Consider the following 57,671-nt stretch of genomic DNA (forward strand, 5'->3'; position numbering starts at 1 on the left):
CTGCCCTGGAACGCGGTGGCGATCTGGTCCTCGACCAACCAGCGCCGGGCGTGCACGAGTTCCGCGAACTGCTCCCACGCCTTGGCGTCGAACTGGCCGGACCGCCACGCCAGGGTCAGCTGCGCGTCCTCCTGGGAGACCAGCTCCGCCCCGTGCTCCAGCGCGACCAGCGGTTCCGCCTGCGAGGTGAGGTCGCCGTCGTCGACCTGGGACAGCTGCTGGAAGGCCTGGATCTGGTCGTCGATGATCTCGGTGTAGTGGTCCAGCACCTGCTGGGCGGTGATGTCGGTGAGCTTGTCCACTTGGTCCCGGTAGTACTCCAGGCTGCCCACCGAGGCGACGACCGAGTACATCCGGTCCTTGACGCGCATCGGCGCCTTCTTGATCGCCCCGGACTGGCCCACGAGTTGGGCCACCGCCTTGTCCGTGCTCACCCGCTGCGCGTCCAGCGCGGCGCGTGAACCGTGCGGCGAGGCCAGCCAGGCCGCCGACAGACTGCGCTCCTGCTGGAGCGCGAGCGCGGCCTCGGTGCCCATGGCGCCGGTCGATCTGCTCAGCTCCGACTGCGAGCGCAGCCGCAGCCCCTCGGTGAACATCTGGGTCGTGGTCACGCCCCACATGGCGGCGAGCGTGACGCTGGGCACCAGGGCGAGCAGGATCAGGGAAAGTCGTATGGACCCTACGCGGCGCCGGGCACCCGTCCGTGGAGACATCGTGGTCTTCCTCGCTACATCCTCGTACGAAGTGTCCGGTCAGCGCGTTCCGTTGGCCGCGAACCTCGCGACCGCGCCGACGTTCGTCTTCGTCACGAACGCCGGGCCGGTGAGCACGGGAGCCACCCCGCCGCCACTGATGTTGCCGTTGGTCTTGTACAGCCACAACGAGTCCACGGCCAGATAGCCCTGCAAATACGGTTGTTGATCGACCGCGAACTGTACGTCCCCGCTCCGCACGGCCTTGACCAGGTCCTGGTTGAGGTCGAAGGTCGCGACCTTGGCGCTGCTGCCCGCCGCCTTCACGGCCTTGACCGCGGACAGCGCGAAGTCGGCGCCCAGCGTGACCACTTCGTCGATGCTCGGGTCCTGCTTGAGGCGTTCCGTGACGCCCGCGGAGACGCCGCTCATGTCGGTGCCGTCGACGTAGAGCATGTCGGTCTCGCCGGTGAACGCCTTCTTCACGCCCGCGCAGCGCGCCTCCAGGGCGACATTGCCCCGCTCGTGGATCACGCACAGGGCGTGCTTGGCCTTGAGGGCGTCCAGCTTCTCACCGACCGCGCGGCCCGCGACGCTCTCGTCCTGGCCGAAGAACTCCAGGACACCGTCCGACTGCCAGGAGTCGATACCGGAGTTGAGGCCGACCACCGGGATGTCCGAGGACTTGGCCTGGGCGATCGGCGCCTTCATCGCGTCCGGCTTGGCGAGCGTCAGCGCGATGCCGTCGACCCCGTCCCGGATCGCGTCCCGCACCAGCTCGGCCTGCCCGGTGGCGTCCGGGTCGCTCGTGTAGGTCAGCTCGACACCGTCCTTGGCGGCGGCGGCCTCGGCTCCCTTCTTCACCAGCACCCAGAAGGCGTCGCCCTTGCCCGCGTGGGTGACCATGGCGATCTTGAGCCGCCCGCTGCCCGCGGCACCGGCCGCGCCCGCGCCGGACCCGGACCCGGAACCACCGGTCCCGGAACAGCCGGCGAGCAGCAGACAGACGGCGACGGCGCCGGTCAGCGCCGTGCCGTGTATGCGACGGAAGGGGGCGTGAGGTGGGGGAGGAGTGGTCATGGGGGGTGCGGCACCTCGCTGTGCGGCCGAGCTCGGGGACGGGGAGAGTGCGCCCGGAGCCGTAAGAGGTGCGCCGACCGGGTGACTCCCGCTGGGCCGGAGCCAATCGTGTGTGAGCGCTGGTAGTCAAGTGAGCAGCGACCCGCAGTGAGTTGTTGCTGCCGCATTGTGATCATCTCGACGTCGTAAGGAAGTTGGGGACAGACGTCGTAAGGATGTGGGGGAGATCAGGCGCGGAGAGCCGCGTTCCACGCCCGGACGCCGAGGACCGCGGCGATCCGGCCGCGGTCCGTGGGGTGTCGGGGGTTTCTGGTGCGGTCCGGACGAGGGCCGGTCAGAGGTCGAACTCGTGCGGGGGCAGGTCCAGGGTGAAGCAGGCCTCGCGGACCACGGCCTGCTCGGTCTTGTCGAAGTCGCCGTCCGCGCCGCCGATCACGATGCCGATCTGGATCACGGCCCGTGCCTCGGCGGGCTTCTTCTTGGCCTTGGCGATCTCCTGCAACACGCTGACCTTGCCGAAGGCGAAGTCGGCCGTCAGCTTGTTCAGGTTCTCGTCGAAGCGGCGCTGGAGGTCCATCGCGTCGAAGTTCTGAAGCACCTCGTTGCTCGCGATCAGCTGGGCGACGCGCTGCCGCTCCGAGGGATCGACACTGCCGTCGGCGGCGGCCACCAGCGCGCACATCGCCATGCTCGCGTCGCGGAACGCCCCGCTCTTCAGGTCGTTCTTCTTCGCCACGAGCTGGGTCTGCATCGTCGACGCGGACTCCTTGAAGCGGTCCCACAGGGCCATGCGCACTCCATATGTGTAGTCAGGCGTAGACAGATCCGTGTCTGCGACACCGTGGAAACTCCCCGGACCAGGGAGAAGTTCCGGCCCCCTAGACTGGGGCGGCTCGTACGAAAGCAACGGCCAGGGCGGGAGGCGAGGACGGTGCACACGCTCGGCCGCGGCCCCGACGACCCGTCCGCCGCCGTGCTCGCGGACGCCGCCGCGGCCTTCGGCCTGCTCGCCTCGCCCGCGCGGCTGCACATCGTGTGGGCGCTCGCCCAGGGCGAGAGCGATGTCACCGCCCTCGCCGAACGGGTCGGCGGCGCGCTGCCCGCCGTGAGCCAGCACCTGACCAAACTGAAGCTCGCCGGCCTGGTCCGCTCCCGGCGCGAGGGCCGCCGTCAGGTCTACCTCGTCGACGACCCGGACGTGGTCGACGTGGTCCGGCTCGCGGTCGCCCGCCTCACCGACCGCGCCGACCGCGACGTACCCGCCCCCCGACTCCGTGACCTCTGACGCCGCCGCGCACCGGCACACCCCGCTCCAGACGCTGCGGCACCTCGACACCGGCCCGCGCGGACTGACCGACCCGGAGGCCGCCGCCCGGCTCGCGGCGACCGGCGAGAACACCCTCCCGGAACGCCGCACGACCCCCTGGCACCGCCTGTTCCTGCGCGGCCTGCGCGACCCCTTCACCGTCGTCCTGCTCTGCCTCGGCCTGGTCTCCGCGCTCGTCGCCTCCTGGGGCACCGCCGCCGTGATCCTCGCGCTTGTCGCGGTCAGCTGCGTGCTGCGGGCCGGCGGCGAGCACCGGGCCGACCGCGCCCTGCACGACCTGCGCGAGCTGGTCGGCTCGACCGCCTGCGTCCTGCGCCGCACACAGGCCGGGGCGCCGGTGCGGGCCCGGGAGATACCGGTCGCCGAGCTGGTCCCGGGCGACGTCGTCCGGCTCGGCTCCGGCGACCTCGTCCCGGCGGATCTACGGCTGCTGCGCGCGAGCGGACTGACCGTGCACCAGGCCGCGCTGACCGGAGAGTCCGCGCCGGTCGCCAAGGCCGCCGCGGAACTGCCCGGCGCGGCCGACGAGGGGCCCTTCGCGCAGCCGCACCTGTGCTTCCAGGGCAGCGGGGTCGTCTCGGGCAGCGCCACCGCCGTCGTCCTGGCGACGGGCGCGCGGACCCGGTTCGCCGCCGCGCACAGCGAGCCGGCGCGCCGCGGACCGAGCGCCTTCGACCGCTCCGTGCACGGTGTCTCCTGGGTGCTGATCCGCTTCATGCTGCTGACGCCCCCGCTGGTCCTGATGGCCAACGCGGCCCTGCGGGGCCGGGGCCTGGAGACGCTGCCGTTCGCCGTCGCGGTGGCCGTGGGACTGACCCCCGAGATGCTCCCGGTGATCGTCACGACCTGCCTCGCGCGCGGGGCCGCGCTGCTCGCCCGGACGCACGGCGTCGTCGTCAGACGGCTGCCCGCCCTGCACGACCTCGGCGCGGTGGACGTGCTCTGCCTCGACAAGACCGGCACCCTCACCCAGGACCGCCCGGTCGTCGAGCGCGCCCTCGGTCCGGACGGCCGCGAGGACCCGGACGTCCTCGACCGCGCCGCCACCGCCGCCTGGTGGACCCTCCAACTCGCCGAGGCCCCCGTCCCCGACGCCCTCGACGAAGCACTGCTGACGGCGGCCGGGCCGGTGGGGGAGCGGTACGACGGGATCGCCGCCGTGCCCTTCGACCCGGTGCGGCGGCTCGCCTCGGCCGTGGTGCGCGGCGCCGCCCTCGGGACGCACACCCTGATCGTGAAGGGCGCGGTCGAGGACGTCGTGGAACGGTGCCTGCTGGCGCCCGGCGAACGCGACCGGCTGCTCGCCCTGGCCACCCGCGAGGCCGGCTCCGGGCTGCGGCTGCTGGCGGTCGCCACCGCCGAACTCTCGGCCCGCACAAGCGCGTACACCTCCGCCGACGAACGCGGACTGACCTTCCGGGGCCTGGTCACCTTCCACGACGCCGTCGACCCGGCCGCGCCGGCGGCCCTGCGCGCCCTGGCCGACCTGGGCGTCGAGATACGGATCCTCACCGGCGACCATCCCGCCACGGCGGCCCGGGTCTGCCGGGACCTGGGACTGGACCCCGGGCAGGTGCGGGTCGCCGCCCGCCGCACCCCTCAGGACAAGGCCCGCGCGGTGGCCGCCCTCCGCGCGGCCGGACACACTGTCGGCTTCCTCGGCGACGGCCTCAACGACGTGCCCGCGCTGCGCGCCGCCGACGTGGGGATCGCCCCGCGCGCCGCCGTCGACGTGGCCCGCGAGGCCGCCGACGTCGTACTCGCCGGGAAGGACCTCACCGCGATCCGGCACGCGGTCACGGCCGGCCGGCACAGCAGCGCGAACATCGCCTCGTATCTGCGGGTCACGTTCTCCTCGAACCTCGGCAACGTCATCGCGATGCTCGCCGCCGGTCTGCTGCTGCCGTTCCTGCCGATGCTCCCGGCCCAGGTGCTCGCCCAGAACCTCTGCTTCGACCTGGCGCAGCTCGCCTTCGCCCACGACCGGCCCCCGGCCGCCGCGCTGCGCCGCCCGACCGAGCTGCGGCCCCGGGCGTTCCTGCGGTTCATCACCGGGTTCGGGGTGCTCAACGCGGTCGCCGACCTCGCCACCTTCGCGGTCCTCGCGCTCGCGCTGCGCGGTCCCGACGCGATGGAGGACGAGGTGCTGTTCCACTCGGCGTGGTTCACCGAGAACCTGCTCACCCAGGCCCTGGTGATGCTGCTGCTGCGGACCGGCCGGAGCCTCGCGGAGGGCGGCGGACCGGGGCCGGTGGGGTGGGCCGCGGCCGTCCTGGCCGCCGTGGGGCTGCTGCTGCCGCTCACTCCGCCGGGCGCGGCGCTCGGCATGACGGGGCTCCCGCTGCCGTACTACCTGCTGCTCGCGGCCGTGCTCGGTCTGTACGCCCTCGCCCTGAGGGGTCTGCGATCCACCCGCGGGTTGTACAGTTGCGCAACATAGCAACTGTCGTCAGGGAAGAGAGGGCGAGATCATGCTGCGGAACGGACTGGAACCATGGCACCTGCTGGTCGTGGCGATCGTCGTCATCCTGCTGTTCGGGTCGAAGAAGCTCCCCGAGGCCGCGCGCGGGCTGGGCAAGTCGATGCGCATCCTCAAGAGCGAGGCGAAGGCGATGAAGGAGGAGAGCAACGCGGCGCAGTCGGTCCCCGTGGAGCCGACCGCCGTGCGCACCTCGACCGAGTCCCAGCCGGCCACCGGAACCGAACCGCCCGCGACCGCGCACTGACCGGACCGCCCGCGACCGCGTACCGACGGCAGCGCGGGCATGCGTCGAGCCCCGGCGGTTGCCGGGGCGTGACGCGTGCTGTGGCCCGGGTTTCAGGCCTGGTGCTGGAGTTCCGTCCTGGTGGCGGCCGACTTCGCCTCACGCTTGCGGCGCCGGCGCTCGGAGCGCGGTTCCTGGTCCGGCAGCCAGCCGAACGTGAGGCAGCTGCCCACGACGCCCAGCAGCAGCCCGACGAAGAAGCCGCCGAGGTTCGAGGTGAGCCAGGAACCCAGCGTGCACAGGACCCCGACGATCGAGTAGAAGAGCCGCTGGCTCGGGCTGAACAGGATCAGCAGACCGACCAGCAGCATCAGCACGGGGAGCAGGTAGCCCGTCATGCCCTGCATCCCGATGTGCATCGCGACCTTCAGCGACACCTTCTCCGTGAGCAGGATCTCCGCGCCGCCCAGGGCGAGCAGCAGCCCGCCCCAGAACGGACGGCCGGCCCGCCAACTTCTGAAGGCGGGCCGCATCCCCTGCCGTGACAGGTTGTCGGACATCAGCAACCCGAGTCGCTGAAGCTGAGCTTGAGGCCCGGCAGCTTGAACACACCCGCCGTGGTGGCGTAGTTGGTCTGCCGCAGGTTGTCGATGTGCACGGTGTCGGACTGCTGGCTGAAGACACCCTTCTTGCCCTGCACGCCGGCCTTGGTGAGCGTGCTGGCGTCGTTGCCGATCTCGATGTTGGTGAACGCGGCGTCACCCGAGAGTTCCGTCGAGTCCGTGGTGAGGTCGCTCGCCGTCACCTTCGTCGAGCCGCTGCCCGCCTTGATCAGCAGGTTGATGCCGCCGAGGTCGACGCTCTGGCAGAGGCTGTCGAGCGTGGCGCTCTTGATGGCGGAGGTCATGACCAGCACCTGACCGCCGGTGTCGCCCGCGTTCGGGCTGTTCGGGATCATGTTGTCCAGGTCGCCGAACTGCTCGAAGCCGGTGCCGTCGAGCGACTTGGCGGTGACCGTGAACGGCATGCCCGAGATGGAGAACTGCACCCCCAGGGCGCCCTGGGCGGTGAGAATCCCGAGGGCGGCGGCGGCCAGGGTGGCCGGCACCGCCATCACCGCGGCGCGGCGCAGTCGGACCTGACCGCGTCTTTCGGGAACCTCGGCGGTCTCCGGTGCGGAACCGGTTCCCGGGTTCTCGGGGGTGTTGCCTGCGGACGAGTTGGCGTCCGAGGGTGAAGCCATGTCTGCTCCCATGTGCTGCTCTGGTTCAACGCGAGTCGGTATCCAATGTGGCGCGTTGTCCTGGCGCGGACAGCGAGTGCGGCGCAGCCGTCCTCGCAACTCCCGGCGGGTGCAAGGGCTTTCAGGTTACGCAGCAGTAGCCGTCGAGGAAGTTACCGGGGGTTACATTCGAGGGTCAAGAGAGTTGTGGAAAAAGAGTGTTGATGATGTGCCACCTGTGAGGCAAGCCCTGTCGAAGATCTCGCGGAGCCCATGACCGCATCCCGACCGGCCTACCGGTCGACGCATCAACTTGGCTTGCACGTCTTGACGTTGACGGACACTCAGGTCTACAACTCTCCCTTGTTTGCCGGATCCGTGGCGCCGGATCCGGCACGCGGCAGTCGCCGCGTTCCCGGACTTCCCATTCCACAGGGGCACTTCGCTGTCCCAGAGTCCGCACCCCCGCGGCCCGGCACGGCCGCTTCCCCCCTGGTCCGTGCCGTCCGCCCCACCGCCCGGCCCGGCCGGAAGCCTCCAACCCCCGTGGGCCTCCGGCCGGTTCCCGGCCGGCCGCCGTTGCCGGCCCGTCGCGTACGGAGAAGGCGTCACGGGCCGGTGACGGCGAACTCGCGCTCCCCAACCCCCAGTTGCCCCACCGTGGAAGTCCCCCAGTTCCCCCACCCCCCAAGAAGAAGAACCCCCCGGTTCGACCCTCCACTTCGGAAGAAGAGGTACACCCGCATGCGCACTCGCACCGTCCTCACCCTCGTCGGCTCCGTCGCCGCGCTCACCCTCCCCTTCACCGTCCCGGCGTCGGCGGACGGCACCGCCGTGCTCACCACCGGCAGCCTCGGCGGTACCGCCGTCGCCGTCGGCGATGTGCTGACCGCGCCGCTGTCCTCCGGCACCTCGGCCACCCTGTACTCCAGCTCGACCGGCACCAGCGGCATCAAGTGCACCTCGTCGCAGTTCACCGCGACCGTCACCGACAACCCGACCGCGCCGGGCACCGCCACCGAATCCGTCTCCGCGCAGACCTTCGACAGCAGCAGCTGCACCAGCAACGTGCTCGGTGTCCTCGGCGTCTCCAGCATCACGGTCGACAACCTGCCGTACACCACGGCGGCGGCCTCGGACGGCACCCTGACCGTGACCCCGGCCAGCGGCTCCACCATCCAGACCACGGTCAAGCTGACCACCCTGCTCGGCAGCATCACCTGCGTCTACCAGGCGGCCAGCCTGTCCGGCACCTCCAGCAACACCGACACCAGCATCAACTTCACCAACCAGGCCTTCACCAAGTCCTCCGGCTCCTCCCTGTGCTTCAGCGCGGGCTACTTCACCGCGAAGTACGCCCCGGTGACGGACAACGGCGCGGCGGTCTACACCAACTAAGCAGCACAAGGATCAAGTAAGCAGCACAAGGATCAAGTAGGGCCTGTACGCGCCGAGTTCAGCGTCGGCGCAGTCGCAGGGCCAGGGCGGCGCCCCCGGTGAGCACCAGCACCGCGGCGGCGCCGCCCGCCAGCACGGGCGCCGAAGGGCCGCCCGAAGAGGTGTCGATGTCGGACGCCACCGGACTGCTCCCCGGCGCGGTGCTCTCCGCCGCCGGGGACGCCTTCTGCGCCGCGCCGGACGCCGTGGCCGCTGCCGAAGTCGCCGCGGCCGTAGGGGACTTGGGCGTGGCCGACAGACTCGCCGTCCCGCCCTTCGATCCGGCCGTCCCCTTCGTGGACGTCGCCGAAGGGGCGGCGCCGGCGGAGCCCCCGGGGAACACCACGTCCGAGCACGAGTAGTACGTGTCCTCCGTGCTGCTGTTCTGCCAGATCGTGTAGACCATCTGACGCCCCGTCCGGCCGGTCGGCAGCGTCGCCTTGATGCGGTACGCGCCACCCGTCAGCGGCGGGTCGGTCACCTCGGCGAACGGCTGCGTCGGCAGTTCGGACCAGGTGAGCGGCTTCGACGGGTCGTAACCGGCCTTCGTCAGATACAACTTGAACGTGCCGGTGTGCTCGATCGTCGACTTGTACGTCATCGTCAGCTTCGCCCCCGGAGTCAGCCGCGTCGACGGGAAGTCGGCGCGGGCGAGGTCGAGCCCCTTGTAGTCGGACAGCCCACCGCTGCACAGCTTCCCGTCCGGGATCAGCTGCCGGTCGCGCCCGTCGACGTTCGGGACGCGGATGTTGTCCCAGAACGTGAAGGGTCCTCCGTTCGCCGCCACGGCCGCCTTGCAGGCCGCCGACGAGGCCGCGCCGCCGCCGTCCGGCGAGCAGGCGTACGCCCGGCTGACCGGATAGGTCGGCGCCCCGTGCGCCTGCGCCGGACCGGCCGCCCAGACGGTGAGCAGCAGCGGGGCCAGGGCGGCGCCCGCCATGGCGGTGCGATGTGCGGTCATCCGGGACATCCGGAACGTCTCCTCGGCCGGGCGGCAACGGTCTGTCCGTCTCATACGGCCGCCGGGCCCCACGCGTTCAGCCCGCGAACCCTTGCCGCGAACCGGGGCGGATCGGTCAACCGGCCTATGTCGAGGGCGGTTTCCGGCCCGACCGAGGGTTTCCCCCGTATCCGTATGACCTTCTCTTTGCCTATCGTTTGACCACAGCTGACCCACAGGCCACCCCTGGTGAGGCGGCTGACCGCGCCCGGCGCTCTTCGGATCGACCCCCCCTCCGCTTCGACGGCGAAGCGAATCGACCGCCGCTCCGCGCTGCCCGGAGTCAGGCCACGAAAGGCAAGCCCTTGCGCACTCCCACGGCATTCCCCACCGGACGGACCCTGATATCCGTCGCCGCGGCCTCCGCGGCCCTTCTCGCCACGGTGGCCACCTCGGCCGCCGTCGCCCAGGAACCCACCGCCCGTACCGCCGCCCCGGCCCTGTCCGGCCAGACCGAGGCGGCCCCCGGCACTCTCGCCCAGCGCCTCATCGTCGGCTACAAGTCCGGTGCGGCGGAGGCGAGTTCGAACCAGGCCGCCGCGGCCGACGCCACCGCCAAGGGCAAGGAGACCGGCGCGGACGTCGACTTTCAGCGCCGCCTCGGCACCGGCGCCGCCCTCGTCGGCCTCGGCGACGCCCGCAGCACCACCGAAGTCGCAGACGTCATCGCCGAGTTCAGGGCCGACCCGCAGGTCTCCTACGTCGTACCGGACCGCCTGAACACCCCGCAGGCCGACCCGAACGACACCGAGTACGCCAAGCAGTGGGACCTCTTCGAGGCCACCGCCGGCATGAACGTGCCCGCCGCCTGGCCGACTTCGACCGGCAGCGGCGTCACCGTCGCCGTCATCGACACCGGCTACGTCACCCACTCCGACCTCGCCGCCAACATCGTCGCCGGCTACGACTTCATCACCGACACCGCCGTCTCGGTCGACGGCGACGGCCGCGACAGCAACCCGGCCGACCCCGGCGACTACTACGCCGCCAACGAGTGCGGCACGGGCATCCCCGCCGCCAACTCCTCCTGGCACGGCACCCATGTGGCCGGCACCATCGCCGCCGTCACCAACAACAGCAAGGGCATCGCGGGCATCGCCTACGGCGCGAAGATCTCCCCGCTGCGCGTCCTCGGCAAGTGCGGCGGCTACGACTCCGACATCATCGACGCCATCACCTGGGCCTCCGGCGGCACCGTCTCCGGCGTCCCCGCCAACGGCAACATCGCCAAGGTCATCAACATGAGCCTGGGCGGCGACGGCGCCTGCACCTCGGCCACCCAGAGCGCGATCACCGCCGCCGTCAACCGGGGCACCACGGTCGTGGTGGCGGCGGGCAACGACAACGACAACGTCGCCAACCACTCGCCGGGCAACTGCGCGGGCGTCATCTCGGTCGCCGCCACCAACCGCGCCGGCGCCAAGGCCTCGTACTCCAACTACGGCTCCGGCGTGGACATCTCCGCCCCCGGCGGCCAGACCAGCACCGGCACCGCCAACGGCATCTACTCCACGCTGAACTCCGGCACCAGGACGCCGTCCACCGAGTCGTACGCCTACTACCAGGGCACCAGCATGGCCACCCCGCACATCGCGGGCCTGGTCGCGCTCATGAAGTCGGCGAACCCGGCGCTCACCCCGGCCCAGATCGAAGCGGCGATCAAGGCCAACGCCCGTGCCCTGCCCGGCAGTTGCTCCGGCGGCTGCGGAGCGGGACTCGCCGACGCGGCCAAGACCGTCCAGGCCGTGAGCGGCGGCGGTACGACGACGGGGACCACCTTCTCCAGCACCACCGCCGTCGCGATCCCCGACGCGGGCGCGGCCGTGGAGTCCTCGATCGCCGTCACCGGCCGGAGCGGCAACGCGCCCTCGGCCCTTCAGGTCGGCGTCGACATCACCCACACCTACCGCGGCGACCTCGTCCTCGACCTGGTCGCACCGGACGGCTCGGCCTACCGGCTGAAGGCGGCGAGCGGTTCGGACTCCGCCGACGACGTCAGGACCACCTACACGGTGGACGCCTCCGGCGAGACCGCCAACGGCACCTGGAAGCTGCGGATCCAGGACACCGCCGCCCAGGACACCGGAACGCTCAACAGCTGGCAGCTCACCTTCTGAACCCACAGGTCACGCACAGAAACCGACCGGCCGACCCGTAAGGAGAGGCGCGCCCGCACCGGCGCCCCTCCGGGGCGGCCGGTCGTTCGCGTGGCCGAGAACGGTCGTTGACACGTGCCACAGACACCGAAAGTGGTCAAGAGTCGGGGTCGGGGTGACAGAGAGGTGCAAGTGATGGGAACGTGAGGGCTGTTGGTGGTCTTCGGGGACGAGGCGGAAGCCGTCGGACGGTGAGCTACTGTGTACAGGGGGTAACAAAAAACGGCATGGGCCGTTGTTTTTTCCTTAACGGGAGTGTTTCAGTCGATGGTGAGGCAGCTACGGGCCGAGCAGACCCGCACAACGATCATCACGGCCGCCGCCGAGCTGTTCGACCGGCAGGGCTATGAGTCCACCAGCCTCAGTGACATCGTCGACCACGCCCAAGTCACCAAGGGCGCCCTGTACTTCCACTTCGCGGCCAAGGAAGACCTCGCCCACACCATCCTGGAACTACAGGCCAAGGCCTCCCGCCAGATGACCAGGGACATGGACAGCCGGGGCTACTCCTCACTGGAGACGCTGATACGTGTCACTTTCGGGATGACCCGGCTTGCCGTCGAAGGCCCCATCCCGCGGGCCGGACTCCGGCTCGCCGCGGGGGAGATCGAGGTACGGCCCCCGATGCGGCACCCCTTCACGGAGTGGTTCGACATCGCCGCCCGCAAACTCGCCGGCGCGGTCGCGGAGGCCGACGCCCACCCCGACATCGACGTGGACGCCGTCGCCCGCACCCTTATCGGTCTGTTCGTCGGCATCCGCGTCATCGGGCGCGCCCTGGAACCGGTTGCCCTGCAACCCCGCAGGACCGCCGAGATGTGGCACCTGGTGATCCGGGGCGTGGTCCCCGTCCCGCGCCGCGCCCGCTATCTCAGCCTCGCCGCGCGCCTGGAGCGGGAGATCGGCGCCGGCTGACCCGCCCGGTACGGTGAGCCGCATGCCCGACACCCCCGCCGCGCCCGTGCTCCTCGGCGACGAGCCCGGCTCGTTCCCGCACAGCGTGCTGGCCGAACGGCACCCCGCGATCATCCGCCAGGTCCGCGACGCCTTCCCCTACGGCCCCGCGCAGCACCGTGCCCTCGACGCCCTGCTGGAGAACTGCGCCGAGGGCACGATCCAGCCGCTCCCCGCCGAGGCCCCCGACCACGGACAGTGGGCCGCCTGGGGCACCGACGCGTACGCCGGACAGTCCTGGTACGACGTGCCCTGGCTCTGGTCCGAGAGCTACTTCTACCGCCGACTCCTGGGCGCCGTGGGCTACTTCGGCCCCGGCGCCTGGCAGGGCATCGACCCGTTCCGCCCCTTCAAACGCGCCGAACTCGACGCACCCGAGACCGACGAGGAACTCGCCGCCCTCGACGCGCTGGAAGGAAAGACGCCCCAGGAGCGCGGGCGGGCGCTGCTGCACGGCTCCCTCTGGGGCAACCGCGCGGACCTCGGCTTCCGCCTCTCCGCCACCGGGTCGGCCTCGCGGGCCCCCGTCCCGGCTCTGGTGGCCGACGACAGCGACCGGCTGTGGTCACTCCTGTCCGGCACCGGCACCCTCTGCCTCGTCGCCGACAACGCGGGCCGCGAACTCATCCCCGACCTGCTGCTGATCGCCCACCTCCTCGACCAGGGAAGCGTCGAACGGGCCGTCCTGCACATCAAGCCCCACCCGTACTACGTCTCCGACGCCACCACGGCCGACGTGATCGACGCCGTGCGCCGACTGACCGGGGCGCCGGGCGCGGCGGCGGCATACGGCCACCGCCTCTGGTCGGCGATGGCGGACGGCCGCCTCACCGTCCGCGCCCACGCCTTCTCCTGCGCCCCGCTGCCGTACGCCGAGATGCCCGCCGACCTCCGCGCCGAGTTCGCCGCGGCCACCCTGACGATCGTGAAGGGCGACCTCAACTACCGCCGCCTGGTGGGCGATCGGCGCTGGGCGCCGACCACGCCGTTCGCCGACGTCACCGCCGCCTTCCCGGGCCCGGTCGCCGCCCTGCGCACCCTCAAGTCCGATGTGATCACCGGCCTCGACGCCGACACGGTGGCCGCGCTGGTCGCGGCGGAGGAACAGCGCTGGCGCACGGGCGGCACCCACGCGCTGATCCAGGTGAAGGGGTGAAGGGTGAACGGGGTGTCCCCGCACCGCCTGCGGCCCGACCGGGACGAGGAGATGGACGGGGTCCTTCAAGTCGCCCTCAGAGCAGAGGAGTTGGCCTTTGACCACGTCTTCGCGAGCGGCCACGCGGCGGCCGGTCCGGCCGGCGTGACCCCGGACCCGCTGATCCCGGCCCACCGGACCGCCACCCTGGACCGCCTCCCCCGGCACCTGTCCGGACCGTCCTACCCCAGCCGTACGTCCTGCCACACCATCCGGTGGTCCGAGGTGACGACCGTGGTGCCGTCGCCGACCAGGCGGTACAGCGGGTCGTCGGAGTTCGGCCAGAACACGCCGTTGCGGCCCGGGACCAGGCCCTTGGACGGCAGGACGTGGTCCACGCGCAGATTGCCGGGGGCCGTGTCGCTGAAGTCCCCCGTGTCGTAGGCGGGATCGCCGGTCTGGCCGATGTTGGCGCCGCCCTGGAGCCGCGCCGCCTCGACGCCGCCCGCGCTGGCGGGAGGTGTCGAGGGCAGGTTGATCGCCGGGTGGTCGAGGAGCTGCCGTACGGCGTGGTCGTAGCTGTCCCCGTCGTAGGGATCGGCGTTCTGGTCGCCCGCGATCACGAACCGCGCACCGGGCCGGAGACCGCCCCGCACACCCTTGTCGTCGTAGAGATAGGCACTGCGCGCGTGGCCGCCGACGTAGTCCGCCCACAGCCGGATCTCGTCGTGGTTGCGGCGGCCGTTGCGGTCCTCCGGGCCGTCGAAGGTGGGCGGTGTCGGGTGCGAGACCAGGAAGTGCACGGTCTGGTCGCCGAGCCGGACCGGCACGTCCCAGTGGCTCTTGGAGGAGAGCCGCAGGATCGCGCGGGCCGCGTCGCTGTAGTAGCCCGGCGGGATCACGTTGCCCGGCATGTCCTTCCACAGGAAGTGCTGGAAGGTGCGCACCGCGCGGGTGTCGATCGGGAACTTGGAGAGGACGACCATGCCGTACTGGCCAGGGAAGAAGCCGTAGCCGAACGCGTCCTGCCCGTAGGCGTCCGAACCCGGCGTCGTCACCACGCCGTTCTTGCCGTCGAGGTCCACACCCGAGGGGACGCCCGTGTTCACCGGACCGGTGAAGTGGTGCGGGAAGTGGATCGGGCGGGCGCCGTTGTGCCCCCGGGACAGGTAGTTGTCGAGGAACAGGCGGACCGCCGTGCCGCCCGCCACGTAGTCGAACTCGTTGATCAGCAGGATGTCCGGGTTCACCCGCTGGATCGTCTCGGCGACATTGCGCGCCTGCGCGTTGTCGGGCGTCGACAGGTCGGCGACCAGCGCACCCTGGGTGGCCCGGTTCAGCGAGGCGTTGAAGGTGGCGAACCGCACGGTCCGTCCGGACCCGTACCCGTGGCGAGTGGACGCCGACGCCGGGAACGCGGCCGTGCCGGCCAGCGCCGCCCCGGCCAGGGAGCCGAGCGCGGTACGGCGGGAGAAGGCTCTGGACTGGTTCATCGGGACTCCGGTGAGGGAGGGGACACGTGAACCCCCGTAGTCTGCGCGCGTAGAAGTGAACGCCACAAGATGCCGGTGAAACTCATGGGTTCATCCCTGATTCACGCGATGGTGTGATCATGTCCCGCGCCCCGGATGGCCGCCCGGGGCCACGGGTAGGGCCCGGCCATGACCCAGCCGTTCGAACTCCCGCACTTCTACATGCCGTATCCCGCGCGCCTCAACCCGCATCTGGACGAGGCCCGCGCCCACTCCTCCGCGTGGGCGCGCGAGATGGGCATGCTGGAGGGCTCCGGGATCTGGGAGCAGGCCGACCTCGACGCGCACGACTACGGCCTGCTCTGCGCCTACACCCACCCCGACTGCGACGGGCCCGCGCTGTCGCTGATCACCGACTGGTACGTGTGGGTGTTCTTCTTCGACGACCACTTCCTGGAGATCTTCAAGCGCAGCCAGGACCGCGCCGGCGGCAAGGCCTACCTGGACCGGCTGCCGCTGTTCATGCCGCTGGACCTCACAACTCCCGTACCGGAGCCGGAGAATCCGGTCGAGGCGGGGCTCGCCGACCTGTGGGCGCGCACGGTGCCGTCGATGTCCGTCGACTGGCGCCGCCGCTTCGCCGTCGCCACCGAGCACCTCCTCAACGAGTCCCTGTGGGAGCTGTCCAACATCAACGAGGGACGGGTCGCCAACCCCGTCGAGTACATCGAGATGCGCCGCAAGGTGGGCGGCGCGCCCTGGTCGGCGGGGCTCGTGGAGTACGCGACCGCCGAAGTGCCCGCGTCCGTCGCCGGATCGAGGCCGCTGCGGGTGCTGATGGAGACCTTCTCCGACGGCGTCCACCTGCGCAACGACCTCTTCTCCTATCAGCGGGAGGTCGAGGAGGAGGGCGAGTTGAGCAACGGCGTGCTCGTCCTGGAGACCTTCTTCGGCTGCACCACCCAGGAGGCCGCCGAGATCGTCAACGACGTACTGACCTCCCGGCTCCACCAGTTCGAGCACACCGCGTTCACCGAAGTGCCCGCCGTCGCCCTGGAGAACGGCCTCACCCCGGACGAGGTCGCGGCCGTCGCCGCCTACGCCCGGGGGTTGCAGGACTGGCAGTCCGGCGGCCACGAGTGGCACCTGCGCTCCAGCCGCTACATGAACCAAGGCGCCCTCGACGACTCGCCGTTGGACGGACCGACCGGCCTCGGCACCTCCGCCGCCGACATCGGCGCCCTGCTCGCCTCGGCCGGCGCCGAACGGCTGCGCGCCTACACCCACGTCCCCTTCCAGAAGGTCGGACCCTCCCGACTGCCCGACTTCTACATGCCGTTCCAGCACGAGCTCAGCCCGCACCTCGACGGCGCCCGGCTCCGCCTCGTCGACTGGATGCACTCCGTCGGCATGCTGCGGGAGGGCGTCTGGGACGAGGAGAAACTCGCCGCCGCCGACCTCCCGCTCTGCTCGGCCGGCATCGACCCGGACGCCACCGAGGAGGCCCTCGACCTCAGCTCGCGCTGGCTCGCCTGGGGCACCTACGGCGACGACTACTACCCCCTCGTCTACGGCGTCCGCGGCGACCTCGCCGCCGCCCGCGTCACCACCGCCCGCCTCTCCGACTGCATGCCCATCGAGGGCCCGGCGACCCTGATCCCGGTCAACGGCATGGAACGCGGGCTCATCGACCTGTGGACCCTCACCACCGCCGAGATGCCCGTGGACGACCGGCGCACCCTCAAGGACGCGATCAACAAGATGACCGAGAGCTGGGTCTGGGAACTGTCCAACCAGATCCAGCACCGCATCCCCGACCCGGTCGACTACCTGGAGATGCGCCGCGCCACCTTCGGCTCCGACCTCACCCTCAGCATGTGCCGCATGGGCCACGGCCCGAAGGTCCCGCCCGAGGTCTACCGCACCGGCCCCGTCCGCGCCCTGGAGAACGCGGCCATCGACTACGGCTGCCTCATCAACGACGTGTTCTCCTACCAGAAGGAGATCGAGTACGAGGGTGAGGTCCACAACGCCATCCTTGTCGTCCAGAACTTCTTCGGCATCGACTACCCGACCGCGCTCGGTGTCGTCCACGATCTGATGACCCAGCGCATGCGCCAGTTCGAACACGTCGCCGCGAACGAACTGCCCGTCGTCTACGACGACTTCGACCTCTCGGAGGAGGCGCGCGAGATCATGCGGGGCTATGTGACCGACCTCCAGCACTGGATGGCGGGCATCCTGAACTGGCACCGCGAGGTCGACCGCTACAAGCCCGCCTACCTGGCCGGCCGCTCGCACGGCTTCGTCCCGGACCGGGTCCCGGCGCTGCCCTTCGCCTGACGACCCCTCACCCGGGATCCCCGGAATCCCGGACCCGCGCCGCCGCATCCTCGGCGAGCTCCCGTACGGCCCTCCCGGCCGCCTCCGAGAGCTCGCCGAGTATCGACTCCGCGGCGGCCAGCGTCACTCGGGCCTCCTCCGGGAGGCCCGCCTCGACCAGCGCGCACGCGAGGGCGTAGTGCTCCTCGGCGACGAAACGGCCGAGGTTCACGTCCCGCCAGTGCCGCAGCGACGCGTCCCCGGGGTCGGCCAGCGTGCTCCGGAGACCGGCCAACGTAGCCATCGCCTGGGCGAGTTGACCCGTCTCCCGCTCCAGACGGGCCTGCCTCAGCCGGGCCGAGACCCGGTCCCACGCCGTCTCCTGGAGGGCGGCGCACAGACGCTGGGCGCGCAGCGCCTGGACCCGGTCGCCCAACTCCTCGAACTCGTGGGCCAGTCCGCTCAGCGGAGCCGGGTTCAGCGTCGTAGGCGCACCCGGCCGCCGCAGCAGGCTCTGGTCCGTCTCGATCTCGTCCAGCCGGCGGATCAGGGCGACCCGGGCCACCTCGACGAGCCCCTGGTCGGCCGCCAACCCGGTCCAGGTGGACGGGGGTTCGTCGGAGGGGTCCGTACCGAAGAGCGCCTCGTCCAGCTCCCGGGCCCACTCCCGCAGGGCCGTCCCGTCCGCGTCCTGCCCCGGCATCCCGCCCAGCCCGCACGCGGTGTCGTAGTCCGTCTCCCGCACCTCGTGCAGCAACGGCAGATCCTCGACGCGCCCGTGCAGCCCCACCAGCACGGCGGCGAGCCGCAGTTCGTCCGACATCGATGACTCCCTCTCGCGCCGCAGCAGCTCGCGCAGCAGCTCCAGATCGCCGTCCGCGCGGTCGAACTGCGCGGCCCGCAGGGCGAGTCGACGCCGTACGGGGTCCCCGGCCACCGCGTCCCACACCGTACGGTCGCCCACGCGCAGTGCCGCCAGATCCGCCCGCCCCCGGGCGAGCACCGGCTCCCACAGCGGGGGACGGGGATGCCGGTCGAGGAGGTCGTAGGCGCAGCCCTCCTCCGCGTTGAGGAGCAGGAAGTCGGGCTCCGTGCGGAGCAGGGCCGCGTACAGCCGGCCGATCAGCTCGACCGGGGAACGCTCCGGCAGGCCCAGGGCGGCGCGGAGCCGGGGCCGCGCCTCGTCGAGGTCGTAGTCCTCACGGAACTCGTCCTCCGTCTCCGCGACCGCCGCCAGAATCTTCTCGGGGCCGTCGGAGGGGGGCAGGTCGAGATGGTCGCGCCAGCCGGGCAGACCGATCACTGTCTCCAGCGCCTCGTCGACACTGGAGCCGATGATCCCGGCCGAACCCTCGGAGTCGGCGTACAGCACGGAACCGTCCGCGCACACGAAGTACGTACCGCCCGCGCCGTCTCCGGCGACCGGCCGCAGCGGGGCGCCCGAGGCCAGCCGGACCTGCTCGACGTGGTCCGTGCGGTTCAGGTCGAAGTCGAAGGGGAAGGCGGCCAGTTCGGCCAGATGGGCGTGCTGCCGAAGCAGCCGCAAGGCATGATCGGTCATGTCACAGAACGTAACAGGCGGCACTGACAGTCAGGCCGGAGTCGGGAAAACTCCTGGTCAGAGGCACTGGCGCTCGCCATCGCGGCCCACGGCCCGACTCCGCCTCCCGCCGCCCGTCGCGCTCCCGATCCGCCTCCCTCTCCTGACCGTCGGTCAGTCTCACTCGTTCGTGGCACGTCGGGCGCCGGTGCGCCGGGTAGAGCATCTGCCGGAGGCGATCCATGGAACAGACCGCGTTGCGTCCCAAGCCGATGCCCGGCCAGGAGCCCGGCGACGGCGCCAAGCCCGGCACCACCCGGCGCCCGCACGCCGCCCGGCGCCGCGGCCGACGGCTCATCACCCTGCTGTTCAGCGTGTTCGTCGGAACCGTCCTGGTGCTCTCGGGGATCGGACTCGGCACGGTCGGCGCCACCGTGATCGGCATGAGCAAACTCGCCGACCTGCAACGCCAGGCGGCCCGGCAGCCGACGCGGACGGCGACCCCGGCCGACCGGCCCTCCACGGCGAGCGCGACCGCCTCGCCCCCGTCCGCGGCCTCCGGTGCCGCGACCCTCGGCGTGGAGGCCGTGGACGCCGAACAGGCCGGCGCGCTGATCGTCGGCGTCCACATGCCCGGCCCCGGGTACACGGCGGGCCTGGTCCGCGGCGACGTCCTGCTCACGTTCGGCGGTGCCCGCGTCGACTCGGCGGCCGACCTCGCCCGCGCCGTCACCCACGCCCACCCGGGAAAGGAGGTGACCGTCACGGTGCGCCACCGCGGCGGCGGCTTCCAGCAGTTCACCGTGGTCCCCGGCTACGTCGTCTGACCCGCGCGCGAGCCGTGCGGCGCACGCGCCGGAAGTGCGCCGTTCCCGCCGATCGGCTCGCGTGGGCCTCCGGGTGCGGGCAGGATGCTGCCCGTAGCCACATTCGCCCGTTCCCGGAGGCCCGAATGACCGGTAGCCCGCCCGCGCCCTTCACCGCCGCCGACTACCGGGCCCGCATGGACCGCGCCGCGCGGGCCGCCGCCGACGCCGGTCTCGCGGGGCTGCTGGTCGCTCCGGGACCGGACCTGGTGTGGCTCACCGGCTACACGCCCACCGCGATCACCGAACGGCTCACCGTCCTTGTCCTGGCCCCCGGGCGCTCCCCGGTCCTCGTCGTCCCCACCCTGGAGGCCCCCGACGCCGCCAAGGCACCCGGAGCCGACGCCCTCACCCTGCGTGACTGGACCGACGGCAAGGACCCCTACGCGGCCACCGCCGCCCTGCTCGACGCGACCGGCCGGTTCGGCATCAGCGACAACGCCTGGGCGATGCATCTGCTGGCACTCCAGAGGACGCTGCCCGACACCACCTACGCCTCCCTCACCGACGCGCTGCCGATGCTCCGCGCGGTGAAGGACGCGGCCGAACTGCGGCTCATGGCAGCCGCCGGGGCGGCCGCGGACGCAACGTACGAGGAGATCCGGAAGGTTCCCTTCGCCGGCCGCCGCGAATCCGACGTCGGCGCCGATCTGGCCGACCTGCTGCGGCAGTTCGGGCACTCCCAGGTCGACTTCACCATCGTCGCCTCGGGACCCAACGGAGCCAACCCGCACCACGAGGTCGGCGAACGCGTCATCCAGCGGGGCGACATGATCGTCCTCGACTTCGGCGGCCTCAAGGACGGCTACGGCTCCGACACCTCGCGCACGGTCCACGTCGGCGAACCCGACGACGAGGAACAGCGCGTCCACGACCTCGTCCGCGAGGCCCAAGAGGCGGGCTTTCGCGCGGTGCGCCCCGGAATCGCCTGCCAGGAGGTCGACCGCGCCGCCCGCGCGGTCATCGACGACGCCGGATACGGCCCCTACTTCATCCACCGCACCGGCCACGGCATCGGCGTCACCACGCACGAGCCGCCGTACATGATCGAGGGCGAGGAGCAGCCCCTCGTGCCCGGGATGTGCTTCTCCGTGGAGCCCGGGGTCTATCTGCCCGGCCGCTTCGGGGTGCGCATCGAGGACATCGTCACGGTGACCGAGGACGGCGGCCGGCGGCTCAACAACACGTCCCGCGAGATGGCCCTGGTGGACTGACGACGACCAGGAGCCCCGACACCCCGAACGGCGACGGCGCGACCATGACCCAGGCACCGACACCCACCGCGGACACCGTCCGACAACTGGTCCGTTCCCTGCTCAAGGACAGCGCGGCCGACAGCACGGGACCCGAGGTCCGGCCCGTCGCCGAGGGCGGCGGGCACTCCACGTGGTGGGTCGGCACCCGCCACGTCCTGCGCCTCGCCCCGAGCCGCGAGGCCGCCCAGCGGCAGCGCCGCGAACTGCGTCTGCGCGACCTCGTACGGCCGTATCTCCCCGTCGCCGTTCCGACGAGCGTGGCGCACGGCGAGTGGGCGCCCGGGCTCGCCTACACGCTGGACACCAGGCTGTCCGGCCACTCCGGCGAGGACCAGGACGTCTCCGCCGTGGGCGAGGCCGACCTCGCCGGGCTGCTCACCGGGCTGCGCGAGGTGCCCGTCCGGCAGGCCGAGGCACTCGGCGTCCCGCGCGCCGCCCCGCGCTCCCTGGAGGCCCTGCGGCGCGCCGCCGAGCAGGCGGCCGACCGGCTGACCGCCGCCGACGAGTTCGACGCCGCCCGCCTCCACCAGCTCACCCAGCCCGGCGCGGTCCAGCTCGCCGCGCAGTCCGCCACCGCCGTCCTCGTCCACCACGACCTCAGGGGCGAACACCTCGTGGTGAGCGCGGACGGCCGGGTGCGCGGTGTCCTGGACTGGACCGACACGGCCCTCGGCGACCCCGCGGAGGACATCGCCGGGCTCGCGCTGGCCGTGGGCGCCCCCGCCGCCGTCCGCGCCGCCACGCTCGCCGGCTACGGCGCCCGCCCCTGCCTGCGCGGCCTGTGGCTGGCCCGCTGCGACACGGTCGTCCGCCTCGCGGCCCGGCTCGACGGCCGAGACACCGCACCCCTTCCCCTCCTCAGGACCCAACTGCGCCACACCTGGGAGGCGATCCTGCTGGAGCGGGTGACCGAACTGCGCGACGGGGAGGGGGAGTTGTAGCGCGCACACGTTTACGCAAACGCTCGCGCAAGCGTTTACGCAAGCCTTTGCGCAAACGTATGCGCAAGCGTTTACGCCTGTGCCAGCACCACGCACGACTCCCTCGGCAGCCGCAGCAGACCGTCCGCCCCCGGCGCCGCCACCGGCTCCCACGCGGCCAGGATCTCCGCCGGGCGGGTGCCCAGGGGGATCGCGGCTGGCTCCTTGCCGAGGTTCACGGCGACGCGTACGTCCCCGCGCCGGAGGGCCAGCCAGCGGGCGTCCTCGTCGAAGGCCACCTTGGTGTCGGAGAGGTCGGGATCGGTGAGGTCGGGCTGCTCGTGCCGGAGGGCGACGAGACGGCGGTACCAGGCCAGCACGCGCGCGTGCGGCTCGCGCTCCGGCTCCGACCAGTCCAGGCAGGAGCGGTCCCGGGTCGCCGGGTCCTGGGGGTCGGGCACGTCCTCCTCGGCCCAGCCGTGCGCCGCGAACTCCCGCCGCCTGCCCCGCCGTACGGCCTCCGCGAGGTCCGGGTCGGTGTGGTCGGTGAAGAACTGCCAGGGCGTGCCCGCCGCCCATTCCTCGCCCATGAACAGCATCGGCGTGAAGGGACCGGTGAGCGTCAGCGCCGCCGCGCAGGCCAGCAGCCCGGGGGAGAGGGACGCCGAAAGGCGGTCCCCCTGGGCGCGGTTGCCGATCTGGTCGTGGGTCTGGCTGTAGCCGAGCAGCCGGTGGGCGGCCACGCGCGTGCGGTCCAGGGGGCGGCCGTGGTGCCGGTCGCGGAAGCTCGAATAGCTGCCGTCGTGGAAGTAGCCGCCCGTGAGCGTCTTGGCGACCGCCGAGAGCGGGGCCCGCGCGAAGTCCGCGTAGTAGCCCTGTGCTTCGCCGGTCAGCGCCGTGTGCAGGGAGTGGTGGAAGTCGTCGTTCCACTGGGCGTGCAGCCCGAGACCGCCCTCCGCGCGGGGAGTGACCACACGCGGGTCGTTCAGGTCGGACTCGGCGACCAGGAAGAGCGGCCGGCCCGTCTCGGCGGCCAACGAGTCGACGGCGGCGGACAGTTCCTCAAGGAAGTGGCACGCGCGCGTGTCCTGCAACGCGTGCACCGCGTCCAGCCGCAGCCCGTCGATCCGGTAGTCCCGCAGCCAGGCCAGCGCGCTGCCCAGCAGGAAGGCGCGCACCTCGTCCGAGCCCGGCGCGTCCAGGTTCACGGCGCTGCCCCAGGGGGTCTGGTGCGTGTCCGTGAAGTACGGGCCGAACGCGGGCAGGTAGTTCCCGGACGGGCCGAGGTGGTTGTGCACCACGTCGAGCACCACGCCCAACCCGAGTTCGTGGGCCCGGTCGACGAACCGCTTCAGCGCCTCGGGGCCGCCGTAGGGCTCGTGCACGGCCCACAGGGAGACACCCTCGTAGCCCCAGCCGTGCCGCCCGGGGAACGGGCACAGGGGCATCAACTCGACGTGGGTGACGCCCAGTCCGGCGAGATGGCCGAGCCGGTCGGCCGCCGCGTCCAGGGTGCCCTCGGGCGTGTACGTGCCGACGTGCAGCTCGTAGAGCACCGCGCCCGGCAGCGGGCGGCCCGGCCACCCGGCGGTGCGCCACGCGTACCGCTCGTGCTCGACGACGGCGCTCAGGCCGTCGGGGCCGTCCGGCTGGCGGCGCGAGCGCGGGTCGGGCAGCGGCGGGCCGTCGTCGACCGCGAACCCGTACCGCGTGCCGTGGCCCGCGTCCGCCTCGCCGCGCCACCACCCCACGCGCGCGGGATCGCGCTCCAACGCGCGCGTGGCGCCCTCCCGATGGAGCGTCACACGGTCTGCCTCTGGTGCCCACACCTCGAACTGCACGGACGGTTCCCCTTCGTCTGCTCACCGGGATGTAGCCCGTCCATCGTGCTTCAAACGAGATCAATCCGCTTTTGAATCCACCCCTTTGGCGCAGGTGTCGTCATCTTCACGCGCGTGGGGGCCGTTTCCGCGTCTTCTGGACACCCGGGGTTCACTGCCCGACAATCACGAGCGTGACGTCGTCCTTCGAGTTCCACACGTACCCCGCGCGGTTGTCCGACGCGGAGCGCGACAAGGCGCTCAAGGTCCTCCACGACGGCGTCGCCATGGGACGGCTCTCGCACGACACGTTCATCCGGCGCATGGAACTGGCGCTCGCCGCCCGCCGGTCCGAGGACCTCGTGGCGCTCACCGCCGACCTGCCCACCGAAAGCCGCCTCTCACGCGCCCTGTTCGGCACCGTGGAGGCCGTCTCCGGGTTCACCGTACGGCTGCGCAGAGCCTGGCAGGCCGAGCGGCTGCCCAAGCTGCTGCTGCCCCACCCGGGCGACGCGCACCCGCTGCGCATCGGCCGCGACCCCGCCAACGGACTGCGCCTGACCCACGAGACGGTGTCCCGGGTGCACGCCGAACTCAGCCGCCAGGGCGGCATGTGGGTGCTGCGCGACCTCGGCTCGACCAACGGCACGACGGTCAACGGCCGTCGCGTGATCGGGGCGGCCGTCGTCCGCGAGGGCGACCAGATCGGCTTCGGACGGATGGCGTTCCGGCTCGCCGTGAACTGAGCGCGAACCCGTCTCGACCCCGGCTCCGACACAGCCCCGCCTCACCTCTGGCCTGGGCATTACCCGATGTGGCGATCTTGGGGCGGAGTGAAATCCCTTTGCATACGGCGGTGTTGACGTACCCCTCGGGCCGTGACTGACTGTGTGTACACCATGCACATCTGGTGAACCGACGGCACCAAATCCGTGGAGGTGTGCCCTGCCGCCACTCCTCCGCTACCCGTCCGTGGACGAGCTGGGGGCCCAGGCCGCCGCACTCGTCGCCCGCCGACCCCGGGACGCCCGGCTGCGCCGCGTCGGCACCTCCCGCGCCGGTACGCCCCTGTGGCTGCTCTGCGTGGGCCACGGCAGCCGCCAGGCCCTCGTGGTCGCCGGACCGCACGCCAACGAGCCCGTGGGCGGCGCGACGGTGCTGCGCCTGGCCGAACGGGTCCTCGCCGACCCCCGGTTGAGCGAGGGCGCCGACGCCACCTGGAACCTGCTGCTGTCCCTGGACCCCGACGGCTCGCGCCGCAACGAGGGCTGGCTGCCCGGCCCCTACAGCCTCGGCCGGTACTTCCGGAACTTCTTCCGGCCCGGCTTCCTGGAGCAGCCCGAGTGGCTGCCGGACGGCGCGGCCGGGGCCCGACTCCCGGAGACCCGCGCCCTGTTGGAGGTCCAGGACGAACTGCGGCCCTTCCTCCAGTGCTCCCTGCACGGCGTCGACGTGGGCGGCGGCTTCGTCGAGCTGACCCGCGACCTCCCGGGCCTCGCCCAGCGCGTCGCGCACACCGCGGCCCGCCTCGGCATCCCACGCGAACTCGGGCCCTACGACACCCTGTACTGGCCCAGCATCGGCCCGGCCGTCTACCGCATCCCGCCACCGCGCCGGGGCGATCTGGCCGCCGCCATCACCGAGGCCGCCGTCGAGTCGACCTGGTTCCACCCGCACCGGCACGGCACCGTCACCGCGGTCGTGGAGGCACCGATGTGGGGCGTGGCCGGCGTCGAGGACGGCACCCCGCCCGCCGACGCGGACGCCGTCCTGCGCACCCTGAGCCGCACCCTGCGCCACGACACCCGCATCCTGGAACAACTCCTCGCGCGAATACGGCCGTTCGTGCAGGGCGGACCCGATACGGCGACGGCCGCGACGGAGCCGGGCACGCTCTCCCGTACGGCCGGGCCGACGCCGCTGACGGCCGCCCGGCCCGGTGCCGGCCCGGTGGGACCACTGCCCGGGGCCGCGGCCGACCGCCGCCCCCGGCACGACGTCGGCCGCCCCGCTCCCGCGCCGACAGCCACCCCCGGAGTGCTGCCCCGGCCCCCGCGCGTGCCCGACGCCGCACGGCTGCTCGCGCCGGTCGACGACTACTTACTGGTGTGCCCCGGGCTCGCCGACGCGTGGGACCCCGATGTCGACACCAGCGCCGCCCGCCCGCTGCCGCCGCTCAACACCGCGCATCTCGCGGCCCTGCGCATCGCGGGCCGGCGCCTCGCGCTGCGCACGGCCGGGCTGCTGTACCAGCTCGTCGTCGCCTCCGGCAGCGACCCGGCCGGTGTGCTGCCCGAGCTGGACCGGCTGATCGACGAGTGGTGCGCCGACTACCGGGACGGCTTCGGAGCGCGCTGGATCTCCGTCGCACGCCAGGTCGAGTACCAGTCGCGCGTGGTGCTCAGCGCGTTCGAACTGGCCCGCCGCCACACGCCCGTCCACTCCCGTTCGAGTGAGCCGGGCTGGGGTGCGCAGAGCGCGGTGCCGATGCACCGGGAATGACGTACACCTCCACAGCGACCGCCCTCCGCGCCGCCCTGCTGGCAGCTGCCCTGCTCCTCGCCGCCGGCCGGGCACCCGTCCTGGCGGCACCCCGGCACGGCCTCCAGGACGACTGGCTCCGGCTCACCGTCACGCGCGGCGACGGCCCGTCCGGCGACCCGCGTGACACCCGGTCCGTCGACCCGCGCGGGACCCTGCTCCTGTGCGACCCGCCCCAGGGACACGCCCACGCGGCCGAGGCCTGCGCCGAACTGGGCGCGGCGGGCGGCGACATCGACGCCATCCCGGCGAAGAGCGTCCTCTGCCCGATGATCTACGCCCCGGTCACCGCCCAAGCGCGCGGGCAGTGGCAGGGACGCCCGGTCGACTACACGAGGACCTTCTCGAACGGCTGCGTCATGGCGGCGCGCACCGGCGACGTCTTCGCGCTGGACACCTGAGCGGGACGGGCGGGGTCAGGCCGAGCGCCGGGCACGCGCGCGTGGGGCCCCGCCGATCTCGACCGCCCGCTCGCGCGCGTACAGCGCCGCCGCCACGACCGTCCGGGACTGGTGCTCCACCTGGTGCTCCAGCGGTACCCAGCGGGCCCGGAAGCGCTCCGCGAAGGCATCGCTCCACGAGACCACGAGGTGTTCGAGCAGGGGCGCCGCGCGGTCGTCGGTCTCCCGCAGCACCCGCAGCAGCATCGCCGCCGCCCGTAACGGCAGCCGGCGTCCGAACGCGTCCACACTGCCGACGTACGCCATCGTGGTGTCGGCCGGCGAGGTGTGCATCCAGTCCGCGGCCAGGCCGGGCACCAGCTCCAGCGCCCACCGCGCGGCCCGCAGCAGCGGCCCGTCGGCGCCCTGGAGCCGCGGCAGCGCCTCGGTGAGCACCCGCTCGACCTCCCGCCCGTCCCGCAGCAGACGGCGCCCCAGCCGCCGTAGCGCCGCCGCCGGGGCGGGATGCGGCGCCGGGTCGTCGACCAGGTCGCTCGCCCACATCGGGACCTCCACGACGGCCGTCAGACCTCCGTAGCGGTGCGCGTGGTACCAGGTGCTGTGCCGGGCGTCGTCCGGCATGCTCGGGTAGGCCGCGTCCGAACCGGGCGCCGGCATCACATGCACCCCGGGCCCCGAGGCGGGCCAGCCCGCCGCGTCCGAGGCGCCCGTCTCCACCGGGATGCGCAGCTCCGCCGCCGACTTGGCGAACGGTTCGGCGAGCCCCGGTATGTCCTTCGTCAACTGCACCCAGCTGCCGCCGAGATCGGTGCCGTGCAGGGTCACCTGGAGGTAGGGCCGCAGCTCGTCGATCACCCGGGTCAACGCCCTCGTCTCCGGGGGCAGTCGGTCGGGCGGCAGCACCGAGGGCGACCACTCCGGCTGCTCGGGACCCGCCGGGCGGAAGAAGCCCAGGTGGTAGTCGAGCAGGCTGCGCGGTGCCGGTGTGACGTGCAGGCTCGCTCCGTCCGGGTCCGCGCAGAGCAGGAAGTGCCAGGCCGTGTCCGACCTCAACTCCCGCTCGCGGACCACCCGTTCGGCCAGCGCGAGCAGCGTGGAGCCGCCGGTCGGCTCGTTGGCGTGGGCGCCCGCGACCACCAGCACGGCGCGCCGGGCGTGTCCCACGGACAGCAGATGAAGCGGTCTGCCCGCGCGCGAGACACCGATCTGGCGCAAGGTGCACAGGGCCGGCCGGTGAGCGGCCAACGCCCGCGCGGACGAGACCAGTTCGGCCACACTGGGGTATCGCAACTCCGGCAGGAGACTCACCCCCGACTACTCCGCCCCGGCTTCGCAACCGCAGTACTTCATGGCCTCTGTGAACTGTCAAGCAGACCGCGGGGGAGGCTCCAGGGGGCGCCCAGGGGCATTTACCGGCAGCCGGTAGGCGCGTTGGTGCCAGCAGGGGGCCGGGGATTTCCAGAGGGTTTCGCGGGTCGCCGCGGTCACCTCCGGTGACGTCGTCGGCGGGCACGCGCGCGTGCCCCCGCACCACGGACACCGCCCGCCCGGCCCGCCACCGTACGCCCGCGGCCCGACCCGTGCCCCGGGTCCGTACGCGGGTGCGAGCCGGTGGCCGGGGACCCGTCGCACGCCGTGCGGCCGGGCGGGTCCGCCTCACCCGAACGGCCGTACGGGAGCTGCGGTCCGCGCGGTGCGGTGGTCGGCTGGGGGCAGCCGCGTGCGCGCAGGACGCGGACGACCGGCCGCGCACCTCCTGGACCGTGTGCGGCGCAGCTGCGACCACGGGAGCGGACGGCGGTGCTGTGTCTCACCGAGGTGACCGTCCCCCGCACCGCGGGCGCCCCGGCCCGGCCACCGGGACCCCCGAGCCTGCGGACGGCCGTACGGGACCCCTACCCGCTCTACCGCGTCCTCCGCACACACCATCCGCTGGTGTACGACGAGCCGTTCGGAGCCTGGCTCCTCAGCCGCCACGGCGACGTCCGCGCGGCGCTCGCCGACCCCAGGCTCGTCCCTGTGGCCGGGCATCCGGCCGCGCCCGAGGCGGAACGGCCCCTGGACCGGGCGCTGCGCGGGCCCGCGCAGGCCGCCCTGACCGCCGCCGTCGAACGCAGCGCCCATGTCCTCGCCCGCCGCCTCGCCGCCCGCGCGGACGCCGACCTGGTGGCCGAGTTCTGCGACTGGCTGCCCACCGCCACGGCCGTGGCCGCGCTCGGGCTGCCGTACGAGGAGACCGCGCGGGTGCACAGCTGGTGCCGCGCGGGACTCGGCCGCTCGGAGGGCGGCCGTCGCGAACTGGGCGCCTTCCTGCGGCCGTTGACGGCCCGGCGCCGCGCGCACCCGGGCGGCGACCTGCTGTCCGTGCTGTGCGCCGCGCGCGGTGACGGCGGCCCGCTGTCGGACGACGCCGTCACCGGGCTGGTGGGCACGCTGCTCGGCGCGTCCGGCGAGAGCACCGCGCGGGCTCTCGCCTCGTTCCTCGCCAACGTCCTCGACCACCCGCGCCAGTTGGCCGTGCTCCGCGCCCGCCCCGACCTCGTGCCGGGCGCCTGGGCGGAGTCGCTGCGCCGCGATCCGCCGCAGCACATCGTGCTGCGCCGCGCCCTCGCGCCCGTCGGCGCGATACCCGCGGGCGCCACCGTCGCCTGTCTGCTCGGCGCCGCCGGCCGCGACCCGGAACGCTTCACCGACCCGGACCGCTACGACGCCTTCCGCACCGACCCCGGACCGCTCGCCCACGGCACCCGCCCGGACGCCCTGCTGGCCGCTCTCACGGCCGAACACGGCCTGCGGGCCCTCCTGTCCGCGCTGCCCGGTCTGCGCCGCGCACCGGGCGCCCGGCAGCTGCCCGCCGACCTGGTCCACCGCTCGCCCCGGACCCTCCGGGTGTGCGTCTAGTCGGAGACCTCCAGCAGCACCACCGGCGACAGCGCGAAAAGGTCCGCCACGCGCGCGTGCCCCGTGAACCGCCGCTCCGGAGCGAGCACATCGGCCCACCCGCCCGGCGGCAGCGGGAGCACCGTGTCGCGCCAGCCGCCCGCCTCCGCGAGCCGTGACGACAGCCGGGTCACGGCCGTGACCGCCGCCCCCGAGCGGGCGAACGCCACACAGTGCGCCGCCGCCGGACCCTCCGCGGCCAGCGGGACGTACGTCGCCGCGTCACCGAAGGCCCCGGGACGACGGGCCCGCAGCCGCAGCGCGGCGGCCGTCACAGCGCCCTTGGCACCCGCCTCCGGGGGCGGGAACGGCACCGGCCGCCGGTTGTCGGGGTCGACCAGCGCCAGGTACTCGGCCTCGGTGCCCTGGAAGAGGTCCGGCACACCCGGCATCGTCAGCTGGAGCAGCGCGGCACCCAGCACGTTCGCCCGGACGTGCGGCTCCAGCGCGGCGCGGAAGGCGGCCACGCGCTCACCGGGCGGCCCGCACGGGCCCGCCGCGACGAACGCCGCCACCGCCTCCTCGTAGGCCGGCCGCTGCTCCGTCCAGCTCGTGTGCAGACCCGCCTCCCGCACATGCTTCAACAGGGCGCCCTGGACCCGCTCCGGGTCCGCCGGGCCGAGACCGAACACCATCTGCCAGGCCGCCCAAGCCAGTTGCGGGTCCGGCACGCCCGCACCGGTACGGGTCACCTCGGTCAGCACGTCCGCCCAGCGCTCCGGCACCTCGGTGAGCACGGCCAGCGCGGCCCGTACGTCCGCGCTGCGCTTGGTGTCGTGGGTCGACAGCACGGTGCCCGCCACGGGCCAGTCGCGCTGCACGCGCGCGCAGTACGCGTGGAAGTCCTCCGGGGACACGGCAGGACGGCCCGGGTTCCCGCCCACCTCGGTCGCCGACAGCAGCGGCACATAGCGGTAGAAGGCCGTGTCCTCCACGGACTTGGCCCGCAGCGCGGACGCCGTCTGCGCGAACCGGACCCGGAACTCGACCTCCTCGGGCCCGTCCCCGTACCGCCCCAGCAGCAGTTCCCGTACGACGTCGACGGCGCCCGCCTCCTCCGGGACCGCGAACGCCTGCCGGGCCTCGGCCGCCGCCTCCTCGGTCACGACGGCCGCGGTGTCGCCCGAGGTGTACGGCCGGTAGACCTCCACGCGCACCAGGAGCTCCACCAGCGCGGTCCGCAGCGCCCAGGGGGCCCGGTCGCGCAGCGCGGGCTCAGGGGACGCGGCGCACAGCCCGCTCACGACCCGGGTCAGCCGGTCCGTCTCGGCGTCCAGCTCGTGCGTGAGCACCTTGTACGCCGCCCGCCGCACCGTCGCCTCCCAGTGCCCGCCCCGGTCCGGCTGCGGGGCCGCGAACCTCCGGTACTGGCCCAGGAGTTCCCCCGCCCCCGCCGGGTCCGCGAACAGCCCGTCGACGTGCCTGAGGGCGTCGTAGCCGGTGGTGCCCGCGACGGGCCAGGACGCCGGCAGCCGCTCCCCGTCCGCGAGGATCTTCTCCACGACCGTCCAGCGGCCCCCGGTCGCCCCGTGCAGCCGCCGGAGATAGCCGTCGGGGTCGGCGAGGCCGTCCGGGTGGTCCACGCGCAGCCCGTCCACGACACCCTCGCGCAGCAGCTGGAGGATCTTGCCGTGCGTGGCGTCGAAGACCTCGGGGTCCTCCACGCGGACCCCGATCAGCTCCGAAATGCTGAAGAACCGCCGGTAGTTCAGCTCGGTGCGGGCCAGCCGCCACCACCCCAGGCGGTACCACTGCGCGTCCAGGAGCCGCGGCAACGGCAGCTCCCCGGTGCCCGCGCGCAGCGGGAACACCTGGTCGTAGTAGCGCAGCACATCGCCGTCGACCTCCAGGTGCTCCAGCTCGGAGCCGACCGGTCCGCCCAGCACCGGCAGCAGCAGCCGTCCGCCCTGCGCCTCCCAGTCGATGTCGAACCAGCGCGCGTACGGCGACTTGGGCCCCTCCCTGAGCACCTCCCACAGGGCGTGGTTGTGGCGCGGGGACATGGCCATGTGGTTCGGCACGATGTCCACCACCAGACCGAGACCGTGCTCCCGCGCGGTGCGCGCGAGGGCCCGCAGGCCGTCCTCGCCGCCGATCTCGTCCCGCACGCGCGCGTGGTCCACGACGTCGTAGCCGTGCGTCGACCCCGGGACGGACTCCAGGACGGGCGAGAGGTGCAGGTGCGAGACGCCGAGCGACGCCAGGTACGGCACGGCCGCCGCGGCCGCCGCGAACGGGAACTCTGGCTGCAATTGCAGCCGGTAGGTGGCCGTGGGCACTGCCGGGTCGGGTCGTTCAGGTGTCATGCAGACCTGTGTACCCGCCCGGCAGCCCTTCGTGTCATCGCCCCCGGCATCCGGTCCACCGGCCGGGTGCTAGGCCGTGTCCGCGAAGTCCCGCCTGCCTCGCGACGCCCGGCACGCTCGCCGCACCGCCCGAAAGCCCAAGTACGCCCAGTACGAGGACTTCCGGGCGGCGCACCGAGCGCACGCACCGGACGCCGCGAGGCCCGCCCTCCGGGCGAACGACGGGACTTTGCGGACACGACCTAGCCCCTACGTGGGGCGTTGCAGGACCGTCATGCTGCGGTCCACCAGGGTCAGCCGGTCCCCGGCCTTCACCTTCGCGCCCGTGCCCGCCGGCACCCCCTCCGGGCGGCCGGTGTCCACGACCACCTCCCACTGGCGGCCGTGGTTGACCGGGACCACGAAGTCCAGCGTCTGGGGCGAGGCGTTGAACAGCATCAGGAAGGAGTCGTCGGCGATCCGCTCCCCGCGCTGCCCCGGCTCCGAGATCGCGTTGCCGTTCAGGAACACCGACAGCGCGGACGCCTGCGCCGAGTCCCAGTCCCGCTGGGTCATCTCCTTGCCCTCCGGGGTGAACCAGGCGATGTCCGACAGCTCGTCGTGGGTGCCCTCCACGGGCCGCCCGTGGAAGAAGCGCCGGCGCCGGAACACCGGGTGCTCCTTGCGCAGCCACACCAGGGCGCGCGTGAAGGCCAGCAACGGCGACGGTTCGGCGCCCTCCTCCGGCCAGTGCACCCAGGCCAGCTCGCTGTCCTGGCAGTACGCGTTGTTGTTGCCCTCCTGGGTGCGCGCGAACTCATCACCGTGGCTGACCATCGGCACGCCCTGGGACAGCATCAGCGTGGCCACGAAGTTGCGCGTCTGGCGGGCGCGCAGCTCCAGGACCGCCGGGTCGTCGGTCTCGCCCTCGGCACCGCAGTTCCACGAGCGGTTGTGGCTCTCGCCGTCGCGGTTGTCCTCGCCGTTGGCCTGGTTGCGCTTGTCGTTGTACGACACCAGGTCGTTGAGCGTGAACCCGTCGTGGCAGGTCACGAAGTTGATGGAGGCCAGCGGGCGACGGCCGTCGTCCTGGTAGAGGTCGGACGAGCCGGTCAGCCGGGACGCGAACTCCGCGAGCGCCCGTCCCTCGCCCCGCCACAGGTCCCGCACGGTGTCCCGGTACTTGCCGTTCCACTCGGTCCACAGCGGCGGGAAGTTGCCCACCTGGTAGCCGCCCTCGCCGACGTCCCAGGGCTCCGCGATCAGCTTCACCTGGGAGACCACCGGGTCCTGCTGCACCAGGTCGAAGAACGACGACAGCCGGTCCACTTCGTGGAACTGCCGCGCCAGGGTGGCCGCCAGGTCGAAGCGGAAGCCGTCGACATGCATCTCGGTGACCCAGTAGCGCAGCGAGTCCATGATCAGCTGGAGCACGTGCGGGGACCGCATGAGCAGCGAATTGCCCGTCCCCGTGGTGTCCGTGTAGTAGCGGGGGTCGTCCGCCAGCCGGTAGTACGACGGGTTGTCGAGGCCCCTGAAGGACAGCGTCGGGCCCAGGTGGTTGCCCTCGGCGGTGTGGTTGTAGACGACGTCCAGGATGACCTCGATACCGGCCTCGTGCAGCGCCCGTACCGCCGACTTGAACTCCAGGACCTGCTGGCCGCGGTCGCCCCAGGAGGCGTACGCGTTGTGCGGGGCGAAGAAACCGATCGTGTTGTAGCCCCAGTAGTTGTTCAGCCCCATGTCGACCAGCCGGTGGTCGTTCACGAACTGGTGCACCGGCATCAGCTCCAGGGCGGTCACCCCGAGCTCCACCAGGTGCTCGATCACCGCCGGATGCGCGAGCGCCGCGTAGGTGCCGCGCAGCTCGTCCGGCAGCCCCGGGTGGAGCATCGTCAGGCCCTTGACGTGCGCTTCGTAGAGCACGGTCTCGTGGTAGCCGCGCCGGGGCCGCCGGTCGTCGCCCCAGTCGAAGTACGGGTTGACCACGACCGACGACATCGTGTGCGGGGCCGAGTCCAGGTCGTTGCGTTTCTCCGGGGCGTCGAAGTGGTAGCCGTACACCTCCTCGCCCCAGGCGATCGATCCGCTGACGGCCTTCGCGTACGGGTCGAGCAGCAGCTTCGCGGAATTGCACCGCAGGCCGCGCTCGGGGGCGTACGGGCCGTGCGCGCGGAAGCCGTAGCGCTGTCCGGGCATGATGCCGGGCACGTACGCGTGCCGTACGAAAGCGTCGCTCTCGCGCAGCTCCACCGCCGTCTCCGAGCCGTCGTCGTGCAGCAGACACAGCTCTACTCGGTCCGCGGCCTCCGTGAAGACCGCGAAGTTGGTGCCGGCGCCGTCGTACGTGGCACCGAGTGGATACGCCTCTCCAGGCCAGACCTGCATGGTCACGACTCTTTCAGCCGGGCCCCGCCACCGGGGCGCCTTGACCCTGAGTCTCCCCGAAAGTGAGGGAACCACCTATGACTTACATCCCTCTTACCAAATGACCGGTGCGTACGACGTATGCCGTACGCCGATCCAAGTGGGACAGACACCACTCCCAGCGGTCCGGGGACGGATCCAGGGGGAGTAGGGGGAGATGTGCGAAGGACAGTGCACCGCCACCTGGGCAAAGTGGTGGCGGGTACGGCCATAGCGGTGGCGGGGACCGCCGTGATGGTCGCCGTCACCCTGCCGGGCACGGCGGGGGCCGACGAGTCGGGGGGCACCGGAAAGGCCGCCGGATCCGCGCAGCAGGCGGCGGACGGGCTGGGCGCGGCACCCGGTGTGGTGCAACAGGCCCCGGCCGAGGGCGAGAAGGGCACGGGCCGCGACCCGCTGACCGACGACGAGACCAAGCGCGTCGAACAGCTCGCGGTGAACCAGCAGTTCCTCAACTCCAGTGAGAACGTGGACGGCAAGCGCGGGCCGCAGCGCCTCGACGTCGAACTCGCCGACCCGAACCCCGACGAGCTGGACAACCCGAACGCGCCGCGCCGCGCGGACGTGACGTTCTACGACTACAAGGACGACACGGTCGTCACCAAGACCGTCAACCTGGACACCGGCAAGGTCGAGCAGACCGGCACCCAGCACGGAGTGCAGCCGCCGCCGAGCCATGCCGAGGACGTCGAGGCGGCCCAGCTGCTGCTGGCGGACCCGCTGGGCGCGGGCCTGAAGGCGGACTACAAGGACGCCACCGGCAACGAACTCACCTCGCCCGACAAGCTGTTGCTGACCGCCATGATCTACAAGGCGACCCCGGGCAAGCAGTCCGGAGTCTTCGACCAGTGCGGCGAGCACCGCTGCGTACGGCTGTTCCCGAAGGTCAAGAACGGGCCGTGGATCGACGCCCGTGACTTCGTCATCGACCTGAGCGCCCGCAAGGTCGGCAAGCTCACCGGCTGAGCCGGAACCCTCGGTCCTTCGCCCAGCCCTTCGTCCACTGTCCCAACTTGCTTCTCCTGTAAGGGAGTCACTTCTTCATGCGCGTCAACAGAATCAGCCGTGCCCGCAGTCGGGGGGCCGTGGCCCTCACGGTGGCCGCCCTGGCCGCCGGTGCCACCGCGGGCGCGGGCCCGGCCGTCGCCCAGCCGAAGGCGGCCCCGAGCGCCGCCGTCCCCGGTTGCAGCGCCGCGTACACCATCGAGCAGAAGCTCTCCACCGGCACCACCTGGCGGATGTGCTGGCACTACGAGCGCGAGGCCGGCCTCGTCCTGGAGAACATCTCCTACCAGCCGCCCGGCCAGGCCACCCCCATCAAGGTGCTCGCCGACGCGAAGCTCGCCCAGATCCACGTGCCGTACGACGACGGCAAGAACGAGTACAGCGACCTCACGCAGTACGGCTTCGGCACCGGCCTGATGAACATGGCGCCCGGCGAGTGTCCCGGCGGCACCATCAAGACCGTCAAGGTCCCCGACGCCATCGACCCGGACCACCCGAACGTCAAGGGCCTCTGCACCACGACCCGTTCGCGCGGCCACGCCTTCCGCATGCAGGGCGACAGCGCCAACAAGGTCTACCAGACCCAGGGCAAGGACTTCCTCGTCTACACGGTCAACCAGGTCGGCTGGTACGAGTACATCACCGAGTGGCGCTTCCAGGACGACGGCACCATCAACATGAACGTCGGCGCCACCGGCAGCCTCTCGCCCTACGACTACGACGCGGGCGACGGCCGCGGCTGGCCGCTCGGCAAGGGCGCCACCGCCTACGCGACGAGCCACCAGCACGACGTCTTCTGGAAGTTGGACTTCGCGCTCGACGGCTCCTCCAAGGGCCGCGTCGAGCAGTACGACTCCAAGGTCACCACCCACGGCGCCAACACCCCCACCAACAAGACCACGTTGACCAAGGTGACCAAGGAACTCGCGGGCGACGCCAAGAACATGCGCTGGTGGCGCATCGTCAGCGCGACCGGCAAGAACAAGGACAACCACGCCCGGTCCTACGAGATAGTCCCCGGCCCCACCACCAAGTACCCGGGCCGCAGCTTCACCCAGCACGACGTGTACTTCACGCAGTACAACAAGTGCGAGCAGTTCGCCAGCGACAACCTGCCCAACTGCGGTGCGGGGCACCCGAAGTCGGTCGACAAGTGGGTCAACGGACAGACCCTCACACAGCCCGTGGTCTGGGTGAACGTCGGCTTCCACCACATCGCCCGCGACGAGGACCAGCAGCCGATGCCGGTCCACTGGCAGGGATTCTCGATCGCCCCGCGCGACGTCACCGCCATGAATCCGCTCACTCCGGCCGCGCTCGCGAACCAGAACGGCAATGTCCTCGGCGGAAGTTGAGAAACGACCCTGTCCATCCGGCTGCACCGCCGACCGGTCCCGGAGTACCCTTCCTTGATCGTTGAGACTGGGGAGAGCTCGGGGGAGCGGAAGGCGGTGCACGGGTGGGCTCGGGAGGGCTGGAGTTGCCCCCTGGTGACGAGGGTCACGAGGGGAACTCCGCAGAAGTCCCGCCCGGCGCGGTGTCCCTGGCACGTCCGATGGACGCGGCTGGTTCCATTGGGCCGGAGTTGGACTGGGACGCCGACGCCTGGCGCGAGGTGCGTACGCGCGCCCAGCGAGCCGGCCGCGCCTACATCTGGCTGAACCTGGTCGAGCAGCGGCTGCGCGCCGTCGTGGCGGCCGTCCTGCGTCCCGTCTACGAACCCGTCCACGGCGACGAATGGGTCGTCGCCGCGGCCGGCCCGGCCGGCCAGGAGTGGGTGCAGCGCGCGGTCGCCGTCCGTGAAGTCAGCCGCCGCAAGGGCTACTTGCTCGACCCGGCCGACGACAACGTCCTCAGCTTCCTGACCCTGCCGCAGCTGCGCGAGCTGATGGTGCAGCACTGGCCGTGCTTCGAGCCGTACTTCGACGAGCGGCGGGACGTCGAACTCGCCCTGGACGAGCTGGAGGTGACCCGTAACGTCGTCTCCCGCAACCGGGCCCTGTCCGAGGCCGTCCTCAACCAGGCCGAGCGGGCCTCCGCGAAACTCCTGGAGACCCTCGGCGCCGGCAGCGACGTGCCCTCGGCCCGCCGGCTGCCCGTCGACGCGGTCGAGGAGCTGATCGGCGACCGCTTCGCCGACGTGGTCGCCGTCCACCCGGACCGGGTGCGGCTGATGCGGCAGTTCCCGGCCGAGGACATCTTCGGCGGCGCCCGCCGCGTCGACGCCATCGGCATCGGCCTCAACCTCCTCGTGCAGAACTTCTCCGGCCGCAGGCTGGTCCGCCTCGCCGAGGCGGGCTGCCGGGTACGGCTGCTGTTCCTCAACCCGGCCTCCAGCGCGGTGAAGCGACGCGAGCGCGAACTCGGCATAAAGCGCGGAGAGTTGAGCCGCGCCGTCGAGATGAACATCCTGCACATGCGGCGGGTGCGGTCCCGGCTGCGCGACCCGGGCGCCTTCGAGATCCAGGTCTTCGACGAGACACCCCGCTTCACGGCGTACCTCGTCGACGGCGACGGCTCGGACGGCATAGCCGTCGTGCAGTCCTATCTGCGTCGCAGCCGAGGCATGGAGGCGCCGGTACTGGTGCTGCGAAACGGAAGCCGACTGGTCAAGTCGGACGAAATGGACGACGGCGGTCTTTTCCCCACCTACCGCGATGAGTTCGAGCAGATGTGGGCGGATTCGCGACCGGTGTCCTGACCTGTCCCGGGCGCGGTCCGGCACAAACGGAACGCGGTCCCCGGATTGTCAGTGGCGCATGCGAAGGTGGAGACCACTGGGGGAAAGCACCACCGAGAAGGGGGGCCGTCATGGCCTGGCACGAGGAGCTGCTCATCGGCTTCGACCTGGAGACCACGGGGACCGAGCCGCGCGAGGCGCGCATCGTCACCGGCGCGGTCATAGAGGTCAGGGGCGGACGCCCGGCGGGCCGCCGGGAGTGGCTGGCGGATCCCGGCGTGGAGATCCCGGCCGACGCCGTCGCCGTGCACGGCATCACGAACGAACGCGCCACCGCCGAGGGCCGCCCGGCCGACGAGGTCGCCGACGCCATCGCGGACGTCCTCACGACCTACTGGAAGACCGGCGTCCCCGTCGTCGCCTACAACGCGGCCTTCGACCTCACCCTGCTCTCCGCCGAGCTGCGCCGGCACGGACTGCCGTCCCTGCGCGAGCGCCTGGGCGGCACCGACCCCGCCCCGGTCATCGACCCGTACACGATCGACCGCTCCGTGGACCGCTACCGCCGCGGCAAACGCAATCTCGAAGCGGTCTGCCAGGAGTACGGCGTGGTCCTCGACACCGCGCACGACGCCTCGGCCGACGCCCTCGCCGCCGCGCGCCTCGCCGGCGCGATAGCCGACCGCCACCCCAAGGTCGCCGCCCTCGGCCCGGCCGAGCTGCACCGCCGCCAGATCGAGTGGTACGCGGAATGGGCCGCCGACTTCCAGAGCTTCCTGCGCCGCAAGGGCGACCAGGACGCGGTGATCGACGGCACATGGCCGCTGCGCGAGCCGGCGGACGAGACGGTGTGAACCCGGGGCGGCCGGAGCGGCGGTCGCCCAGGCACCCCTCGCGCCCCGGTCATCGGGCGCTCAGAACGGATACCACCGCACGGTCTCGTCCCCGTCCCGCAAGGACGCCACCCGCCGCTCGAACTCCGCCAACGCCTCGGGGTTGCTCGGCGCGTGCTGCGCGACCCAAGCGCAGCTGGCCGTCTCCCGCGCCCCGCGCAGCACCCCGCAGCCCTCCCACTCCCGCACATCCCAGCCGTACGCCTCGGTGAACGCGTCGTACGCCCGCGCCGGGAGGGCGTAGCGGTCACGGGACAGGGCCATCACCACCAGATCGTGCTCGCGCAGATCGCGGGAGAAGGTCTCCAGATCGACCAGGACCGGCCCGTCCGGACCGATGTGCACATTGCGCGGCAGCGCGTCGCCATGGATCGGACCCGGCGTCAGCCGGGGCGTCAGCGCGGCGGCGGCAGCCGCGAAACCGTCGCGCCGCTCCCGCAGATAGGCCGCGTCCGCCGGATCGATCGCCTCGCCCGCGAGCCGGAGCCAGCGCTCCACCCCGCCCAGCAGCTCGCGCGGCGGGAGTTCGAAGGAGGGGGAGGGGAGCGCGTGGACGAGGCGCAGCAGTTCGGCCAGATCCCGGGGTTCGGCCGGGCGCACGGAATCGGCCAGCCGGTGCCACACGGTCACCGGGTGTCCCTCGACGAGCCGGGCCTTCGGGTCGGCGGCCCGCACCGCCGGCACGCCCGCCTCGGCCAGCCACACCGCGATGTCCAGCTCGCGCCGGGCGCGGCCCAGGAGTTCGGCGTCGCGGCCCACCTTGACGACCAGGTCACCGGCGGCGAACACCGCGTTCTCGCCGAGGGCGAGGAGCCGTACGTCCCGCGCCGGGCCGGGCAGCACGTCCGCCGCAGCCAGTACGTCCCGGGCCCGTGCCTCGTCCATCGTCCGCCTCCGTGTGGTCCCGGTGGATGTCCCTGTGCGTGTGCGTACGGCGTCGGGTTCCCGCCATCCGACGGTCAGTGTCGCATTGGCACAGGTGGGACGGCATGCGAGGTCCCTTGACGAGGCATACGGCGTTCACGACCATGACGGGGCCCGATCGGGCCGTGCAAAGGGGCTGATCCCATGACATCGGTGACGGAGGTGAGGCGGGCTCCCGACCGCGCCGCCTGGTTCCTGGTGTTGCCCGCGCTGATCCCGATCCTCGTCCTGAGCGTCGGCCCCCTCCTCTACGGCGTCCTGCTGGCCTTCACCGACTCCCAGTCGGGCCGAACGGCGCCCACGCGCTGGATCGGCGCCCTCAACTTCCGCGACCTGCTGCACGACACCCTCTTCTGGGAGTCGTTCCGCATCGGGCTGGTGTGGGCGGTCGGCGTGACCGTCCCGCAGTTCCTGCTGGCCCTCGGCCTCGCCCTGCTGCTCGACCAGGAACTGCGGCTGAGATGGTTCGCCCGGGCACTGGCGATCGTCCCGTGGGCGATGCCCGAGGTCGTCGTCGGCATCATGTGGCGGACCGTCTACAACCCGGACGCGGGCGTCCTCAACGAGACCCTGCGCGGCCTCGGCCTCGGCGACGGCCGGGACTGGCTCAGCGGTCTGACGACCGCGCTGCCCGCCGTGATCGTCGTGGGCGTGTGGGCCGGAATGCCCCAGACGACGGTCGCCCTGCTCGCCGGGTTGCAGAACACCCCGCGCGAACTCCACGAAGCGGCGGCGGTCGACGGCGCCGGAGCCTGGCGCCGCTTCCGCACGGTCACCTGGCCCGCCCTCAGACCGGTGGCCCTGGCGATTACGGCGCTCAACCTGATCTGGAACTTCAACTCGTTCGCCCTGGTCTACGTCCTGACCGGCGGCGGACCCGGCGGCCGTACCCGGCTGCCCATGCTCTTCGCCTACGAAGAGGCCTTCCGCTACGGCCAGTTCGGGTACGCGGCGGCGATGGGATGCGTGCTGGTCGCGGTGGTCTCGATCCTCCTCGCGCTCTTCCTCGTGGGCCGGCTGAACGGAGGGCGGGACCAGTGAAGACCAGTGCCAAGGCGCGCGCCGGACAGTACGCGGCACTGCTCGCGTATCTCGTGTTCCTCGCCTTCCCGTTCCTCTGGCTGATCTCCACCGCCTTCAAGTCCCCGCGAGAACTGGCCAGTTTGCACCCCACCTGGATCCCCCGGGACCCGACCCTCGCCAACTTCCGCCAGGCCTTCGACGAACAGCCGCTCCTGCGTGCCGCGTCGAACTCCCTGCTCGCCGCGCTCGGGGCCGCGCTGATCGCCGTGGTGATCGCGACACCGATGGCGTGGGTGACGGCCCGGCGCCGCACCCGGCTCGCGCGGGCCGTGACCAGGTGGGTGGTGGTCAGCCAGGCCTTCCCGTTCGTGCTGGTGATCATCCCGCTGTTCCTGGTGCTGAAGAACCTGCGGCTGATCGACTCCCTCGCGGGCCTGGTGATGGTCTACGTCGTGTGGTCGCTGCCGTTCGCGCTGTGGATGCTGGCGGGCCATGTGCGGGCGATACCGGCCGAGTTGGAGGAGGCGGCGGCCGTCGACGGCGCCGGCAGACTCCGCACCCTCGTGTCGGTGACGGCGCCGCTGCTGGCACCCGGCATCGTGGCGACGGCCCTGTTCGCGTTCGTCACCGCGTGGAACGAGTTCTTCTTCGCGCTGGTCCTGCTCAAGACCCCGGAGCACCAGACCCTGCCGGTGGTCCTCACCCACTTCATCGGCGCGGAGGGCGTCGCCGACCTCGGCCCGCTGGCCGCCGCCGCGTTCCTCGCGACGCTGCCCTCCCTCCTCGTCTTCGCCCTGATCCAGCGCAGGATCACGAGCGGTGTGCTCGCCGGGGCGGTGAAGAGCTGATGCGGCCCCGGTGGATCGTCGCTCTCGTCCTGACCCTCCTCCTCGCCGGCTGCACGAGCGGCGGCGGCAGCGGCTCGGCGGACGGCCGCGTCACCCTGCGCTTCCAGTCCCTGGCCTGGCAGCAGGAGTCCGTCACCGCCAACAAGGAACTGGTGAAGGAGTGGAACGCCACCCATCCGGACGTCAAGGTCGAGTACGTGCAGGGCAGTTGGGACAGCGTCCACGACCAGCTGCTCACCTCCTTCGAGGGCGGCGAGGCGCCGGACATCATCCACGACGCCTCCGACGACCTCGCGGACTTCGCCTACGGCGGCTACCTCGCCGACCTCCGGAACCTGCTGCCCGCCCGCCTCAAGTCCGAGATACCGCGGCGCGGTTGGGAGACGGCGACCTTCGGGGACGGGATCTACGGCGTGCCGTTCCTCCAGGAACCAAGGGTGATCATCGCGAACGCGACCTGGCTGAAGCGGGCAGGCGTACGCATCCCGACCCCCGAACATCCCTGGACCTGGCCGGAGTTCAGGACCGTCACCCGACAACTGAGCGGCGACGGCAAGTACGGCGTGGCCTGGCCGCTCAAGGAGCCCGTGTCCGCCACGCTCAACCTGTCGCTGTCGACGGGCGGCACACTCTTCCACCGGGGTGCCGACGGCAAGGTCACCGTCCGCTTCGACGCGGCCGACGAGGTCGTACCGCGCACGATCCACGACCAGGTGGACGTGGACCACAGCGCCTCGCCCACCACGCTCGGCAGCGGCGGCTCGGACACCCTGCCCGGATTCTTCGGCGGGCGGTACGCGATGGTCCCGCTCGGCTTCTCCTACCGCCAGCAGATCGCGCAGCAGGCACCGAAGGGCTTCGACTGGCAGGTGCTGCCCGCCCCGGCCGGCGCCGACGGACTCACCCAGGGCGTCAGCCCGCAGACGCTGTCCGTGGCGGCCGACAGTCCGCACAAGAAGGAGGCGGCCGAGTTCATCGACTTCCTGCTCCGGCCGAAGAACATGGTCCGCCTCGCCCTCGGCGACTGGATGCTCCCCACGGGCACCCAGGCACTGAAGGACCCCGCCCTGCACACCGCGAAGTACGGCTGGGCGACGGGCACGGCCCTCGCCGGAGACCTCGACTCCGCGCCCGCGCAGTCGGTACGCGGCTACCCGGAGTGGAAGGACAAGGTGGCCACCCCGGCCCTCCAGGAGTACTACAGCGGCGCCATCGGGCTCGCCGGACTCCGCCACCGCCTGGAGCGGGACGGAAACCTGGTGCTGGCCCGCTACCAGCGCTGAGGGACGACGGGCCGGGCCGATCCGACGCGATCCGTCAGCGGTGCGCGGGCAGCACCGGGGGACCGTACTGGGGGCGTACCACCAGGCCGAGTCGCCCGGTGACGACGGGCGGCAGCACCGGGGCGACGAAGGCCGGGTTGGACTCGTCCATCCTGGTCTCGGGATGGTCCCAATCGTGCAGGAGCGCCGTCCGCAGCTCCTCCGGGGTGTGGTCCTCCCGGTCCACGCCCCGGTAGAGGGCGAACATCTCACGGGACCGTTCGAGATCGCCACCGTGCAGGGCGATGAGGGACGCCAGCCAGGTCTTGCCCTCGTGCGGCTTGGGGCGCGGGCTGTTCGGGATGCCGTCGGGGAAGGAGTCCAGCGCCGCCTGCGCCTGGGACGGGTCGCCTGCTCCCAGCCAGCCGATCGCCTCGTAGAGCGCGAGATTGATGACCTTCGGATGGGCCGCCCGGTGCCGCCGCGCGGTACGGGCCGACTCCAGCCACAGCCCGCGCCGCTGCAACAGCAGCACCTCCGCGAGATGGGCCTGGGCGGAGAGAGCCGGGTTCTCGCCGATCCACCGGGCCGTGCGCACCAACGGTTCCTCGGTCGGTTCGGCGGCGGCGTAGGGCACGGCGTGGTCGGCGAGCCGGTAGGCGTCCTTGCTCTTCACCTGCTCGCACCCCTCGCGGAGCGTCTCCAGCGCCTGCGGCACCCGGCCGAGCTGGACCTGGCACTTGGCGATCTCGTCGTAGACGGCGAACCGTTGCTCCTTGACCTTCTCCAGCGCGATCCGGCCCTCCCGCACGGTGGCCTCCGGGCCCTCCACGTCCCGCACCAGCTTCAGCAGCAGGCTCCACGGATGGGACTCGGACCGCCCGCGAGTCGCCTCCCGCGCGTGGACCAGCGCCTTCGTCAGATCGCCGGGCGCGTTGCGCAGCCGTAGCAGGATGGCCAGATGGTGGTGGGTGTACGGCGTGCCGCCGTCGGCGAGGTAGGCCTCCATCAGGTCGATCCGGGCCGTCAGTTCCGCCGGGTCCTCGGGCAGGGAGTGGTGGTGGCGCCCCCTGCCGTACCTCCGCTCCAGGTAGCCGCCGACGGTCAGCGCCATGCGGGCCAGCTCGTCGTCCAGTCCGCCCTCGGCGAAGTGGAGCCGGGCCGCGGGCAGGGCGAGCGCCAGCCGGTGGTCGCCGGAGCGCGAGGGGTCTCGCGCGTAGACGGGACGGGCGTACCAGCGTCCGGCGCGGCGATGGGCGGCCTTCCACGCCTTCTCGTCCTCGCGCAGACGGACGCAGGCGACCTCGCGTACGGCGGGGTGCACCTGGAAACGGGTGGTTCGGGAGAACGCCGCCTCGTTGTCGACCGTACGGACCTGGAGCAGGAACCGCTTCTGGAGCTGTTTGCGCAGTTCGGGGAGATCGCCGTGATCGCGGGTCATCGCCTTCACCAGGTCCTGGTCGGCCCAGTCCGTCAGGACCGACAGACTGCGCAGTGCGGCGTCGGCCGACGGCGTCAGGCGCTCGGTCGCCTTGGCGACCAGCTCCCGCTCGACGACCTCGACCAGACTGAGGTCGTACGGCGCCTGGGGCACCTCTCCGGCCGGCAGCAGTTCGTCCAGTGTCCAGTCGTACGGACCCACCAGGCTGTGCAGCAGTCGCAGCACGAACGGGTTGCGGCCCAGCCGCCGTACGACCTCCTCGCGCCGTTCCGGGGGGAACCACTCCTCGGCCTCGCCCGGCTCCCTGGTGCCGACGAGGATCCGTACGGCGTCCTCGACCGAGGGCGGCGGCAGTTCCACGGGTCCGAAGTCCTGGGCCCAGACCGGGTCGACCTTCTGGTTGGACACCAGCCACAGGCAGCCGTCCCCGTGCCGGCCCGGCGCCACGGCGGCTCGCAGGTCGTCCCCGACCGGCTGCACCGGCCGGCCGCGCTCGTCGAGCAGTCGCTGGAACTCGTCGACGACCACCAGCACTCCGTGGCCCAGCAGGGTCGTCAGGGCCCGGTCGAGCCGCTGTTCCGCCGAGAGGAGTTCCGCGAGGTCGTAGCGGCCGGTGTCCTCCAACTGCGCCCGCAGGCGGGCGATCAGTTCCCTGGGGGTGTCGACGGGATGCGCCGGGGCGTCCACGAGCACGGTGGTGCGCCTGTGCTCCAGCCGGGCCTCGTCCATCAGGGGCCGTACCACGCGGTCGGTCTTGCCCACCCCGGAGAAGCCGTACAGCAGGGCCGCGCTCCGGCGCTGCTTCGTCCAGCGTTCCCACAGGTGCAGCGCGGCCCTGCGGCGCTGCTCGCCGTCGAGGTCGGGCAGCCGGGGCGGTTCGGCGTCGGCGAAGAGCGGACCGGCCCCGGTCCGCCGGGCCACGCTGAGCGGCGTGGCGCGTGGGGCGGGCCGGGGCGCGGGGGCTGGCAGGGCCAGGAACGGCGGGATGTCGCCGTTCAGGCCCACCGGATGCCAGTTGACGTGCTGGTGGCCGGGCTTCTCCGGGTCGTCCTTCATCTGCTGCACCACCTTGGGCAGGTCCAGCGTGCCCTGCGCGGCCAGCGCGTCCACGGCTCGGGTCAGCAGGCCGGGGAACGCCCCGGACTCGGCGAACTCGTGCTTCTGCGCGGAGGACAGGACCACGAACCCGGACTCGGTGTCCTCCCGCCCCCAGCCGGTCTCCATCTGCCGTACGGCGGACGCGACGAGCTGATCCCCGCCCTGCCCGGAGAAGCAGGTGTCCAGGAGCAGCAGGAACCGCCGCACGGGAGTCCCGAGCAGGGCGGCGCGGGCCAGTTCCCCGGTGGGCAGGGCGGCCCCGAGGTCGCCGCGGTAGTCGGAGGTGAGCAGCACATGTTCGTTGTTGATCTCGTTGACCTCGCCGTGCGCGGCGATGTACATGGCCACCAGGTCGTCGGGTCCGCGGTCCGGGTCGGTGCAGAACTCACGCAGGGCGTCCTTGAGTTGGGAGCCTGAGGGGTTGGTCCCGAGTGTGTCGACGAGGTGGTAGCCGAGGCGCTCCGTGAACAGCTTGATGACCTCGTCGCGGGCCTGCTTGAGCTCGGGCCGGTCGAGGTCCGGCGCGTGCGGATAGCGGGGCACCGCCGTCGCCAGCAGGAAGCGGCGCGAACCGCGAAGGGTGTTCTCAGCGGGCATCCAGGCCCCCCGCGACCGCCTCGCCGGTGAGCCGGTCCGTCAGGTAGGCCGTGGCATCGTGCGCGTGCGCCCCGTTGTGCACGAGCACGGAGGTGAGCCGGGGCCCGAACCGCGGCCGGAGATCCTTGACCAGCGCGACGATGTCCCCCTCGTCGGCGATGTTCGTCCAGGTGAGCCGCTCGTCGCCGGGCCAGGCCCCGGTCGGCGCCGGGGCGGGGGAGAGCCGGTCGAAGACCATCCGCATACCGAGCGGCGAGCCCAGGGTGACCAGGGCCCGAACCCCGTGTCCGGGCAGCGCGCACAGTGCCTCGTAGGCCACCACCGAGCCCAGGGAGTGCGCCACGACCACCCGGGTGTCGGCGCCGATCGCGTCGGTCACCCGTCGCCGGGCGGCCTCCCGGACCTCCGGCTCCAGCAGATAGCGGGTGGTCTGCTTCAGGTCGGACACCAGCACGCGCAGGGTGAGCCCGGCGAAGAACCGGGACGCCGACAGGGCCCGCAGCGCCGTCTGCACCGAACGAGGCGTACGCGCAAGGGTGTTGGCGTCCGGCGCGACGACCCCGTCGTCCACCGCCGCGGCGGCCTCCCACCACGCGTGGAGCAACTCGGTCTCCGGCCCCGGCGCCACGTCGGCCGCCGTGTACAGCGGATCCCCGACGCCGAGCGTGCGGCCGGGCGGGCGGAACAGGTCACCGTAGAAGGCCATGGACAGGTCGCCGGGGCCGAGTTCCGGTCCGGCGGCCCGCCGCAGTCCGTCCAGCAGGGCCGGCTGCCAGTCCTTCAGCAGCCCTTCCTCGCCCAGCAGTTGCTTGCCCACCCCGTGCACGGTGACCACGGTCGCCATCCGCGTGCTCCTTCACCACAAGACCACTGAGCTGCCGATCGCACACACCCTAGGTGAACTGGGCGGATACTTCACGCAGTTCACCCCTGGCCCGGCGGGCGACGGCACGCGACGAGGGCCCGTCGGCTCCCCCGGAGACCGACGGGCCCTCGTGAGGGCGACGCTCAGACACGCACCGGTTCGCTCTCGCCCCGCGCCGCCGGTGTCCCCGCCTCCGGCGACTCGTCGTGGGTCAGGTCCGGCAGCCAGCGCAGCCAGTTGGGCAGATACCAGTTGCGCTCGCCGAGCAGCGCCATCACCGCGGGGAGCAGGACACCCCGGATGACCGTGGCGTCGATCAGGACGGCCGCCGCCAGGCCCACGCCCATCTGCTTCATGGACTGCATGGACAGCGTGCCGAAGATCGCGAAGACGGCGACCATGATGATCGCGGCGCTGGTGACGACACCGGCCGTGGTGACCACGCCGTGCCGGATCGCGTCCCGGGTCGTCCGGCCGCGCAGCCTCGCCTCGCGGATGCGGGAGACGACGAACACGTGGTAGTCCATCGACAGGCCGAACAGGATCACGAAGAGGAACAGCGGCAGCCAGGTGACGATGGCGCCGACCCCCTCCGCGCCCACCAGCGAGGCGCCCCAGCCGTGCTGGAAGACGGCGACGAGGATGCCGTAGGCGGCGCCCACCGAGAGGAGGTTGAGGACGATCGAGGTGATCGCGACCGTCAGTGAGCGGAACGAGAGCAGCATCAGCAGGAAGGCGAAGACCACGACGAACGCGAAGACCGGGGCCACCGATCCCAGGAGCTGGTCGTTGAAGTCGTGCGAACCGGCGACCTGTCCGGTGATCGGCGCCTGGACGCCGTCGACCTTGCCGAGGGTGGCGGGCCGTACGTCGTCGCGCAGTTTCTCCAGGCTCTTCGCTGCCTTGTCCTGGTCGGAGCCGCCGACGAGCGGGACGTAGACGAAGGCGACGTTCTGCGCGTCGTGCAGCTTGATGTCGACCGGGCCGAGCGAGGCGCCCGAACTGACCGCCTGCGCCCTGAAGTCGGCCAACGCCTGCTTGACCTCGGGGGAGTTGATGTCCTTGGCCTTGACGACGACCTCGGCGGGTTCGGAGCCGCCGGGGAAGGCGTCGTTGACACGGTTGTAAGTCCCCACGATCGGGAGGGAGTTGCCGAACTCCTGGTCCAGGGTGAGGTTTTCGGTCTTCATGCCGACGGCGGGCGCGGCGATGGCCAGCAGCGCGCCGGCCGCGACGAGCACGGAGACCAGCGGCTTGGCGAGCACGCCCTTGAGGACGGCGGTCCACAGCCGGCTCTCGCCGTTGCCCCGGCGGTTGCGGCGGCGCAGGAAGGGGATCCGGCCCTTCTCGACCCGCTCGCCCAACAGCGAGAGCAGCGCGGGCAGTACGGTCACCGAGCCGACCATGGCGACCGCGACGACCATCAGCGAGGCCAGGCCCATCGCCTCGAACTCGGCGAGCCCGGTGAACAGCATGCCCGCCATCGCCACGCACACCGTGACACCGGAGACGATGATGGCGCGGCCACTGGTCGCGGCGGCGATCCGCAGCGCGGCCCCGGCGTCCCGGCCGGCCTCGCGCTCCTCGCGTTCGCGGCGCAGATAGAACAGGCAGTAGTCGACGCCGACGGCCAGACCGACCAGCAGCATCACGGAGTTGGCGGTGTCGCTCATCGGCTGGAGGTGGCTGACGATGCCCATCAGACCCATCGTCGCCATGATCGCGGTGACGGCCAGCGCCACCGGCAGCAGCGCCGCGACCAGCGCGCCGAAGGCGATGAGGAGGATACCGAGGGCCACGGGTACGGCGGAGTACTCGGCCTTCTTGAAGTCGTCGCCGAACGCGTCGTTGTACTGCTTCGCCATGCTGGCGCCGCCGATCTCCTCGATCCGCAGCGAGCCGTGGTCCTTCTGCACCCCGGCGACGGCCTTGAGCACCGGCTCCACCCGGTCGCCCGCGGTGTCCGCGTCGCCCCGCATGTCGAACTGGACGAGCGCGCTCCGCCCGTCCTTCGAGATCGTCTTCGTGTCGTACGGCGAGGTGACGTCGGTGACCTTGCCGGTGCCGTTCACCGCCGTGACGACCGCGGTGACCGCGGAGCGGAACTCGGCGTCGGTGGACGTGAGTTGCCCGTCCTTCGACTGGATCAGGACCGTCTCGCTGGCCGGCTCCTTGATCCCGGCGTCGTCGATGATCCGGGCGGCGGTGTGCGTCTCGCCCTTCAGCTGGTCGCTCTCGTTGACGTCCACCCGGCCCGCCGCCGAACCGATTCCCATCGCCAGCACCACGAACAGCACCCAGATGCCGACCGCGGCCCACCGGTGCCGGGCGCTCCAGCCGCCGGCCCGGGCGGCGAGGCCCCGCACCCGCGAATCTCCGTTCCCCATGACGGGCTTGCCCCCTTGCGCACGGTGACAGCCCCCTGCCGCCACCTCATGGATCGAAGGTATGCGCGGGATAAGAACGTCTCCTCGTGCTGACCGGTGAAGTACCGGACCCCCGGCTCCTCCGCACGGACCCCGCGCCCTCACCACTGGGGAGGACGGCGGCCCCTTACATCTATCGGGGCGGCTCGGGGGCGGCGCTCAGGGTGCCCGGGTTCGCCCGGCGCGCTCGGGGTGTCCGATCCGTCGGCACGGCCCCGCTTTGTTATTACGAAACCTTGTTGAACAAGTCACAGGTGTCCGCGGGTGTGCCCGTAGGTGTTGATCCGGAGCCGTCTCATCCGCCAGAGTTTCCGCTCACCGGCACACCACGGAAGCGGCCGTCGTGCCCACCCCCACGGGGCACGAAGGCCGCTCTATGGTGTCCGGATGACGACGTATGCGGCGCTGCTGCGCGGGATCAACGTGGGCGGCAACAAGAAGCTCCCGATGGCCGAGCTGCGCGCACTCCTCGAAGGCCTCGGACACGGCGACGTCCGCACCTATCTCCAGAGCGGCCAGGCCGTGTTCGCGAGCGGCCACGGCGACGAGGAGTCACTCGCGGCGGAACTCGCCGGGGCCATCGGGGAGCGGTTCGGCTTCACGGTCGACGTCATCGTCCGCGACCACGCCTACCTCAAGGCGATCGTCGACAACTGCCCTTTCCCGGCGGCCGAGTTGGCGGCCAAGCAGCTGCACGTCACCTACTATTCGGCGCCGGTCGCGGAGGACCGCTTCGCGGAATTCGACCGGGCCGCCCACCTCCCCGAGGAGTTTCGTCTCGGCGACCGCGCGCTCTACCTCTACGTCCCCGATGGCCTCGGCCGCTCCCGGCTCGCCGTCGAACTGGCCCGGCCGCGCCTGAACAAGGGCGTGATCGCCACCACCCGCAACTGGAACACCGTGCTCAAACTGGTGGAGCTGACCGGCGGTTGAGAGCCCTCGCGCAGGGCGGGACGCGCGCTGTGCGAGGCTCGTCCCATGCGCTACATCATCATCGGGGCAGGGGCGGTCGGCGGAGTCGTCGGCGGCCGGCTGGCGGGGGCGGGACACGAGGTCGTCCTCGTCGCGCGGGGCGCGCAGCGGGCGGCGCTGGCCGAGCACGGGCTGCGGCTCAAGGTGCCCGACGGCCCGTCGACGTATCGGCTGCCGGTCGTCGAAAGCCCGGCGGAACTGGGCGAGTTGAGGCCCGACGACGTCCTCGTGCTGGCCGTCAAGACGCAGGACAGCGAGGCGGCGCTGGCGCTCTGGGGGCCGGCGCCGGTGGCCGGTGGAGGTACGGCCGCCGAGCGGCTGCCGATGGTCTGCGCGCAGAACGGCGTCGAGAGCCAACGGCTGGCACTGCGCCGCTTCCGCCGGGTCTACGGCGTCTGCGTCTGGCTGCCCGCGAGCATCGTCGCACCGGGCGTGGTCGCCGCCGGGGGCACCCCGCTCACCGGCATCCTGCACCTGGGCCGCTATCCGCACGGCACGGACGAGACCGCCCGGCTGATCGCGGCCGATCTGGAGAAGTCGAGGTTCGAGGCCCCGGTCGTGCCCGATGTCACGCGCTGGCAGTACTCCAAGCTGCTCGGCAACCTCGCCAACGCGATCGAGGCGGTCTGCGGACCGTTCGGCGACGAGGCCAGCCTCGCGTTCTACGGGCGGGTCCGCGCCGAGGGCGTCGCCGTGCTCGACGCGGCCGGCCTCGCGTACACGAGCGCGGACGAGGAGAGGGAGACCCGCGGCGACAAGATCCAGCTGGTGGACATCGACGGCGCACCGCGCGGCGGCGGCTCCTCCTGGCAGTCGCTGAACCGGGGCACCGGCACCATCGAGGCCGACTACCTCAACGGCGAGATCGCGCTGCTGGGTCGCCTGCACGGCGTACCGACCCCGCTCAACGACCTGCTGCAACGCCTCGCGAACGACTTCGCGCGCGAGCGCCGGGCGGCCGGGTCGCTGCCGTTCGACGAGCTGGTCCGCCTCGCCGACGAGGCTGTCGCGTTTGTTCAAGAGTCCTGACGGCGCGCTGCCTAGCGTGGGGCGCATGAGCGAAAACGACCCGCACCCGGACGAGACGAACCACCACCACGACCTGTACCCGTACCTGGTCGAATGCGCCGCCGAGGCGGCCCGCGTCGCGCGCGGTGTCGACGCGACGCGGCTCGGCGACCCGACGCACTGTCCCGACTGGGACGTCCGCGCCCTGGTCAACCACTGGGTCCTCTACACCTCGCACGGCCTGGAGCACCGCGCCCGGCGCGAGCAGCTCCCCGAGGAGCTGACCGCGCGCGACTTCACCGCCGACCCGGACTGGGCGAGGGCCTACGCCGTCCAGCTGGACCGGGCCGTCGCCGCCTGGGCCGACCCGGCGGTGTGGGAGGGCGACATCGACCTCGGAACGGCGAGCATGCCGGCCGCCGAACTCGCCCCGATGATCATCAAGGAGCTGGCGGTGCACGGCTGGGACGTGGCCACGGCCACCGGCCAGGAGTACCGCGTCTCGGACGGCGCCGCCCGCCTGGTCCTCGACGTGGTCGAGAAGCACGGCGCGCTCTACCGCCAGTACGACGGCTTCGCCGACCCGGTGCCGGTACCGGACGACGCCCCGGTCTTCGAGCGGGCCCTCGCGGCCGGCGGACGGGACCCGCGACAGACGGCGGCAGGCAAAGTGGACCAATCATAAATCGCCCGATTGGGTCGATGCCTCGGCCCAATCGAGGGTTAGCGTTCCCGGTATGAGCACCGACACCGCCGTCCGCGTCGACTTCTACTTCGACCCCGCCTGCCCCTTCGCCTGGATCACCTCCCGCTGGCTGCTGGAGGTCGAGCGCGCACGCCCGCTCGACCTCCGCTTCCACGCGATGAGCCTCCACCTCCACAACATCGGCAACGAACTCCCCGACTGGTACCGGGACTTGGTCGACCGGTCGATCGGCCCGGTGCGCGTCGCGGTGGCCGCCGCCGAACAGCACGGCGACAAGGTCCTGCGCGACCTGTACACGGCCTTCGGCGTCCGCATCCACGAGCGGCGCCACGACGACTTCGACGCGGTGATCGCCGAGTCCCTCGCCGAACTCGGCCTCCCCGCCGCTCTCGCCACCGCCGCCCACGATCCGTCCTACGACGACGCCGTGCGCCGCAGCCACGAGGCGGGCGTCGAAGAGGAGTCGGGCGGGTACGTGGGGACACCGACCCTGCACGTCGACGGGACGGTCTGGTTCGGCCCGGTGCTGCGGGCCGTTCCGCGCGGCCCGCAGGCCGCCGAACTCTTCGACAGCTTCCGGGTGTTGGCCACGCATCCCGACTTCTTCGAGTTGAAGCGGACCCGCACCGGGGGCCTGTCCTTCGACTGAACTCGGCTGGACTTGGCCGAACTCTGCCGAACTCGGCGAACTCGGCGAACTTGGTCCGACTCATTGACGGTGCTCCGTCAGTCCTCCAACCTTTCCCGTGCCGGTGCAGTATTCCCACGGGAGGGGATCATGTCCGCACGCCCAAGACTCGCCCTTTTCTCCACCATATGCGCAGTTCTGGCCCTCGGTGTTCCAGGCATCTCCGCCCAGGCCCAGGCTTCCTCATCATCGGATGTCTATGTCTCGCCGGTCATCGGCAACGACCACGCCGACGGCACCGCCCGCCACCCCGTACGCACCCTGCGGCGCGCCCAGGACCTGGTCCGCGCCCGAGCCCCTCGCCTGACGGCCGACCTGACCGTCCACCTGGCGCCGGGCACCTACCGTCAGACGACGCCCCTCGTCCTGGACGCCCGTGACTCGGGAACCGGTGGTCACCGCGTCGTGTGGCAGGGCGACGGCGGCGCCGTCATCAGCGGTGGCCGCCAGGTCACCGGCTGGCGGCGGGTGCCCGGCCGGCCCGGCCTCTGGTCCGCACCCGCACCCCAAGGCCTCACCGACACACGGCAGTTGTACGTCGACGGGGTGCGCGCGCAGCGGGCCCGCGGAGCCGTGCCGGTCCAACTCACCCAGACCGCCACCGGATACACAGCCTCCTCCGACACCCTCGCGCACTGGAAGCACCCCTCCGACGCCGAGTTCGTCTACACCAGCGGAGAGGCGCTCTGGAACATCGAGCGCGACGGCCTGGGGCAGTGGACCGAGCCGCGCTGCCGGATCGCCGCCGCCCAGGGCACCACGATCACGATGGTCCAGCCCTGCTGGGACAACTCCAACAAGCGGGTCGAGTTCCCCGACATCCCCGGACGCACCGTCGGCATGGTCGGACCCGGCAAGCTCACCGACGGCGGGCGGGCGACGTACATCGAGAACGCCTACGAACTCCTCGACCAGCCCGGCGAGTGGTACCTCGACCGGACCGCCCACACCGTCTACTACCTGCCGCGCGAGGGCGAACGGCTCGCGCACGCCGATGTCGAGGCCGCCGCCGGCGAGAAGCTGGTCGAGGGCCGGGGCACGGCCGCCGCGCCCGTCCACGACATCGCCTTCCGCGGGCTCCGGTTCAGCTATGCCACCTGGCTGACCCCCTCGCGGCCCGAGGGCTTCTCGGAGATCCAGGCCGGCTACACCGTCACCGGCGCGCAGGGCTGGGCCACCCAGGGCCTGTGCCAGTACGTCGAGGGCGGCACCTGCCCGTTCGCGTCGTGGACGAAGATGCCCGGCAACGTGTCCTTCGCCTACGGGCAGCGGATCGAGTTCGCCGACGACGTCTTCGCCCATCTCGGCGCCGCCGGACTGGACCTGGGGACCGGCACGAAGGACTCCACGGTCGACGGCAGCGTCTTCACCGACATCTCCGGCAACGGACTGGAGATCGGCGGCGTCGACGGCCAAACCCCCGCGTCCGGCGTCCAGGTGACGGACAATCATCTCTACGGCCTGCCCCGCGAGTACCACGGCGGAGTCGCCGTCCTCAACGGCTACACCCAGCACGACACCATCGCCCACAACCAGATCGACCACGTCGGCTACAGCGCGATCTCCCTGGGCTGGGGCGGCTGGCCCGACAAGATCGGCGACCCGGCGACCCCCAACCCCAGCCACGACAACGCCGTACGCGACAACCTGGTCTTTGACTACATGCAGATGCTGGACGACGGCGGCGGCATCTACACCCAGGGCCTCACCGGCACCTCGATGACGGACGGCGAGAAGGTGACCGGCAACGTCATCCACGACCAGTGGGGCCTCGGCAAGAACGTCTACACCGACAACGGCTGCACCTACGAGACCGTCGAGGGCAACGTCCTCTACCACGCGGCCTACGCCAACGTGGCCTCCCGGCACACCGACTACCGCGACGACCTCGGCAACAACGACCCGACCCTCGTGAAGGGCAACTGGTGGGAGGAGGGCACGGCGGACGGCGACAACAAGGGTCTGGTGACCAGCGGCAACACCATCATGGCGGGACTGTCCGACGTACCGTCAGATGTGCTGGAGAACGCCGGACTTGAGGCACCGTACCGAGGCCTGCTGAACCTCCGCGTCGGCGCCCTGTCCGTCCCGGAGGCGCCTTCGCGGGTCGGTACGAGCACGGCCGGTGCCGACGCCCTGTACGTCACCTTCAACCCCAGCTTCGCGGACGGGGGTTCACCGGTGATCTCGTACACCGCCCGGGTCCACGACGCGTCGGGCAGTGAGGTGGGCCGGCGGACGGTGAGCGCGGCCGAGTTCAAGCGGACCGCCCTCGTGCGCGTCGACGGCCTCACCGGCGGTCCCTTCACCGTGACCGTCACCGCGGCCAACGCCCACGGCGACAGCGCACCCTCGCTCGCCTCGGCACCGCTCACGCCGACCGCCGCGACCGTACCGCCGCCCGCACCCACAAGTCCCAAGCTGCGTACGGCGCGTACGGCCGCCACCCTGGCCTGGACCCCGCCGACCACGACCGGGGACGCGAAGGTCGTCGGCTATCTGGTCACCGTCTCCGACGGGCGGGACCCGATCGCCGTCACCGGCCGGGACGTCCTGGTCGGACAGCCCTCCGCGAAGGGCATGTTCCGGGTGATCGGCGAGCTGAAGCCCGGCACGTCCTACACGGTCACCGTCGCGACGGTCACGGCGGCGGGCACCGGAGCCGCCGCCAAGGTGACCGCGACGACCGGGAGTTGAGCCCCCTGAAACAGGGTCCGCGACCGGTTCTCGTCGCGCAGTGACACAAACGCGGCGGGCGGCGCAGTACGAAGTGCGACCCCCGTGCCCGGCTCACACCGGCGGGGGCCGCGCTGCGGACGGGCCGTCCGGGATCCGACATCACAGGGGAGTGCCGGACTTCGGACGGCACGCTCCCCTTCCGCCACCGGGCCCGTCACCCACCGGCCCGTCACACTTCGGGCCGGTCACGCACCGGGAGGCTCGGCCCGCCGCCCCCGCCCCGACAGCCGCCCCGCGAACCGGCCCAGCGCGCCCGGGCGGTTCCAGGCGCGGTACGCGTCGAGTTTGCCGCGGCCCGCACGGTCGAGTGCCGTCTCGACCGCGCCCTGCTCCGCGCCCGACAGCGCCCGCACGGCCGGTCGCAGCACCTTGGCCAGCAGGGCCGTCCGGGTCTCGTCCCAGGCCGGATACGTGCCCGGGAACGCGTTCCAGTCGCAGAACCGGTCGGCGACATAGGCCGGTTCGCTCCGCAGCCGGTCGCCGACCCGCTCCGAGCGGGCCGCCCGCCCGTACGCGGCGAGCAGGCGCGGCTCGGCCGAACGGGCCAGCGTGTACAGCTCGTTCTCCGGCGCCGGACCCTCCAGGAGGCGCCACGCGACGGTCCGGAAAGCGCGCTCGGCGACCGTGTCCGGCACCGGATCGGCGGCGGAAGTCGTCAGCTCCAGCACCCGGCCGACCCACTCCTCGCCCTCCTCCGCGGTGCCCAGCAGCCCGGTGAACTCCAGCAGCACCAGGGCGGTACGCCGGCCCGGCCCCAGTTCCGCGGCGAAACAGCGGAGCAGATCGGTCGCCAGGGCGGGTGTGCCGGGGTCGTCCGGGGGAGCCGCGAGGGCCGCCTCGATCAGCAACTCCCGGGTGCCGGCGGCGCGATGGGTGTCGGAGCCCAGCTCCTTCAGCAGCAGGCCCGCCTCCCGGCCGGTCGGCAGCTCACCGCCGGGCCAGCCGAGACGCAGGGCGGTGCGCAGGACGGCCGGATCGGCGAGCGGCGAGATTCCGGCCGTGCGGAGCAGACCGCGGAACCGGTCGAGCCGGTCGTCCGACTCCGTCGGCGCCACACACATCCGCAGATGCGGGAAGCCGGACTGCTGAAGATCCAACGGCAGCCCCGAACCCTGCAACACCCTTGCCACGGAAGCCGGTTCGGCGGCGGCGAGGGTGTCGAGCGAACCGAACAGCGCGACCCGCAGCCCGGGATGGGTGTGCACCGCGTCGAGCAGCGCGGGCGGACAGCCCACGGCGGGAGGTTCGGCGCCGGACGGAGCGGCGGCCGACGCGTCCACCAGCTCCCGCGCCAACCGCCCCGCCAGTTCGGGCAGTTCGTCCTGGCAGTCGACGTCCAGCAGATCGGCCGCCCGCAGCAGCGCCAGGGGCCGACCGGCGGCCGGCTCGGCGCGGTCCGCGATACCCGCCCGCAGGGAGGGCGCGAGATCCCGGGCCAGGTCGTCGTGGGCCCGCGCGGTCAGCGACCCGGCACGCAGCGCGGGCACCGGTCCATGGGCGAGGACCGCCGAGGCCAGCACCCGCGCGGCGAGCGGCGCCGACACCGCCGCCGTCACCCGTCCGTCCAGCCGGGCCAACAGCGCGGCCAGGGCGACCTGTTCGGCCGTACCGGGCAGGGTCTCCGCGGGGGAGCCCAGGTGCGGCACCGGGCCGCCGCACAATCCGGCGACCAACGCGTTCAGTGTGCCGTCGGGCAGCACGTCCACCTGCCCGGCCGCCCAACTCGCCGCCGCCGCACGGGCGTCCGTACGCAGCGCGATGCCCTCGGCCAGGGCGGAGGCGGCCAACGGGCCCAGATCCACCGGGTCGTTGTGGAACAGGTCGGGGCGGCCCGCACACCAGACCCGGGCGCACACCTCGGCCCAGGTGTCCGTGACCGGCCCGGTGGGCGGGCGGCCCGCGCAGTTGTGCACGCGGTAGCGCGCGTCGTCGGTCACGGGCTCGGAGGACGGCAGCGCGCCGACGAGCTGCTGGCGGGACTGCCGGGGGTCGCGAGTG

44 protein-coding genes (2 of these 44 only partly in view) are annotated in these 57,671 nt (G+C 72.2%); 27 read left to right on the forward strand and 17 right to left on the reverse strand.

Annotated elements, in window-relative coordinates; all coding sequences use genetic code 11:
• The 3 genes from ACIQPR_RS13880 to ACIQPR_RS13890 form a co-directional block, all read right to left on the reverse strand.
• Nucleotides 1–713 carry the 5' portion of a nitrate- and nitrite sensing domain-containing protein gene (locus tag ACIQPR_RS13880; RefSeq protein WP_403646726.1) on the reverse strand. It extends 1,636 nt beyond the left edge of the window, so the window shows 713 of its 2,349 coding nt (coding positions 1–713); it begins with the start codon at nucleotides 711–713; the stop codon falls past the left edge of the window.
• A gap of 39 nt (nucleotides 714–752) precedes the next feature.
• The gene (locus tag ACIQPR_RS13885) at nucleotides 753–1,772 is read right to left on the reverse strand and encodes a substrate-binding domain-containing protein (protein WP_403646729.1); all 1,020 of its coding nucleotides are present in this window, start codon (nucleotides 1,770–1,772) and stop codon (nucleotides 753–755) included.
• Between the two features lie 334 nt (nucleotides 1,773–2,106).
• Nucleotides 2,107–2,562 carry a tellurite resistance TerB family protein gene (locus ACIQPR_RS13890; protein WP_403646732.1) on the reverse strand — a complete coding sequence of 152 codons (456 nt, stop codon included), beginning with the start codon at nucleotides 2,560–2,562 and terminating at the stop codon, nucleotides 2,107–2,109.
• Nucleotides 2,563–2,703: 141 nt separating this feature from the next.
• On the opposite strand from ACIQPR_RS13890, the gene ACIQPR_RS13895 reads away from it, so the two are divergent.
• From ACIQPR_RS13895 to tatA, 3 genes are read left to right on the forward strand one after another with little or no spacing between them, the layout of a single operon-like run.
• Nucleotides 2,704–3,057: an ArsR/SmtB family transcription factor gene (locus ACIQPR_RS13895; RefSeq protein WP_403646735.1), complete on the forward strand. Its 354-nt coding sequence runs from the start codon at nucleotides 2,704–2,706 to the stop codon at nucleotides 3,055–3,057.
• Nucleotides 3,047–5,539: an HAD-IC family P-type ATPase gene (locus ACIQPR_RS13900; protein ID WP_403646738.1), complete on the forward strand. Its 2,493-nt coding sequence runs from the start codon at nucleotides 3,047–3,049 to the stop codon at nucleotides 5,537–5,539. The genes ACIQPR_RS13895 and ACIQPR_RS13900 overlap by 11 nt, the downstream gene beginning before the upstream one ends.
• 31 nt (nucleotides 5,540–5,570) lie before the next feature.
• Nucleotides 5,571–5,825, forward strand: coding sequence for a Sec-independent protein translocase subunit TatA (gene tatA / locus ACIQPR_RS13905; RefSeq protein ID WP_403646740.1), 255 nt, complete (start codon nucleotides 5,571–5,573; stop codon nucleotides 5,823–5,825).
• Between the two features lie 92 nt (nucleotides 5,826–5,917).
• Here tatA and ACIQPR_RS13910 read toward each other — a convergent pair whose 3' ends face one another.
• Both ACIQPR_RS13910 and ACIQPR_RS13915 read right to left on the reverse strand, forming a co-directional pair.
• On the reverse strand, nucleotides 5,918–6,364 hold the full coding sequence (locus ACIQPR_RS13910) for a DUF6114 domain-containing protein (RefSeq protein ID WP_403646743.1): 447 nt from the start codon (nucleotides 6,362–6,364) through the stop codon (nucleotides 5,918–5,920).
• The gene (locus tag ACIQPR_RS13915) at nucleotides 6,364–7,047 is read right to left on the reverse strand and encodes a DUF6230 family protein (protein ID WP_403646745.1); all 684 of its coding nucleotides are present in this window, start codon (nucleotides 7,045–7,047) and stop codon (nucleotides 6,364–6,366) included. The genes ACIQPR_RS13910 and ACIQPR_RS13915 overlap by 1 nt, the downstream gene beginning before the upstream one ends.
• Nucleotides 7,048–7,770: 723 nt before the next feature.
• On the opposite strand from ACIQPR_RS13915, the gene ACIQPR_RS13920 reads away from it, so the two are divergent.
• Complete coding sequence (locus tag ACIQPR_RS13920) at nucleotides 7,771–8,424, forward strand: Tat pathway signal sequence domain protein (protein ID WP_403646747.1); 654 nt, start codon at nucleotides 7,771–7,773, stop codon at nucleotides 8,422–8,424.
• 58 nt (nucleotides 8,425–8,482) lie between these two features.
• On the opposite strand, the gene ACIQPR_RS13925 is transcribed toward ACIQPR_RS13920, so the two are convergent.
• Nucleotides 8,483–9,433 carry a lytic polysaccharide monooxygenase gene (locus ACIQPR_RS13925; RefSeq protein ID WP_403646750.1) on the reverse strand — a complete coding sequence of 317 codons (951 nt, stop codon included), beginning with the start codon at nucleotides 9,431–9,433 and terminating at the stop codon, nucleotides 8,483–8,485.
• 335 nt (nucleotides 9,434–9,768) lie between these two features.
• Here ACIQPR_RS13925 and ACIQPR_RS13930 point away from each other — a divergent pair, with 335 nt between their 5' ends.
• The 3 genes from ACIQPR_RS13930 (at nucleotide 9,769) to ACIQPR_RS13940 (ending at nucleotide 13,729) form a co-directional block, all read left to right on the forward strand.
• The gene (locus tag ACIQPR_RS13930) at nucleotides 9,769–11,580 is read left to right on the forward strand and encodes a S8 family peptidase (protein WP_403646751.1); all 1,812 of its coding nucleotides are present in this window, start codon (nucleotides 9,769–9,771) and stop codon (nucleotides 11,578–11,580) included.
• Between the two features lie 306 nt (nucleotides 11,581–11,886).
• Nucleotides 11,887–12,534 carry a ScbR family autoregulator-binding transcription factor gene (locus ACIQPR_RS13935; RefSeq protein WP_403646754.1) on the forward strand — a complete coding sequence of 216 codons (648 nt, stop codon included), beginning with the start codon at nucleotides 11,887–11,889 and terminating at the stop codon, nucleotides 12,532–12,534.
• 22 nt (nucleotides 12,535–12,556) lie between these two features.
• Nucleotides 12,557–13,729, forward strand: a complete 1,173-nt coding sequence (locus ACIQPR_RS13940) for a damage-control phosphatase ARMT1 family protein (RefSeq protein ID WP_403646756.1) — start codon at nucleotides 12,557–12,559, stop codon at nucleotides 13,727–13,729.
• Between the two features lie 221 nt (nucleotides 13,730–13,950).
• Here the strand turns inward: ACIQPR_RS13940 and ACIQPR_RS13945 are convergent, their stop codons facing one another.
• Nucleotides 13,951–15,201, reverse strand: coding sequence for an endonuclease/exonuclease/phosphatase family protein (locus ACIQPR_RS13945; protein WP_403646759.1), 1,251 nt, complete (start codon nucleotides 15,199–15,201; stop codon nucleotides 13,951–13,953).
• A gap of 168 nt (nucleotides 15,202–15,369) precedes the next feature.
• Between ACIQPR_RS13945 and cyc2 the strand changes: the two genes are divergently transcribed.
• On the forward strand, nucleotides 15,370–17,523 hold the full coding sequence (cyc2, locus tag ACIQPR_RS13950) for a germacradienol/geosmin synthase Cyc2 (protein WP_403646762.1): 2,154 nt from the start codon (nucleotides 15,370–15,372) through the stop codon (nucleotides 17,521–17,523).
• Between the two features lie 7 nt (nucleotides 17,524–17,530).
• On the opposite strand, the gene ACIQPR_RS13955 is transcribed toward cyc2, so the two are convergent.
• Entirely contained in the window at nucleotides 17,531–19,063 is a 1,533-nt protein-coding gene (locus ACIQPR_RS13955) for a hypothetical protein (protein ID WP_403646765.1), read from the reverse strand.
• 221 nt (nucleotides 19,064–19,284) lie between these two features.
• On the opposite strand from ACIQPR_RS13955, the gene ACIQPR_RS13960 reads away from it, so the two are divergent.
• The 3 genes from ACIQPR_RS13960 to ACIQPR_RS13970 all read left to right on the forward strand — a co-directional run bounded on the left by ACIQPR_RS13960 (nucleotide 19,285) and on the right by ACIQPR_RS13970 (nucleotide 22,105).
• A complete protein-coding gene (locus ACIQPR_RS13960; RefSeq protein ID WP_403646768.1) occupies nucleotides 19,285–19,869 on the forward strand; it encodes a PDZ domain-containing protein in 585 nt (194 codons plus the stop codon).
• 125 nt (nucleotides 19,870–19,994) lie between these two features.
• A complete protein-coding gene (locus ACIQPR_RS13965; protein ID WP_403646771.1) occupies nucleotides 19,995–21,122 on the forward strand; it encodes a M24 family metallopeptidase in 1,128 nt (375 codons plus the stop codon).
• Between the two features lie 44 nt (nucleotides 21,123–21,166).
• Nucleotides 21,167–22,105 (forward strand): aminoglycoside phosphotransferase family protein, encoded by a 939-nt coding sequence (locus ACIQPR_RS13970; RefSeq protein ID WP_403646774.1) that lies wholly within the window; start codon nucleotides 21,167–21,169, stop codon nucleotides 22,103–22,105.
• A gap of 71 nt (nucleotides 22,106–22,176) precedes the next feature.
• On the opposite strand, the gene treZ is transcribed toward ACIQPR_RS13970, so the two are convergent.
• Entirely contained in the window at nucleotides 22,177–23,925 is a 1,749-nt protein-coding gene (gene treZ, locus ACIQPR_RS13975; protein WP_403646777.1) for a malto-oligosyltrehalose trehalohydrolase, read from the reverse strand.
• A 173-nt stretch (nucleotides 23,926–24,098) separates the two neighbouring features.
• Here treZ and ACIQPR_RS13980 point away from each other — a divergent pair, with 173 nt between their 5' ends.
• From ACIQPR_RS13980 to ACIQPR_RS13990, 3 genes are all read left to right on the forward strand, one after another.
• Complete coding sequence (locus ACIQPR_RS13980) at nucleotides 24,099–24,650, forward strand: FHA domain-containing protein (protein WP_403646780.1); 552 nt, start codon at nucleotides 24,099–24,101, stop codon at nucleotides 24,648–24,650.
• Between the two features lie 226 nt (nucleotides 24,651–24,876).
• Nucleotides 24,877–26,406 carry a M14 family zinc carboxypeptidase gene (locus tag ACIQPR_RS13985; RefSeq protein ID WP_403646783.1) on the forward strand — a complete coding sequence of 510 codons (1,530 nt, stop codon included), beginning with the start codon at nucleotides 24,877–24,879 and terminating at the stop codon, nucleotides 26,404–26,406.
• Complete coding sequence (locus tag ACIQPR_RS13990; protein WP_403646785.1) at nucleotides 26,403–26,846, forward strand: SSI family serine proteinase inhibitor; 444 nt, start codon at nucleotides 26,403–26,405, stop codon at nucleotides 26,844–26,846. Before ACIQPR_RS13985 ends, ACIQPR_RS13990 begins: the two co-directional genes overlap by 4 nt.
• Nucleotides 26,847–26,861: 15 nt before the next feature.
• Here ACIQPR_RS13990 and ACIQPR_RS13995 read toward each other — a convergent pair whose 3' ends face one another.
• A complete protein-coding gene (locus ACIQPR_RS13995) occupies nucleotides 26,862–28,154 on the reverse strand; it encodes a M14 family zinc carboxypeptidase (protein WP_403646788.1) in 1,293 nt (430 codons plus the stop codon).
• A 492-nt stretch (nucleotides 28,155–28,646) separates the two neighbouring features.
• Between ACIQPR_RS13995 and ACIQPR_RS14000 the strand changes: the two genes are divergently transcribed.
• Nucleotides 28,647–29,747 (forward strand): cytochrome P450, encoded by a 1,101-nt coding sequence (locus tag ACIQPR_RS14000; RefSeq protein WP_403646791.1) that lies wholly within the window; start codon nucleotides 28,647–28,649, stop codon nucleotides 29,745–29,747.
• On the opposite strand, the gene treY is transcribed toward ACIQPR_RS14000, so the two are convergent.
• Both treY and glgX read right to left on the reverse strand, forming a co-directional pair.
• A complete protein-coding gene (gene treY, locus ACIQPR_RS14005; protein WP_403646793.1) occupies nucleotides 29,744–32,092 on the reverse strand; it encodes a malto-oligosyltrehalose synthase in 2,349 nt (782 codons plus the stop codon). The two genes, ACIQPR_RS14000 and treY, sit on opposite strands and share 4 nt — an antisense overlap.
• Nucleotides 32,093–32,341: 249 nt before the next feature.
• Nucleotides 32,342–34,459 carry a glycogen debranching protein GlgX gene (glgX, locus tag ACIQPR_RS14010; protein WP_403646796.1) on the reverse strand — a complete coding sequence of 706 codons (2,118 nt, stop codon included), beginning with the start codon at nucleotides 34,457–34,459 and terminating at the stop codon, nucleotides 32,342–32,344.
• 198 nt (nucleotides 34,460–34,657) lie between these two features.
• On the opposite strand from glgX, the gene ACIQPR_RS14015 reads away from it, so the two are divergent.
• From ACIQPR_RS14015 to ACIQPR_RS14030, 4 genes are all read left to right on the forward strand, one after another.
• A complete protein-coding gene (locus tag ACIQPR_RS14015) occupies nucleotides 34,658–35,464 on the forward strand; it encodes a Tat pathway signal sequence domain protein (RefSeq protein ID WP_403646799.1) in 807 nt (268 codons plus the stop codon).
• A 77-nt stretch (nucleotides 35,465–35,541) separates the two neighbouring features.
• A complete protein-coding gene (locus ACIQPR_RS14020) occupies nucleotides 35,542–36,858 on the forward strand; it encodes a copper amine oxidase (RefSeq protein ID WP_403646802.1) in 1,317 nt (438 codons plus the stop codon).
• Nucleotides 36,859–36,962: 104 nt separating this feature from the next.
• On the forward strand, nucleotides 36,963–38,204 hold the full coding sequence (locus tag ACIQPR_RS14025) for an SAV2148 family HEPN domain-containing protein (protein WP_403646805.1): 1,242 nt from the start codon (nucleotides 36,963–36,965) through the stop codon (nucleotides 38,202–38,204).
• A 110-nt stretch (nucleotides 38,205–38,314) separates the two neighbouring features.
• Nucleotides 38,315–39,037: a 3'-5' exonuclease gene (locus ACIQPR_RS14030; protein WP_403646808.1), complete on the forward strand. Its 723-nt coding sequence runs from the start codon at nucleotides 38,315–38,317 to the stop codon at nucleotides 39,035–39,037.
• A gap of 60 nt (nucleotides 39,038–39,097) precedes the next feature.
• Here the strand turns inward: ACIQPR_RS14030 and ACIQPR_RS14035 are convergent, their stop codons facing one another.
• Nucleotides 39,098–39,961: a phosphotransferase enzyme family protein gene (locus ACIQPR_RS14035; RefSeq protein ID WP_403646810.1), complete on the reverse strand. Its 864-nt coding sequence runs from the start codon at nucleotides 39,959–39,961 to the stop codon at nucleotides 39,098–39,100.
• A 183-nt stretch (nucleotides 39,962–40,144) separates the two neighbouring features.
• Here ACIQPR_RS14035 and ACIQPR_RS14040 point away from each other — a divergent pair, with 183 nt between their 5' ends.
• From ACIQPR_RS14040 to ACIQPR_RS14050, 3 genes are read left to right on the forward strand one after another with little or no spacing between them, the layout of a single operon-like run.
• Nucleotides 40,145–41,041, forward strand: a complete 897-nt coding sequence (locus ACIQPR_RS14040; RefSeq protein WP_403646812.1) for a carbohydrate ABC transporter permease — start codon at nucleotides 40,145–40,147, stop codon at nucleotides 41,039–41,041.
• Entirely contained in the window at nucleotides 41,038–41,871 is an 834-nt protein-coding gene (locus ACIQPR_RS14045) for a carbohydrate ABC transporter permease (protein ID WP_403646815.1), read from the forward strand. The genes ACIQPR_RS14040 and ACIQPR_RS14045 overlap by 4 nt, the downstream gene beginning before the upstream one ends.
• A complete protein-coding gene (locus ACIQPR_RS14050; RefSeq protein WP_403646818.1) occupies nucleotides 41,871–43,154 on the forward strand; it encodes an ABC transporter substrate-binding protein in 1,284 nt (427 codons plus the stop codon). The genes ACIQPR_RS14045 and ACIQPR_RS14050 overlap by 1 nt, the downstream gene beginning before the upstream one ends.
• Nucleotides 43,155–43,188: 34 nt before the next feature.
• Here the strand turns inward: ACIQPR_RS14050 and ACIQPR_RS14055 are convergent, their stop codons facing one another.
• The 3 genes from ACIQPR_RS14055 to ACIQPR_RS14065 all read right to left on the reverse strand — a co-directional run bounded on the left by ACIQPR_RS14055 (nucleotide 43,189) and on the right by ACIQPR_RS14065 (nucleotide 49,521).
• Complete coding sequence (locus tag ACIQPR_RS14055; RefSeq protein WP_403646820.1) at nucleotides 43,189–46,269, reverse strand: AAA family ATPase; 3,081 nt, start codon at nucleotides 46,267–46,269, stop codon at nucleotides 43,189–43,191.
• Entirely contained in the window at nucleotides 46,259–47,113 is an 855-nt protein-coding gene (locus ACIQPR_RS14060; RefSeq protein ID WP_403646822.1) for a hypothetical protein, read from the reverse strand. The genes ACIQPR_RS14055 and ACIQPR_RS14060 overlap by 11 nt, the downstream gene beginning before the upstream one ends.
• A 164-nt stretch (nucleotides 47,114–47,277) precedes the next feature.
• On the reverse strand, nucleotides 47,278–49,521 hold the full coding sequence (locus ACIQPR_RS14065) for an MMPL family transporter (RefSeq protein ID WP_403646824.1): 2,244 nt from the start codon (nucleotides 49,519–49,521) through the stop codon (nucleotides 47,278–47,280).
• 426 nt (nucleotides 49,522–49,947) lie between these two features.
• Here ACIQPR_RS14065 and ACIQPR_RS14070 point away from each other — a divergent pair, with 426 nt between their 5' ends.
• The 5 genes from ACIQPR_RS14070 (at nucleotide 49,948) to ACIQPR_RS14090 (ending at nucleotide 55,631) form a co-directional block, all read left to right on the forward strand.
• Complete coding sequence (locus ACIQPR_RS14070) at nucleotides 49,948–50,493, forward strand: DUF1697 domain-containing protein (protein WP_403646826.1); 546 nt, start codon at nucleotides 49,948–49,950, stop codon at nucleotides 50,491–50,493.
• A gap of 45 nt (nucleotides 50,494–50,538) precedes the next feature.
• The gene (locus ACIQPR_RS14075; RefSeq protein ID WP_403646828.1) at nucleotides 50,539–51,561 is read left to right on the forward strand and encodes a ketopantoate reductase family protein; all 1,023 of its coding nucleotides are present in this window, start codon (nucleotides 50,539–50,541) and stop codon (nucleotides 51,559–51,561) included.
• 25 nt (nucleotides 51,562–51,586) lie between these two features.
• Entirely contained in the window at nucleotides 51,587–52,225 is a 639-nt protein-coding gene (locus ACIQPR_RS14080; protein WP_403646831.1) for a TIGR03086 family metal-binding protein, read from the forward strand.
• A 52-nt stretch (nucleotides 52,226–52,277) separates the two neighbouring features.
• Nucleotides 52,278–52,895, forward strand: a complete 618-nt coding sequence (locus ACIQPR_RS14085; protein ID WP_403646833.1) for a DsbA family protein — start codon at nucleotides 52,278–52,280, stop codon at nucleotides 52,893–52,895.
• Between the two features lie 129 nt (nucleotides 52,896–53,024).
• Nucleotides 53,025–55,631, forward strand: coding sequence for a fibronectin type III domain-containing protein (locus tag ACIQPR_RS14090; RefSeq protein WP_403646836.1), 2,607 nt, complete (start codon nucleotides 53,025–53,027; stop codon nucleotides 55,629–55,631).
• Between the two features lie 227 nt (nucleotides 55,632–55,858).
• Here the strand turns inward: ACIQPR_RS14090 and ACIQPR_RS14095 are convergent, their stop codons facing one another.
• On the reverse strand, nucleotides 55,859–57,671 hold the 3' portion of the coding sequence (locus tag ACIQPR_RS14095) for a GTPase-associated protein 1-related protein (RefSeq protein WP_403646839.1). It continues 671 nt past the right edge of the window; the window shows 1,813 of its 2,484 coding nt (coding positions 672–2,484); its start codon lies beyond the right edge, outside the window; the stop codon is at nucleotides 55,859–55,861.

This window comes from Streptomyces sp. NPDC091280, assembly GCF_044768565.1.
In the GTDB taxonomy this organism is placed as follows: domain Bacteria; phylum Actinomycetota; class Actinomycetes; order Streptomycetales; family Streptomycetaceae; genus Streptomyces.

Bases quoted from the DNA above. Each gene is read 5' to 3' on its own strand.
- ACIQPR_RS13885 (WP_403646729.1), bottom strand. From the start codon at position 1,772: ATGACCACTCCTCCCCCACCTCACGCCCCCTTCCGTCGCATACACGGC.
- ACIQPR_RS13890 (WP_403646732.1), bottom strand. From the start codon at position 2,562: ATGGCCCTGTGGGACCGCTTCAAGGAGTCCGCGTCGACGATGCAGACC.
- tatA (WP_403646740.1), top strand. From the start codon at position 5,571: ATGCTGCGGAACGGACTGGAACCATGGCACCTGCTGGTCGTGGCGATC.
- ACIQPR_RS13910 (WP_403646743.1), bottom strand. From the start codon at position 6,364: ATGTCCGACAACCTGTCACGGCAGGGGATGCGGCCCGCCTTCAGAAGT.
- ACIQPR_RS13915 (WP_403646745.1), bottom strand. From the start codon at position 7,047: ATGGCTTCACCCTCGGACGCCAACTCGTCCGCAGGCAACACCCCCGAG.
- ACIQPR_RS13920 (WP_403646747.1), top strand. From the start codon at position 7,771: ATGCGCACTCGCACCGTCCTCACCCTCGTCGGCTCCGTCGCCGCGCTC.
- ACIQPR_RS13925 (WP_403646750.1), bottom strand. From the start codon at position 9,433: ATGTCCCGGATGACCGCACATCGCACCGCCATGGCGGGCGCCGCCCTG.
- ACIQPR_RS13935 (WP_403646754.1), top strand. From the start codon at position 11,887: ATGGTGAGGCAGCTACGGGCCGAGCAGACCCGCACAACGATCATCACG.
- ACIQPR_RS13940 (WP_403646756.1), top strand. From the start codon at position 12,557: ATGCCCGACACCCCCGCCGCGCCCGTGCTCCTCGGCGACGAGCCCGGC.
- ACIQPR_RS13945 (WP_403646759.1), bottom strand. From the start codon at position 15,201: ATGAACCAGTCCAGAGCCTTCTCCCGCCGTACCGCGCTCGGCTCCCTG.
- cyc2 (WP_403646762.1), top strand. From the start codon at position 15,370: ATGACCCAGCCGTTCGAACTCCCGCACTTCTACATGCCGTATCCCGCG.
- ACIQPR_RS13955 (WP_403646765.1), bottom strand. From the start codon at position 19,063: ATGACCGATCATGCCTTGCGGCTGCTTCGGCAGCACGCCCATCTGGCC.
- ACIQPR_RS13960 (WP_403646768.1), top strand. From the start codon at position 19,285: ATGGAACAGACCGCGTTGCGTCCCAAGCCGATGCCCGGCCAGGAGCCC.
- ACIQPR_RS13965 (WP_403646771.1), top strand. From the start codon at position 19,995: ATGACCGGTAGCCCGCCCGCGCCCTTCACCGCCGCCGACTACCGGGCC.
- ACIQPR_RS13970 (WP_403646774.1), top strand. From the start codon at position 21,167: ATGACCCAGGCACCGACACCCACCGCGGACACCGTCCGACAACTGGTC.
- ACIQPR_RS13990 (WP_403646785.1), top strand. From the start codon at position 26,403: ATGACGTACACCTCCACAGCGACCGCCCTCCGCGCCGCCCTGCTGGCA.
- treY (WP_403646793.1), bottom strand. From the start codon at position 32,092: ATGACACCTGAACGACCCGACCCGGCAGTGCCCACGGCCACCTACCGG.
- glgX (WP_403646796.1), bottom strand. From the start codon at position 34,459: ATGCAGGTCTGGCCTGGAGAGGCGTATCCACTCGGTGCCACGTACGAC.
- ACIQPR_RS14020 (WP_403646802.1), top strand. From the start codon at position 35,542: ATGCGCGTCAACAGAATCAGCCGTGCCCGCAGTCGGGGGGCCGTGGCC.
- ACIQPR_RS14030 (WP_403646808.1), top strand. From the start codon at position 38,315: ATGGCCTGGCACGAGGAGCTGCTCATCGGCTTCGACCTGGAGACCACG.
- ACIQPR_RS14035 (WP_403646810.1), bottom strand. From the start codon at position 39,961: ATGGACGAGGCACGGGCCCGGGACGTACTGGCTGCGGCGGACGTGCTG.
- ACIQPR_RS14040 (WP_403646812.1), top strand. From the start codon at position 40,145: ATGACATCGGTGACGGAGGTGAGGCGGGCTCCCGACCGCGCCGCCTGG.
- ACIQPR_RS14050 (WP_403646818.1), top strand. From the start codon at position 41,871: ATGCGGCCCCGGTGGATCGTCGCTCTCGTCCTGACCCTCCTCCTCGCC.
- ACIQPR_RS14055 (WP_403646820.1), bottom strand. From the start codon at position 46,269: ATGCCCGCTGAGAACACCCTTCGCGGTTCGCGCCGCTTCCTGCTGGCG.
- ACIQPR_RS14060 (WP_403646822.1), bottom strand. From the start codon at position 47,113: ATGGCGACCGTGGTCACCGTGCACGGGGTGGGCAAGCAACTGCTGGGC.
- ACIQPR_RS14065 (WP_403646824.1), bottom strand. From the start codon at position 49,521: ATGGGGAACGGAGATTCGCGGGTGCGGGGCCTCGCCGCCCGGGCCGGC.
- ACIQPR_RS14070 (WP_403646826.1), top strand. From the start codon at position 49,948: ATGACGACGTATGCGGCGCTGCTGCGCGGGATCAACGTGGGCGGCAAC.
- ACIQPR_RS14075 (WP_403646828.1), top strand. From the start codon at position 50,539: ATGCGCTACATCATCATCGGGGCAGGGGCGGTCGGCGGAGTCGTCGGC.
- ACIQPR_RS14080 (WP_403646831.1), top strand. From the start codon at position 51,587: ATGAGCGAAAACGACCCGCACCCGGACGAGACGAACCACCACCACGAC.
- ACIQPR_RS14085 (WP_403646833.1), top strand. From the start codon at position 52,278: ATGAGCACCGACACCGCCGTCCGCGTCGACTTCTACTTCGACCCCGCC.
- ACIQPR_RS14090 (WP_403646836.1), top strand. From the start codon at position 53,025: ATGTCCGCACGCCCAAGACTCGCCCTTTTCTCCACCATATGCGCAGTT.